Origin of the sequence: Aliiroseovarius salicola (assembly GCF_027891095.1) — a bacterium.
GTDB classification, from domain to species: domain Bacteria; phylum Pseudomonadota; class Alphaproteobacteria; order Rhodobacterales; family Rhodobacteraceae; genus Aliiroseovarius; species Aliiroseovarius salicola.
The window spans coordinates 1-55,919 of sequence record NZ_JAQIIO010000011.1 but is presented as its reverse complement, the minus strand read 5'-3'; the positions used below and the strand labels follow the sequence as shown (position 1 = coordinate 55,919).

At 56.5% G+C, this 55,919-nt stretch carries 59 protein-coding genes, 1 pseudogene and 1 riboswitch (1 of these 61 running past the window's edge); of the genes and pseudogenes, 19 read left to right on the top strand and 41 right to left on the bottom strand.

The genetic code is table 11. The annotated features are described in order from the left end of the window. Positions 1-689, top strand: the 3' portion of a protein-coding gene (locus O2N63_RS15670) for a serine hydrolase domain-containing protein (protein WP_271055236.1). 493 nt of this gene lie to the left of the window's left edge; 689 of the gene's 1,182 nt are visible here — the last part of the coding sequence; its start codon lies off the left edge, out of view; its stop codon occupies positions 687-689. A 76-nt stretch (positions 690-765) separates the two neighbouring features. Here O2N63_RS15670 and trpB read toward each other — a convergent pair whose 3' ends face one another. The 10 genes from trpB to trmB all read right to left on the bottom strand — a co-directional run bounded on the left by trpB (position 766) and on the right by trmB (position 9,875). Next, on the bottom strand, positions 766-2,013 hold the full coding sequence (trpB, locus tag O2N63_RS15665; protein ID WP_271055235.1) for a tryptophan synthase subunit beta: 1,248 nt from the start codon (positions 2,011-2,013) through the stop codon (positions 766-768). Positions 2,014-2,157: 144 nt separating this feature from the next. After that, positions 2,158-2,835 (bottom strand): phosphoribosylanthranilate isomerase, encoded by a 678-nt coding sequence (locus O2N63_RS15660; protein WP_271055234.1) that lies wholly within the window; start codon positions 2,833-2,835, stop codon positions 2,158-2,160. After that, positions 2,832-3,182 (bottom strand): LapA family protein, encoded by a 351-nt coding sequence (locus O2N63_RS15655; protein ID WP_271055233.1) that lies wholly within the window; start codon positions 3,180-3,182, stop codon positions 2,832-2,834. Before O2N63_RS15655 ends, O2N63_RS15660 begins: the two co-directional genes overlap by 4 nt. Before the next feature lie 9 nt (positions 3,183-3,191). Beyond that, on the bottom strand, positions 3,192-3,473 hold the full coding sequence (ihfB, locus tag O2N63_RS15650; protein WP_271055232.1) for an integration host factor subunit beta: 282 nt from the start codon (positions 3,471-3,473) through the stop codon (positions 3,192-3,194). A 329-nt stretch (positions 3,474-3,802) separates the two neighbouring features. Further along, positions 3,803-5,479, bottom strand: a complete 1,677-nt coding sequence (gene rpsA, locus O2N63_RS15645; RefSeq protein WP_271055231.1) for a 30S ribosomal protein S1 — start codon at positions 5,477-5,479, stop codon at positions 3,803-3,805. Positions 5,480-5,819: 340 nt separating this feature from the next. After that, positions 5,820-6,377: a hypothetical protein gene (locus O2N63_RS15640; RefSeq protein ID WP_271055230.1), complete on the bottom strand. Its 558-nt coding sequence runs from the start codon at positions 6,375-6,377 to the stop codon at positions 5,820-5,822. A gap of 70 nt (positions 6,378-6,447) precedes the next feature. Beyond that, positions 6,448-7,050, bottom strand: a complete 603-nt coding sequence (gene cmk, locus O2N63_RS15635; protein WP_271055229.1) for a (d)CMP kinase — start codon at positions 7,048-7,050, stop codon at positions 6,448-6,450. 2 nt (positions 7,051-7,052) lie between these two features. Beyond that, positions 7,053-7,550 carry a hypothetical protein gene (locus O2N63_RS15630; RefSeq protein WP_271055228.1) on the bottom strand — a complete coding sequence of 166 codons (498 nt, stop codon included), beginning with the start codon at positions 7,548-7,550 and terminating at the stop codon, positions 7,053-7,055. A gap of 29 nt (positions 7,551-7,579) precedes the next feature. Next, complete coding sequence (gene aroA / locus O2N63_RS15625) at positions 7,580-8,932, bottom strand: 3-phosphoshikimate 1-carboxyvinyltransferase (RefSeq protein ID WP_271055227.1); 1,353 nt, start codon at positions 8,930-8,932, stop codon at positions 7,580-7,582. A gap of 229 nt (positions 8,933-9,161) precedes the next feature. Continuing rightward, complete coding sequence (gene trmB, locus O2N63_RS15620; RefSeq protein WP_271055226.1) at positions 9,162-9,875, bottom strand: tRNA (guanine(46)-N(7))-methyltransferase TrmB; 714 nt, start codon at positions 9,873-9,875, stop codon at positions 9,162-9,164. Between the two features lie 205 nt (positions 9,876-10,080). Here trmB and O2N63_RS15615 point away from each other — a divergent pair, with 205 nt between their 5' ends. After that, a complete protein-coding gene (locus tag O2N63_RS15615; protein WP_271055225.1) occupies positions 10,081-10,500 on the top strand; it encodes a DoxX family protein in 420 nt (139 codons plus the stop codon). Positions 10,501-10,562: 62 nt separating this feature from the next. Here O2N63_RS15615 and metK read toward each other — a convergent pair whose 3' ends face one another. The 8 genes from metK to miaB all read right to left on the bottom strand — a co-directional run bounded on the left by metK (position 10,563) and on the right by miaB (position 18,518). Then, entirely contained in the window at positions 10,563-11,729 is a 1,167-nt protein-coding gene (gene metK, locus O2N63_RS15610) for a methionine adenosyltransferase (protein ID WP_271055224.1), read from the bottom strand. A gap of 6 nt (positions 11,730-11,735) precedes the next feature. Then, a riboswitch (SAM-SAH riboswitch) is annotated at positions 11,736-11,784 on the bottom strand. A 33-nt stretch (positions 11,785-11,817) separates the two neighbouring features. Beyond that, entirely contained in the window at positions 11,818-13,299 is a 1,482-nt protein-coding gene (gene lnt / locus O2N63_RS15605; protein WP_271055223.1) for an apolipoprotein N-acyltransferase, read from the bottom strand. 16 nt (positions 13,300-13,315) lie between these two features. After that, entirely contained in the window at positions 13,316-14,263 is a 948-nt protein-coding gene (locus O2N63_RS15600) for a hemolysin family protein (RefSeq protein ID WP_271055222.1), read from the bottom strand. Between the two features lie 32 nt (positions 14,264-14,295). Continuing rightward, entirely contained in the window at positions 14,296-14,796 is a 501-nt protein-coding gene (gene ybeY / locus O2N63_RS15595) for an rRNA maturation RNase YbeY (RefSeq protein WP_271055221.1), read from the bottom strand. 29 nt (positions 14,797-14,825) lie between these two features. Then, entirely contained in the window at positions 14,826-15,872 is a 1,047-nt protein-coding gene (locus O2N63_RS15590; RefSeq protein WP_271055220.1) for a PhoH family protein, read from the bottom strand. A 184-nt stretch (positions 15,873-16,056) separates the two neighbouring features. Beyond that, positions 16,057-16,416, bottom strand: a complete 360-nt coding sequence (locus O2N63_RS15585) for a hypothetical protein (RefSeq protein WP_271055219.1) — start codon at positions 16,414-16,416, stop codon at positions 16,057-16,059. Further along, positions 16,413-16,988: an OmpA family protein gene (locus tag O2N63_RS15580; protein ID WP_271055218.1), complete on the bottom strand. Its 576-nt coding sequence runs from the start codon at positions 16,986-16,988 to the stop codon at positions 16,413-16,415. Before O2N63_RS15580 ends, O2N63_RS15585 begins: the two co-directional genes overlap by 4 nt. Positions 16,989-17,180: 192 nt before the next feature. Further along, the gene (gene miaB / locus O2N63_RS15575; RefSeq protein WP_271055217.1) at positions 17,181-18,518 is read right to left on the bottom strand and encodes a tRNA (N6-isopentenyl adenosine(37)-C2)-methylthiotransferase MiaB; all 1,338 of its coding nucleotides are present in this window, start codon (positions 18,516-18,518) and stop codon (positions 17,181-17,183) included. Positions 18,519-18,743: 225 nt separating this feature from the next. Here miaB and O2N63_RS15570 point away from each other — a divergent pair, with 225 nt between their 5' ends. The 3 genes from O2N63_RS15570 (at position 18,744) to O2N63_RS15560 (ending at position 20,790) form a co-directional block, all read left to right on the top strand. Further along, complete coding sequence (locus O2N63_RS15570) at positions 18,744-19,613, top strand: hypothetical protein (protein WP_271055216.1); 870 nt, start codon at positions 18,744-18,746, stop codon at positions 19,611-19,613. 1 nt (position 19,614) lies between these two features. Then, the gene (locus tag O2N63_RS15565) at positions 19,615-20,250 is read left to right on the top strand and encodes a hypothetical protein (RefSeq protein ID WP_271055215.1); all 636 of its coding nucleotides are present in this window, start codon (positions 19,615-19,617) and stop codon (positions 20,248-20,250) included. Positions 20,251-20,361: 111 nt separating this feature from the next. Further along, positions 20,362-20,790: an FKBP-type peptidyl-prolyl cis-trans isomerase gene (locus tag O2N63_RS15560; RefSeq protein ID WP_271055214.1), complete on the top strand. Its 429-nt coding sequence runs from the start codon at positions 20,362-20,364 to the stop codon at positions 20,788-20,790. Positions 20,791-21,006: 216 nt separating this feature from the next. Here O2N63_RS15560 and irrA read toward each other — a convergent pair whose 3' ends face one another. Beyond that, positions 21,007-21,423, bottom strand: a complete 417-nt coding sequence (gene irrA, locus O2N63_RS15555) for an iron response transcriptional regulator IrrA (RefSeq protein WP_271055213.1) — start codon at positions 21,421-21,423, stop codon at positions 21,007-21,009. Positions 21,424-21,614: 191 nt separating this feature from the next. Here irrA and fabA point away from each other — a divergent pair, with 191 nt between their 5' ends. From fabA to O2N63_RS15510, 9 genes are all read left to right on the top strand, one after another. After that, positions 21,615-22,124, top strand: coding sequence for a bifunctional 3-hydroxydecanoyl-ACP dehydratase/trans-2-decenoyl-ACP isomerase (fabA, locus tag O2N63_RS15550; RefSeq protein WP_271055265.1), 510 nt, complete (start codon positions 21,615-21,617; stop codon positions 22,122-22,124). A 50-nt stretch (positions 22,125-22,174) separates the two neighbouring features. Beyond that, a complete protein-coding gene (fabB, locus tag O2N63_RS15545; protein WP_271055212.1) occupies positions 22,175-23,404 on the top strand; it encodes a beta-ketoacyl-ACP synthase I in 1,230 nt (409 codons plus the stop codon). A gap of 27 nt (positions 23,405-23,431) precedes the next feature. Further along, positions 23,432-24,220 (top strand): enoyl-ACP reductase FabI, encoded by a 789-nt coding sequence (locus O2N63_RS15540; RefSeq protein ID WP_271055211.1) that lies wholly within the window; start codon positions 23,432-23,434, stop codon positions 24,218-24,220. 140 nt (positions 24,221-24,360) lie between these two features. Then, complete coding sequence (locus O2N63_RS15535; protein WP_271055210.1) at positions 24,361-25,236, top strand: alpha/beta fold hydrolase; 876 nt, start codon at positions 24,361-24,363, stop codon at positions 25,234-25,236. Beyond that, a complete protein-coding gene (locus tag O2N63_RS15530) occupies positions 25,226-26,200 on the top strand; it encodes a threonine ammonia-lyase (RefSeq protein ID WP_271055209.1) in 975 nt (324 codons plus the stop codon). The genes O2N63_RS15535 and O2N63_RS15530 overlap by 11 nt, the downstream gene beginning before the upstream one ends. Beyond that, positions 26,197-27,393, top strand: a complete 1,197-nt coding sequence (locus tag O2N63_RS15525) for an endonuclease/exonuclease/phosphatase family protein (RefSeq protein WP_271055208.1) — start codon at positions 26,197-26,199, stop codon at positions 27,391-27,393. Before O2N63_RS15530 ends, O2N63_RS15525 begins: the two co-directional genes overlap by 4 nt. Next, positions 27,390-28,184 carry a 3-oxoadipate enol-lactonase gene (pcaD, locus tag O2N63_RS15520; protein WP_271055207.1) on the top strand — a complete coding sequence of 265 codons (795 nt, stop codon included), beginning with the start codon at positions 27,390-27,392 and terminating at the stop codon, positions 28,182-28,184. The genes O2N63_RS15525 and pcaD overlap by 4 nt, the downstream gene beginning before the upstream one ends. Before the next feature lie 248 nt (positions 28,185-28,432). Next, positions 28,433-29,176 (top strand): 1-(5-phosphoribosyl)-5-[(5-phosphoribosylamino)methylideneamino]imidazole-4-carboxamide isomerase, encoded by a 744-nt coding sequence (locus O2N63_RS15515; protein WP_271055206.1) that lies wholly within the window; start codon positions 28,433-28,435, stop codon positions 29,174-29,176. Positions 29,177-29,412: 236 nt separating this feature from the next. After that, the gene (locus tag O2N63_RS15510; RefSeq protein ID WP_271055205.1) at positions 29,413-30,303 is read left to right on the top strand and encodes a helix-turn-helix domain-containing protein; all 891 of its coding nucleotides are present in this window, start codon (positions 29,413-29,415) and stop codon (positions 30,301-30,303) included. Between the two features lie 215 nt (positions 30,304-30,518). Here O2N63_RS15510 and O2N63_RS15505 read toward each other — a convergent pair whose 3' ends face one another. From O2N63_RS15505 to O2N63_RS15435, 15 genes are all read right to left on the bottom strand, one after another. Next, positions 30,519-31,214, bottom strand: a complete 696-nt coding sequence (locus O2N63_RS15505; RefSeq protein WP_271055204.1) for an RraA family protein — start codon at positions 31,212-31,214, stop codon at positions 30,519-30,521. Beyond that, a complete protein-coding gene (locus O2N63_RS15500) occupies positions 31,211-31,906 on the bottom strand; it encodes an alpha/beta fold hydrolase (RefSeq protein ID WP_271055203.1) in 696 nt (231 codons plus the stop codon). Before O2N63_RS15500 ends, O2N63_RS15505 begins: the two co-directional genes overlap by 4 nt. After that, positions 31,903-33,027: a cobalamin-independent methionine synthase II family protein gene (locus O2N63_RS15495; protein WP_271055202.1), complete on the bottom strand. Its 1,125-nt coding sequence runs from the start codon at positions 33,025-33,027 to the stop codon at positions 31,903-31,905. The genes O2N63_RS15500 and O2N63_RS15495 overlap by 4 nt, the downstream gene beginning before the upstream one ends. 22 nt (positions 33,028-33,049) lie before the next feature. Then, positions 33,050-34,012, bottom strand: a complete 963-nt coding sequence (locus O2N63_RS15490) for a cupin domain-containing protein (protein ID WP_271055201.1) — start codon at positions 34,010-34,012, stop codon at positions 33,050-33,052. A 148-nt stretch (positions 34,013-34,160) separates the two neighbouring features. Beyond that, complete coding sequence (locus O2N63_RS15485) at positions 34,161-35,150, bottom strand: nuclear transport factor 2 family protein (RefSeq protein WP_271055200.1); 990 nt, start codon at positions 35,148-35,150, stop codon at positions 34,161-34,163. Beyond that, positions 35,147-36,160, bottom strand: a complete 1,014-nt coding sequence (locus O2N63_RS15480; protein WP_271055199.1) for a LacI family DNA-binding transcriptional regulator — start codon at positions 36,158-36,160, stop codon at positions 35,147-35,149. Before O2N63_RS15480 ends, O2N63_RS15485 begins: the two co-directional genes overlap by 4 nt. Beyond that, the gene (locus O2N63_RS15475) at positions 36,157-36,921 is read right to left on the bottom strand and encodes an SDR family NAD(P)-dependent oxidoreductase (RefSeq protein WP_271055198.1); all 765 of its coding nucleotides are present in this window, start codon (positions 36,919-36,921) and stop codon (positions 36,157-36,159) included. The genes O2N63_RS15480 and O2N63_RS15475 overlap by 4 nt, the downstream gene beginning before the upstream one ends. Then, positions 36,918-37,967, bottom strand: coding sequence for an ester cyclase (locus O2N63_RS15470; RefSeq protein ID WP_271055197.1), 1,050 nt, complete (start codon positions 37,965-37,967; stop codon positions 36,918-36,920). The genes O2N63_RS15475 and O2N63_RS15470 overlap by 4 nt, the downstream gene beginning before the upstream one ends. 50 nt (positions 37,968-38,017) lie before the next feature. After that, a complete protein-coding gene (hisD, locus tag O2N63_RS15465) occupies positions 38,018-39,346 on the bottom strand; it encodes a histidinol dehydrogenase (RefSeq protein ID WP_271055196.1) in 1,329 nt (442 codons plus the stop codon). 4 nt (positions 39,347-39,350) lie between these two features. Then, positions 39,351-39,887, bottom strand: coding sequence for an ester cyclase (locus O2N63_RS15460; RefSeq protein WP_271055195.1), 537 nt, complete (start codon positions 39,885-39,887; stop codon positions 39,351-39,353). A 127-nt stretch (positions 39,888-40,014) separates the two neighbouring features. Continuing rightward, positions 40,015-41,010 carry a nuclear transport factor 2 family protein gene (locus O2N63_RS15455; RefSeq protein ID WP_271055194.1) on the bottom strand — a complete coding sequence of 332 codons (996 nt, stop codon included), beginning with the start codon at positions 41,008-41,010 and terminating at the stop codon, positions 40,015-40,017. Between the two features lie 176 nt (positions 41,011-41,186). Further along, positions 41,187-42,068 (bottom strand): carbohydrate ABC transporter permease, encoded by an 882-nt coding sequence (locus tag O2N63_RS15450; RefSeq protein WP_271055193.1) that lies wholly within the window; start codon positions 42,066-42,068, stop codon positions 41,187-41,189. Between the two features lies 1 nt (position 42,069). After that, the gene (locus O2N63_RS15445) at positions 42,070-43,098 is read right to left on the bottom strand and encodes a carbohydrate ABC transporter permease (RefSeq protein ID WP_271055192.1); all 1,029 of its coding nucleotides are present in this window, start codon (positions 43,096-43,098) and stop codon (positions 42,070-42,072) included. Positions 43,099-43,163: 65 nt separating this feature from the next. Then, positions 43,164-44,396, bottom strand: a complete 1,233-nt coding sequence (locus O2N63_RS15440; RefSeq protein WP_271055191.1) for an ABC transporter substrate-binding protein — start codon at positions 44,394-44,396, stop codon at positions 43,164-43,166. A 101-nt stretch (positions 44,397-44,497) separates the two neighbouring features. Beyond that, a complete protein-coding gene (locus O2N63_RS15435) occupies positions 44,498-45,553 on the bottom strand; it encodes an ABC transporter ATP-binding protein (RefSeq protein WP_271055190.1) in 1,056 nt (351 codons plus the stop codon). Between the two features lie 135 nt (positions 45,554-45,688). Between O2N63_RS15435 and O2N63_RS15430 the strand changes: the two genes are divergently transcribed. The 3 genes from O2N63_RS15430 to O2N63_RS15420 are packed head-to-tail and all read left to right on the top strand — an operon-like array spanning position 45,689 to position 48,030. Further along, the gene (locus tag O2N63_RS15430; RefSeq protein WP_271055189.1) at positions 45,689-46,690 is read left to right on the top strand and encodes a nuclear transport factor 2 family protein; all 1,002 of its coding nucleotides are present in this window, start codon (positions 45,689-45,691) and stop codon (positions 46,688-46,690) included. After that, positions 46,687-47,553 (top strand): amidohydrolase family protein, encoded by an 867-nt coding sequence (locus O2N63_RS15425; protein ID WP_271055188.1) that lies wholly within the window; start codon positions 46,687-46,689, stop codon positions 47,551-47,553. The genes O2N63_RS15430 and O2N63_RS15425 overlap by 4 nt, the downstream gene beginning before the upstream one ends. A 15-nt stretch (positions 47,554-47,568) precedes the next feature. Then, complete coding sequence (locus O2N63_RS15420) at positions 47,569-48,030, top strand: thioesterase family protein (RefSeq protein ID WP_271055187.1); 462 nt, start codon at positions 47,569-47,571, stop codon at positions 48,028-48,030. Positions 48,031-48,065: 35 nt separating this feature from the next. On the opposite strand, the gene O2N63_RS15415 is transcribed toward O2N63_RS15420, so the two are convergent. Further along, positions 48,066-48,914 (bottom strand): substrate-binding domain-containing protein, encoded by an 849-nt coding sequence (locus tag O2N63_RS15415; protein ID WP_271055186.1) that lies wholly within the window; start codon positions 48,912-48,914, stop codon positions 48,066-48,068. Positions 48,915-48,941: 27 nt separating this feature from the next. Continuing rightward, a pseudogene (locus tag O2N63_RS17585) lies at positions 48,942-49,085 on the bottom strand (LacI family DNA-binding transcriptional regulator); the annotation flags it as partial. A 181-nt stretch (positions 49,086-49,266) separates the two neighbouring features. On the opposite strand from O2N63_RS17585, the gene O2N63_RS15410 reads away from it, so the two are divergent. After that, positions 49,267-49,908 (top strand): cobalamin-dependent protein, encoded by a 642-nt coding sequence (locus tag O2N63_RS15410; protein ID WP_271055185.1) that lies wholly within the window; start codon positions 49,267-49,269, stop codon positions 49,906-49,908. Between the two features lie 40 nt (positions 49,909-49,948). Further along, positions 49,949-50,581: a hypothetical protein gene (locus O2N63_RS15405; RefSeq protein ID WP_271055184.1), complete on the top strand. Its 633-nt coding sequence runs from the start codon at positions 49,949-49,951 to the stop codon at positions 50,579-50,581. A gap of 87 nt (positions 50,582-50,668) precedes the next feature. On the opposite strand, the gene O2N63_RS15400 is transcribed toward O2N63_RS15405, so the two are convergent. From O2N63_RS15400 to O2N63_RS15380, 5 genes are read right to left on the bottom strand one after another with little or no spacing between them, the layout of a single operon-like run. Further along, complete coding sequence (locus tag O2N63_RS15400; protein WP_271055183.1) at positions 50,669-51,403, bottom strand: cytochrome b561 domain-containing protein; 735 nt, start codon at positions 51,401-51,403, stop codon at positions 50,669-50,671. Continuing rightward, on the bottom strand, positions 51,393-52,379 hold the full coding sequence (locus tag O2N63_RS15395) for a hydroxyacid dehydrogenase (protein WP_271055182.1): 987 nt from the start codon (positions 52,377-52,379) through the stop codon (positions 51,393-51,395). The genes O2N63_RS15400 and O2N63_RS15395 overlap by 11 nt, the downstream gene beginning before the upstream one ends. Then, positions 52,376-53,629 (bottom strand): LVIVD repeat-containing protein, encoded by a 1,254-nt coding sequence (locus O2N63_RS15390; protein ID WP_271055181.1) that lies wholly within the window; start codon positions 53,627-53,629, stop codon positions 52,376-52,378. The genes O2N63_RS15395 and O2N63_RS15390 overlap by 4 nt, the downstream gene beginning before the upstream one ends. Before the next feature lie 12 nt (positions 53,630-53,641). Next, the gene (locus O2N63_RS15385; RefSeq protein WP_271055180.1) at positions 53,642-54,403 is read right to left on the bottom strand and encodes an HpcH/HpaI aldolase family protein; all 762 of its coding nucleotides are present in this window, start codon (positions 54,401-54,403) and stop codon (positions 53,642-53,644) included. Then, positions 54,400-55,608: a uroporphyrinogen decarboxylase family protein gene (locus O2N63_RS15380; protein ID WP_271055179.1), complete on the bottom strand. Its 1,209-nt coding sequence runs from the start codon at positions 55,606-55,608 to the stop codon at positions 54,400-54,402. Before O2N63_RS15380 ends, O2N63_RS15385 begins: the two co-directional genes overlap by 4 nt. Between the last annotated feature and the right edge of the window lie 311 nt (positions 55,609-55,919).

Sequence of the window (55,919 nt, the reverse complement as noted above, 5' to 3'; positions counted from 1 at the left end):
TCAGAAATGTGCTGAATATGACCTCCGGAGTAACGTTCAACGAGGATTACCTCGACTACAATTCAGACATCAATCAGATGGGTCGTGTACTTGCCCTTGGCAAATCCATGGATGGGTTTACCGAAGAGCTGACCGAAACCTTCGCTCCGGCAGGGGATATTTGGCAATATGTCTCGATCGATACGCATGTGATTGGCATGGTGATCCGCGGGGCCACGGGGCGATCGATCCCGGATCTGATGAATGAGCATATTATCGGTCGACTGGAGTTTGAGGCCGCCCCCCACTATTTGAGCGACGGTGAAGGTGTAGCCTTTGTTCTGGGCGGGCTAAATTTGCGCAGCCGTGATTATGCCCGTTTTGGTCAGATGTTCCTGCAAGGTGGAAAGTGGCAAGGTGAACAGGTTGTACCCGCTGACTGGATTGCAGCCTCGACCGTGCCCTCCGCCCCCACAGAACCCGGGCAACGGCAATATGGCTACCAGTGGTGGATCGCACCGGATGCCCCCGAAGGAGAGTATTTTGCACGCGGAATATACGGCCAGTATATTTTCATCGATAGCGCCCGTGACGTGGTAATTGTGCTGACATCGGCGGACCGGAAATTCCGAGAACCCGGCGCACATCGGTCAAATATCGAGATGTTCCGCCTCCTGTCAGAAACAGCAGTAGTAGCCTCTCAGAGCTGACGCGCCCAGTAACACAAAACAAAACGCCCCGTGCCATTTCAGACGCGGGGCGTTTTGTTTTCGAGTGATCTGAAAGTTAGTCTGCCACGCGACCTTCCGTATCGGACATGTCGAAACCGAGATATTTGGCCACGGTGAAGATGTCCTTGTCGCCACGACCACACATGTTCATGCAGATGATGTGATCTTTCGGCAGTGTAGGAGCGAGCTTCGTCACATAGGCCAGTGCATGGCAGGGTTCAAGCGCCGGGATGATGCCCTCGGTCGAGCAGGACAGCTGAAAAGCATCCAATGCTTCCTTATCGGTGATCGAGACATATTCTGCGCGACCGATTTCATGCAGCCAGCTATGCTCTGGCCCGATGCCCGGATAGTCCAATCCAGCTGAAATCGAATACCCGTCGAGGATCTGCCCGTCATCATCCTGTAGCAGATAGGTGCGGTTGCCGTGAAGCACGCCGGGGCGTCCGCCGGTGAGCGAGGCGCAATGTTCCATCTTTTCGTTTACACCTTTACCACCGGCTTCGACGCCGATGATCTGCACGCTTTCATCATCGAGGAACGGGTAGAAAAGGCCAATCGCGTTGGAGCCACCACCGATCGCGGCAATCACAGTGTCCGGGAGGCGGCCTTCGGCCTCTTGCATCTGCGCCTTGGTTTCCTGGCCGATGATCGACTGGAAATCACGCACCATCGCCGGGTAGGGGTGCGGGCCTGCGGCGGTGCCGATACAGTAAAACGTGTCACGCACATTGGTAACCCAATCGCGCAGTGCGTCGTTCATCGCATCCTTGAGCGTGCCACGACCGCTTTCCACGGCGATCACCTCGGCCCCCAAGAGCCGCATGCGGAACACATTGGGTGCCTGGCGTTGCACATCATGCGCGCCCATATAGACAATGCATTTGAGACCAAATTTGGCGCAGACGGTGGCGGTGGCCACGCCGTGTTGCCCTGCTCCGGTTTCCGCGATAATACGGGTTTTGCCCATACGGCGTGCGAGCAGGATCTGTCCCAGCACGTTGTTGATCTTATGCGCGCCCGTGTGGTTCAGTTCATCACGCTTCATATAGACTTTGGCGCCGCCCAAGTGTTTGGTCAGCCCTTCGGCGAAATAAAGCGGTGAGGGTCGGCCCACATAGTGTTTCCACAGGTGGTCCATCTCCGCCCAGAAGCTATCGTCCGTCTTGGCCTTTTCATACTCGGCCTCAAGGTCGAGGATCAGCGGCATCAGCGTTTCCGACACAAAGCGGCCGCCGAAATCACCAAAACGGCCACGCTCGTCCGGGCCGTTCATGAAGCTGTTGAAAAGATCGTCGGACATGATGCCCCCCTGTTCATGTTGCCGGACCGTGATAGGCGTCACAGCGCGTCAGTTCCAGTGGTTTTTATGGGTGATTGGGGCAGAAAAGGGGCTCTGCCCCTCGGCTGCGCCTCACCCCGAGGTATTTGTCGCAAGAAAAAAGGATCAGGCGAAATTTCCAGTCGCATTTTTCACGAAGGCGCGCATGAGGTCCGGGTCTTTCACACCGGGGGCGCTTTCAACGCCTGAGGCCACATCGACCTGTTTGGCCCCAGTCAGGCGCATCGCCTCGGCGACATTGTCGGGATTGAGACCCCCTGCGAGCATCCATGGGCAGGGCCAGTATTTGCGCTGCACCAACCGCCAGTCGAAGCTGATCCCATTGCCACCGGGCAGGTCGGCGCCTTTAGGCGCCTTGGCGTCGATCAGAAGCTGATCCGCAACCGGAGCGTAGCGATCAATCTCGGTGACGTCCTCGGGCCCGGCTATGCCGATGGCTTTCATTACCGGCAGACCGAACCGCGCCTTGACGTCTGCCACGCGCTCGGGCGTTTCGCTCCCATGCAACTGGAGTATTTCGGTGGTCGTGGTGCCAACGATATGGGCGATTTCATCATCCGACATATTCACCACAAGCGCGACCTTGGCCACGCCGATGGGCATCTCCAGCATTAGCGCGGCGGCTTGATCGACCGTCACGGAACGTGGGCTTTTCGCAAAGAAGTTGAAGCCGATGTATCGTGCACCGGCGTCACATGCCGCTTGAAGCGTCTCGGGCGTTTTCAATCCGCAGATCTTCACGGCGGCATCTCGCTTGCCACCCGGCAAAACAAACGTGCTCACTTGGCTTCTTCCAGCAGGGCAATAACGTCATCCCCTGGCTTTGCCTTGGGTTCCTTGAGCTTCTTTACCTCACGGATCAGGGCATCCCGTTCCTTGCGTGTACGTTTGCCTGCGGCGCGCAGCTTGTGCTCGCGCATCCATTCCCAGACAAATCCGATCATGACACCAGCAATGATGCCGAGGAAGATCACGATGAACAGGGGCAACGTTATTGACCATCCAAATCCCAGAAACCCGGAAAGTTCTTCGGGCAGCAGATTCAGGGTGACCATGGCACGGTTTGCCATGGCGATAGTAACCAGGCCGACCGCAAGGGCCGCCAGGAATAGATAACGGATATACCGCATAAGGACCTCTTATTTCCCGTTCAGTCGGTCCCGCAAGAGTTTACCGGTCTTGAAAAAGGGTACGTGCTTTTCTTCGACTTTTACCGATTCACCGGTGCGGGGATTGCGCCCGATACGAGCATCTCGCTTCTTGACTGAAAATGCGCCAAAGCCGCGCAGTTCCACCCGATCTCCTCGCGCCATCGCCTCGACGATCTCATCAAATATCGTATTGACGATGCGTTCCACATCGCGCTGATAAAGATGCGGATTCTCATCCGCAATTTTCTGGATCAGTTCAGACCGGATCATGAATGTCCCCCCAAAAATTTCTTTAGGCGCGATAAAGCCTTCGCGCTGCTTTTGTTGTTCCGTCTATAGGAGCAAAGGGACCCACGATAAACAAGCCCTGACAGGCCAAGTCGGCGGTTTTCTGGCAAAAAAGGTGGGTTGCGGCGATATTTGGGTCTGATTGATCAGTCAACAACTGTGAAAATCACTCGGACTTTGGGTGTCAATTTCCGTCAATGCCATGATTCGGAACCGAAAGTTCTGCTGGCTGCGTCCCTTGATCACAATCGCGCAACGAAAAACGGCCCCGCAATTGCGGGGCCGCTTCAGATCAATCAGTAAACTGATGATTAGTCTTTTTTCAGGGCTGCACCCAGGATGTCGCCGAGCGAAGCACCGGAGTCCGACGAACCATACTGTTCCACGGCTTCCTTCTCTTCTGCGATCTCGCGCGCTTTGATCGACAGACCCAGACGACGCGATTTCGAATCCACGTTGGTCACGCGAACATCCATCTTGTTGCCAACGCTGAAACGCTCGGGGCGTTGCTCAGCACGGTCACGCGACAGGTCCGAACGGCGGATGAAGGATTTCATGCCTTCGTATTCCACTTCGATGCCGCCATCTTCGATTGCGGTCACTTCAACAGTGATGATCGAGCCACGCTTCACGCCGCCAATGGCTTCTGCAAAGGGGTCGCCTTCGAGGGCTTTGATCGACAGCGAGATACGCTCTTTGTCGGTGTCGACTTCCGACACGACGGCGCGCACGATATCGCCCTTCTTGAAGTTCTGGATGGCGTCTTCGCCACGCTCGTCCCACGAGATGTCCGACAGGTGAACCATGCCGTCGATTTCGCCGTCGAGGCCGATGAACAGACCAAACTCGGTGATGTTCTTGACTTCGCCTTCCACTTCGGTGCCGGCCGGATGAGTTTCGGCAAACACTTCCCACGGATTGCGCATCGTCTGCTTGAGACCCAGCGATACGCGGCGCTTGGCGCTGTCGATTTCCAGAACCATGACTTCGACTTCTTGCGAGGTCGACACGATTTTGCCCGGGTGGACGTTTTTCTTGGTCCAGGACATTTCGGAAACGTGAACCAGACCTTCAACGCCCGGCTCCAGTTCAACAAATGCACCGTAATCGGTGATGTTGGTCACGCGGCCGGTGTGCACTGATTCCAGCGGGTACTTGGCAGCCACCAGATCCCACGGATCGTCTTGCAGTTGCTTCATGCCCAGCGAGATGCGGTGGGTTTCTTTGTTGATCTTGATGACCTGAACCTTGATGGTTTCGCCGATCGTCAGGATCTCGGAGGGGTGGTTCACACGGCGCCATGCCATGTCGGTGACGTGCAGCAGGCCGTCGACGCCGCCCAGGTCCACAAAGGCACCGTATTCGGTGATGTTTTTGACAACACCTTCGACAGCTTGGCCTTCGGACAGGTTGCCGATGACTTCTGCGCGCTGTTCGGCACGCGATTCTTCGAGGATCGCGCGGCGCGACACAACGATGTTGCCACGGCGACGGTCCATTTTCAGGATCTGGAACGGCTGTTTCAGACCCATCAGCGGGCCAGCGTCACGCACGGGGCGAACGTCAACTTGCGAGCCGGGCAGGAAGGCCACGGCGCCGCCGAGGTCAACGGTGAAGCCACCTTTGACGCGACCGAAGATAGCACCTTCAACACGTGCATCGTCGGCATAGGCTTTTTCCAGGCGATCCCAGGCTTCTTCACGGCGGGCCATCTCACGCGAGATGACGGCTTCGCCGCGGGCGTTTTCAGCCGCGCGCAGGTAGACTTCCACTTCGTCGCCTTCGGCGATTTCCGGAGCTTCACCAGGGTTTGCGAATTCTTTCAGATCAACGCGGCCTTCCATTTTGTAGCCGACGTCGATGATGGCTTGGCCGTTCTCAACAGCGATGACCTTACCTTTGACAACCGAACCCTCTTCGGGGGTGTCCATTTCGAAGCTTTCGTTCAGGAGGGCTTCGAATTCCTCCATGGTTGCTTTAGCGCACATATGCGTTTTGTTCCTTTATAAGTCGCTTTTCGGGCCATGCGGTTGTCTCCGCAGGTCTTGGATTTTCCAATTTGGTCAACAGGTTAACCGCAAAACAAAGAGGGCCGGTTCATCCGACCCTGCTCGTCTTTCCCTGTATCGCGGTGTTTTCACCTTGTCGACAGGGGGCGTCATACGCAGATTCTCCCAATAAAGCAAGGGGCAAGAGCCATTGGCGCTGCATTCCGAGGATAAGTTATGCATGCCTTCGGCGAGGATATTTATGGCAAGAGGAAGAGGGCGCGCGACCCTAAACAGCGGAGCACCAGTCAGGTGTCGGTGCTGCATGGGAGGATAGGTATCAAAGCGGCAGACCCTTCTTACGAAGCCCTTCCATCAGTTCCTGTTGCAGCTCATTGCTGTCACCGCCACCAAACTGCACCCCGCCACCGGTGAAACCTGTACCAAAACTTTGCGCCGCGTTAACCATCTGCGCCAGCCCCGACACAAGTTCGGATGGTTCAAGCGGAGAGAGTGGGTGGATGTAGGCAGACCAGATCTGCCCGCCCGCCACCGCGTAACGCGCATCAAGCACCGCATCAAAATTGGCCTGCAAGAGACGCATCATCATCGCTTCGTCCATGGCATCTGCCGGCCCGATCCGCACCAAGGCCCGCATCCGATCAGCAAGCGGATCTGCTATTACCAGTATAGCTGCATCATTGATTGCGAGCTGAAAATGGGTTCCATCCACTTGAACGCTGGGATCAATTGCCCGGAGGATCGCAGCAAGTGAACCGAGGGTCATCGCATCTGCTCTCTGTGGCGGCTCCAGAGGAGGGACGTCTTGCGCATACCCTCCTGACGGAAGAGTCACGCCCAACGACAGGGCAAGAACCAAGGGTTTTACAATGCGCATCAACATCTCCTTTGCCATAAAGGCTAAGCGAGGTAACGATCACTTGCGATGCACAGCTTGGTGAGGGCGATCAGCGCCGGTTTTCAATTTCTTGCACAGCGCGTGCGACGGCCTCTGCAATCGAAAGATCAGACGTATCAATAATCACCGCGTCCGCGGCTGGTTTCAGCGGGGCTTCTGCCCGCTCACTGTCCCGCTTGTCACGGGCAACCACATCCGCCAGCACCTGTTCGCGCGTGTCCGAAAGGCCTTTTTCAGACAGTTCAAGAAAACGGCGTTCGGCCCGCACATCTGCGCTTGCCGTAACAAAAAGTTTCACCTGAGCCTCCGGGCAAATCACGGTTCCTATGTCTCGCCCATCCAAAACCGCGCCACCATCTTGTACAGCAAAACTGCGTTGAAACGCGACAAGGGCGGCACGCACGTCCGGCAACACTGCAACGCGGCTTGCCGCTTGTGCCACTTCAGGCGTGCGCAAGTCCCCTTCCATATCCGCAGGGGTCAGCGCTTTCGCAGCGACAACCGGATCGCCACCGGCCAGTACCTTTGCCCCAACAGCTCGGTAAAGCAGTCCGGTGTCGAGATGCGCAAACCCAAAATGCGCCGCGACCGCTTTGGAAATTGTGCCCTTACCGGCAGCGGCGGGGCCATCAATTGCGACAGTGAATGTCATGGTCAATTTCCCTTTACGGATCTTTCCTGATAACGGCGCACGAGGACGCGGCCACACCCTAGTAAAAGCAGTAACATCGCCAAGGTTACTGCTCCCGATTTCAAAATGGTCAGCACAGATGCCCACCCGACAAGAGATTCGGAAACTCCATCAACTCCAGCGTTGAGCATCTCTGCCACGGCTGAGTTTTCAGCCCAGTCGAAAACTGCGGCAAGAACCGCAACGGCCGAAAACAACACGGCCCATTTACGTGCAAACAGGATCAGATAGGCCAGCACCAGCGAAAGCGCCATAAGACCCGGGTAAAACAAATCAAGCCAATGCTGTGGACCTAGATAATGCGTCCGCCCCTGTGGGCCAAGAGCAGACAGAAATTCCTGCGCTTCATCGTATGAATACCCGCCCGGTCGCAGATCAAACGGCATCAGCCCACCGGCATCCCCCGAAATTATTGGAAGCGACCACAGGACCATCGCCAGATACACGACAATAGCGATCAAGAATGTGACCCAGAAGGCCCGCCGCAATGTCACTTGTTGTCCCGTGTCAGCTGCGCGCCCAATCCTGCCATCAGGCCTTCAAAGACCGGGAAGCTGGTTGCAATCGGGCCGCCATCATCCAGATGCACCGGCTTCTGAGTGGCCATTCCAAGACAGGCAAAACTCATCGCGATCCGGTGGTCGAGCACAGTTGCAACGGTTGCACCACCGGGAACACCTTCAGGACCAAGCCCTTCAACCGACCACCAATCCTCGCCTTCATCGACGGTCACGCCATTTGCACGAAGCCCTTTGGCCATTGCGTCGATCCGGTCACTCTCTTTCACACGAAGTTCGTGCACGCCGGGCATCTCGGTCTTTCCTGTGGCATAGGACGCAACCACGGACAGGATCGGGTATTCGTCGATCATGCTGGCGGCACGTTCGGGCGGCACGACAATACCCTTCATATTGGGCGAGTATTTCGCGCGCAGATCCGCAACCGGCTCGCCGCCCTCTTCGCGTGGATTTTCAAAGATCAGATCGGCCCCCATATCCTGCAGAGTATAGAACAGGCCCGCGCGGGTTGGATTGAGGCCTATATTCGGCACCAGCACATCCGACCCCGGCACGATCAGCGCCGCACAGACCGGAAAGGCCGCCGATGATGGATCCCGCGGTACGGCAATGGTTTGCGGCATCAACTCGGGCTGCCCCTTCAGGGTAATCACATGGCCCTCATCCGTGTCTTCCACGGTGATCTCGGCACCAAACCCGGCCAACATACGCTCGGTGTGATCGCGGGTGGCTTCTTTCTCGATCACCACGGTTTCCCCCGGCGCATTCAATCCAGCGAGCAGTACCGCAGATTTCACCTGAGCAGAGGCCATCGGGGTCGTGTAGCGCACCGGAACAGGGTCAGCTGCGCCAATCACGGTCATCGGCAAGCGGCCACCCTCGCGGCCATAAGATTGCGCACCAAAAAGCGCAATCGGGTTGGTCACACGGCCCATCGGGCGCGACCGCAGGCTGGCATCACCGGTAAAGGTCGCAGTGATGTCTGAACTCGCCATCGCCCCCATGATCAGGCGCACGCCAGTACCGGCATTGCCGCAATCAATCACATTCTCGGGCTCGGCAAAGCCACCGACACCAACGCCGTACACGCGCCACTCACCATCACCCAAGCGCTCGACATCCGCACCAAAGGCTTTCATCGCATTGGCGGTGCCAATCACATCCTCGCCTTCCAGAAGCCCGGTGATATGGGTCTCGCCCACCGCCATGGCACCCAAGATCAATGAGCGGTGGCTGATGGATTTGTCACCTGGCACATGCGCCTCGCCTGTCAGCGGGCCGCATTTGCGGGACGTCATGGGAATGGCGGGGCCGTGGCCTGACATATCTGCTCTCCTCCTGTGGTCACGATCTGATAGCGCACACATGCGAGAGTTTCCAGCGGGGAGTTGCCTTCACTTTCCGAACTTCATTTTCTGGTCACAAATATCCTGGGGGAGGGCTCGCCCAAAGGGCAGCCCGGGGGCAACGCCCCGAAAGGCTCATCGCAGATGAGCCACCGCCACTGCACGGCCTGAGGCGAATGCAGAGGGCACCCGCCCGAAACAAACCCGCTCAGATCCGGCGGAAGGTCAGGTAATGCGGGGTGCGCCCTTCGCGCAGAGCCTTTTGCTCATAGCGCGTCGAAATCCAGTCGCTCCATGGCTCGCGCCAATCTGTGGGGCTTTCCCCCAGCCATTCAAACCCGGCTTTTGGCACCTCTTCCAAGGTCTGACGCACATAGTCTGGTATGTCGGTGGCGACGCGAAACTCCGCACCTGGTTTCAGCACACGCTGAAAGGGCTCCAGATATTCCGGTGTCACAAAACGGCGGCGATGATGGCGTTTTTTGGGCCAGGGATCGGGATAGAGCAGGAAAGCCTTATCGATCGATTCATCCGGCAATACATCAAACAGATCTCGAACGTCCCCGGGGTGCACGGCGATATTGTCGCATTTCGCGTCCCGGATCTTACCCAGAAGCATGGCAACACCGTTAATGTAGGGTTCACAGCCAATGATCCCAACATCCGGGTTGGATGCGGCCTGATGCACCATGTGCTCGCCCCCACCAAAACCGGTTTCCAGCCACACAGGTTTGTCACCAAACAAAGCTTTAGGGTCAATTGGGGTGCGATCAGGGTTTTCATCCCATCCCACGGCGCCAGGGCTAAGTGCGGTCAGGTCCTCATCCAGATAGCCCTGCTGGCTGTCGCGCAGATGCTTTCCCTTGAGGCGGCCGTAGAAATTGCGCCATGGGGCGCCCGATTGATGCTTGTCCTGGGTCATGAGCGCGCGATGTAGCGACATTCGGGAAGGGGATCAATAGGTGGGGGCTACATCTCCATAGGCTCACTCATGCGCAGCGACTTACTTTGTGTGCATTTATGCACCTTATCTGTCGAAATATATAGAATTCATAAATTTTCGCACCTGCATACATTGCGGCCGACGTCCTCAGACAGGACGAAATGAAACTTTGAGGACTCTTCAAATGACACAGATTCAGAAACTCGCATCTCCGGCCGGACGCATACTGTTGGCCTTCATCTTCATCATGGCCGGGGCGCAGAAAATTCCCGGCTATGCCGGTGTTCAAGGCTACATGGAAATGATGGGGGTTCCGGGCGCGCTCTTGCCGCTGGTGATCCTGACCGAACTGGGAGGTGGCATCTTGCTACTGATCGGCTGGCAAACCCGTTTCGCCGCCATTGCACTGGCAGGCTTTAGCATCCTGTCCGGTATCTTTTTCCACCTCGTGCCTTCTTTCGGCATGGAAGCCATGCAGGCGCAAAGCGAAATGACTAGCTTTTTCAAGAATGTCAGCATAGCAGGAGGTTTGCTGATGATCGTATCACTCGGCGCCGGGCACTTCTCGTTGGACAATCGCAATCTTAAGACTGCGGCAGTTTGATCGCATCAAAACGCAAAAGGGCCAGGTCTGAGACCTGGCCCTTGATTCACTTGTTGCTCAATTCAGAGCGCTTTTCTTAGCGTATCAACCAGATCTGTACGCTCCCAGCTAAAGCCGCCATCTTCGGTCGGCACACGGCCGAAATGGCCATAGGCTGCGGTGCGTTGATAGATCGGCTTGTTCAAGCCCAGATGTTCACGAATACCGCGCGGGGTCAGGTCCATCACGTCAAAGACCGCCTTCTCGATCGCCCCTTCGTCCACTTCACCCGTACGGTGCGTGTCAACGAGGATCGACAAGGGGCGTGCAACGCCAATGGCATAGGACAGCTGCAGCGTGCAGCGTTTCGCGAGCCCCGCTGCCACGATGTTTTTGGCGAGGTAACGCGCTGCATAGGCTGCCGAGCGGTCCACCTTTGTCGGATCTTTTCCCGAGAAAGCACCGCCACCATGCGGGGCCGCCCCACCATAAGTATCGACGATGATCTTGCGCCCGGTCAGACCGGCATCCCCATCAGGGCCACCGATCACGAATTTCCCGGTGGGGTTCACGTGCCATACCGTATTGTCGGTCAGCCAACCATCGGGCAGCACGTCGCGAATATGTGGTTCAACCGCATCGCGCACGTCTGCAGGGCTCATGGTTTCGTCAAGGTGCTGCGTCGAAAGAACCAGCGAGGTTACTTCGACCGGCAGGTCGTTTTCATAACGCACAGACAATTGTGATTTGCTGTCTGGGCCCATCCAGCTTTCAGTGCCGTTCTTGCGCACTTCGGCGAGGCGACGCAGAATCGCATGGCTGTATTGGATCGGGGCCGGCATCAAAGCATCGGTTTCAATTGTGGCATAACCGAACATAATGCCCTGATCGCCCGCGCCTTCATCTTTGTCTTCACCGGCATCCACCCCTTGGGCGATGTCTGCGGATTGGGCATGCAGGTAGTTGTCGACCTTCATATTGGCCCAGTGAAAGCCTTTTTGCTCATACCCGATGTCTTTCACACACTCGCGTGCAATGTCTTCGACACGCTCGATCACGCTGGCCGGGCCGCGCACTTCACCGCCAATCACGACACGGTCGGTGGTGGCGAAGGTTTCACAGGCCACGCGAGCGTGGGGATCTTCAGTGAGAAAAGCGTCCAAGACGGCGTCCGAAATGCGGTCACAGACCTTGTCCGGGTGACCTTCGGAAACTGATTCCGAGGTAAATACGTGAGATTTGCGTGTCATGAGAAGTGCTCCATTAGGTAATCCCCGTCACGCCAGGAAGCCGTTGTGGCGGGGGTTATTTGTCCGATACATGCCCTTTTGAGCATCGTCAATTGCTTTTGCTGCGGGATCCTGCGGCCAAAACGCCCAGCGCTGTTATCACAATCAAGGTTAATGGAAGATCACCTTGGCGCGAATAAGGTGTTGCGCCGCGCGATCCGGGAATTTTTACATCCAACACTCCATGCGTGTTCAAGGGCAGTTGATCCCGAATTTCACCTCGTGGATCAATCACGGCGGACACCCCCGTATTGGCAACACGGATAACTGGCAGGCCAAACTCGATTGCCCGAATTCGGGCCTGCGCCAAATGTTGTTGAGGCCCAGAGAAATTTCCAAACCAGGCGTCATTGGTGGCATGAAGGATCCAGTCTGGCCGTTCAGGTGCGGCGCGAACATCCTGCGGGAACACAGCTTCGTAGCAGATCAGAGGGAGCACTTTGCCCAGCGCCCCCAAATCCAGCACCTGCGCACCTGAGCCTGCGGAATAGCCATGTCCGAGCTGGGCAGCGAACGCCGTAATCCCATAATCCGCAAGCACGTCGCCAAACGGAATATATTCACCAAACGGCACAAGATGGTGCTTGTCGTAAATCGGCGTCACTGTCCCATTGGGTGTTGTCATGGCCAGACTATTGAAAAACCGCAGCCCGTCGTCACGCTGGGCACCAAACAAGATCGGCACTCCCTGCCCCGCCTCGCTCATCATCTCCGCCAGCCCTCCAGTATCGCGCAACCGGTATGGCACCGAGGTTTCTGGCCAGAGGATCAGGTCGGGCTTGCTGGAGGCAGGCTGTTTGGTCAGTTCCAGTTGCCGCTGCACAAACCCAGCAGCAAATCGCGGATCCCATTTCTGGTGCTGTGGCGCATTGGGCTGGATCAGGCGGACGGTTATGTCTTGATCCGCAGGTTGCTCTGCGCGCTCCAGAAAACCACCCATCAGGTTTGCGCCTGCGACACACCCTATCAACGGCACGGCATATCCGAATCTGGCAATCCGTTTGGAAGCCGCGACCTGCGCCAGAAGAGCCGCAGCCAGAAGCGTGAAGGCACCCAGACCGCTTGCCCCGATCCAGGCCGCAAGCTGCGCAATGGGTGTGTCAATCCAGACATGCCCCAGACCGGCCCATGGAAATCCGGTGAAGATATAGCCGCGTATCAGTTCCGATCCGGTCAGCAGTACCGCAAGTGCCAACCATCGCGTTTTTGCCAGCCCAATCCGGTGTGCCAACCCCGCGGCCGCTCCCCAGAACAGCGCAAGCCCTCCGGCGAGACCAAGCAATGCAAAGGGGGCCATCCATGCATGACGGGCCGCATCAACCAAAAAGGGCTCAATCAGCCAGTTAAGGGACACGGCGAAATAGCCCACCCCAAGCAGCCATCCACGCCAAAACGCGGGTCGGACTTGTTCCGCCTGCAGGATCCACCAAAGGCCAACGGCCATTCCAAGGAGCGTGGCCCACCACCAGCCAATCGGCGCCTGCCCTAATGCGGCAACCGCACCCAGCAGAACTGGAAGTATTCCGCGCATGTGGGTCAGGCGCATGTTAGCCGATCAGTCCGGTGGGGATTCGCACCCGCATCCGCTTGATCCGACGCGGATCTGCATCGACCACTTCGAATTCCACACCTTCCGGGTGCAAGATCACTTCACCCCGTGCAGGAACGTGACTGGACAGCAGAAACACCAATCCGCCCAGCGTATCGATCTCTTCATCTTCGTCGTCGCTGTGCAATCGGATCCCGATCTCGGCTTCAAATTCCTCAAGCGGCGCCTTGGCCTCAGCAAGGTAGCAGCCGGGCTTTTCCTCGACCCAAAGCGTCCCTTCTTCGGCGTCATGCTCATCTTCGATTTCACCAACCACCTGCTCGATCAGATCTTCGATTGTTACAAGCCCATCCACTCCGCCATACTCATCAATGACCAGTGCCATGTGGATGCGATCGGTTTGCATTTTTTGCAAGAGCACACCGATGGGCATCGAAGGCGGTGCATACAGGAGGGGGCGCAAGAGGTTCTTGAGCGCATAGCGCTCGGCTTTCCCGGACGCAGATCCGTTGAAGCCGTGATTGAGGGCGAAATCCTTGAGGTGTACCAGCCCGACTGGCGTATCCAGCGTGCCTTCGAACACGGGCAGCCGGGTCAGGCCGCTTTCACGAAACAGCTCGACCAATTCGGTTTTCTTGATGTCACAGGGAACGGATACGATTTCCGATTTCGGGATCGCCACATCTTCAACCCGCAACCGGCGCAGGTTGATCATGCTTGGGCTCATCTGCTGCTGAGAACCGTTCACCGATTCCTGTCGCTTTTCAGGCTGTTGCTCTCCGGTGTCCGTCGGGCTTAATGCCCCGATGACGCGACTGAAGAAACCGCCCTTCTGATGCACAAGTTGCGGCTGTGGCCGCGTCTGGTCTGGCTCATCTGGTTCATGCGCGCTTTGCGCTGCGTTAGAAGAGCCTTCCTGACCCTCGTCGATATGTCGTTCGCCCATTTTTCCTTTTCCGTTTCCGCGCTGGCAGGCGCTTACTCACTTAAATATGGATCTGAAATGCTCATCTTGCCAAGGATTTCAACCTCCAATCCCTCCATTAGGGCCGCATCTGCATCGTTAATGTGATCATAACCCAACAGATGAAGGGTGCCGTGGACCAAAAGATGGGTCACATGAGTTGCAAACTCCTTACCCTGTTCGCTGGCCTCACGCGCACATGTTTCATAAGCAATAGCAATATCACCGAGCTCAATGGGCTCACCGGGGAAATCTGCCTCTGGTGCTTCAGGCTGGCCACCAGGCACCTCCGCCGCGCGTTCGTCCGACGGCCATGACAGCACGTTGGTCGGTTGGCCCTTGGCGCGGAATTCACCGTTCAACTCAGCAATCCGCGCGTCATCACAGGCGAGCACGGCAATTTCTGCCTCGCCAATGCCCAGATGCGCCAATACCTCAGCACAGGCACGTTCTGCCAAGGCCTCTAGCCCCGCCTCTTCCCAGCGGGGCTCTTCAATTACGATATCAACGCTCATTATTCTTGCTCAAAACACCTCGAGGGCCGCTACGCATCAGGGCGGGCAGAGCCCCCTGCGCTCTCCGCCTTGCGCGCCTGTTCACGTTCACTTGCCGCGTCATACGCCTCAATGATCTTGGCCACAAGCGGATGACGCACCACGTCTTTTGAGGTGAAATAGTTAAAGGCAATCTTGTCGATGCCGGTCAGGAGTTTTTCCGCATCCCGCAGCCCAGACTGCACCCCGCGCGGCAAATCAACCTGGCTACGGTCGCCGGTAATCACCATGCGCGACCCTTCGCCCAGACGGGTCAGGAACATCTTCATTTGCATCGTGGTTGCATTCTGCGCCTCGTCCAGCACCACAAAGGCATTTGCCAGCGTGCGCCCGCGCATAAACGCCAGCGGCGCAATCTCGATGCGTTTCTCTTCAATCAGCTTGGCCACTTGCTTGCTGGGCAGAAAATCGCCCAGCGCATCGTATAGCGGCTGCATATAGGGATCGACCTTGTCTTTCATGTCACCGGGCAGGAACCCCAGACGTTCGCCAGCTTCCACCGCGGGGCGCGACAGGATGATCTTATCCACATGGCCGCCCAGAAACATATTCACCCCAACCGCCACGGCGAGATAGGTTTTACCGGTGCCGGCGGGGCCAATACCGAAAGCAAGCTCGTTTTCAAACAGGTTCTGCACATAGGATTTCTGTGCTTCGGTGCGCGGTTCGACGGTTTTCTTACGCGTCTTGATCTCGACATCGCCGCGCTTGAACATTTCCATCTGGTCACCGTCGCGCGTACCAGTACCTTCTTGCGAGCCTCCCATGCGAATCTCTGCGTCGATATCGCCGGATTCGATCATGCGCCCTGCTTCCAGTCGCTGATAAAGCGCAGTGAGCACTTCCCCTGCCTTGTCACGGGCCTCGCCCATAACCGCCAGTTGATTGCCGCGTCGGATGATTTGCACGCCAAGATGGCTTTCGATCTGGGTCAGGTTGCGATCAAACTCACCACACAGATCAATCAAAAGCCGGTTGTCAGGGAATTCCAGCAACACCTCATGCTCGTGTTCCACGGCGGGCGGTGCAGCAGTCATGTTCTCAAATCCCAAGACGGTCTCCGTTAGCATTGCTCATAAGGGAAGGGTGCCAAGAGAGCGGCGGAAGCGCAAGCCCCCTCGCAAATTCTTCACCAGATTGGCAACAAAAATGATGGCGGGGAAAAAGGCCGCTGGATATCCAACGGCCTTCCGACTTTTCAATACGCTCTTAAAGAGTGGATCAATTTCCGTTGTCTGGAACGTAATCTTTGATACCCGGACTATCAGATTGATATTGGCCCACCACAGTTCCCGGCGGGTATTTTTTGTTGCAAATCGGCAACCCCGTCTTTGGATCAAATCGGCGGCCCGCATAGCCTTCGACCCCGTCGTCGATCAGCCAGCCCTGACAACCATCAGGATCGTAAACGATTGCGGCATGTCCATCGGTGATGTTCTGACTGTCATGACCGCGATCCTGACTGGTAGCAATCACGGCATTGGGGTTGCCCTCATAGCGTTGCAGCCCGCTACCGGCCACACAGGCAGAAAGAACCAGAGAAACGCTGATCATCAGCGGAAAAACAGGTTTCACCATCATTTGTCATCCCACGTATAGCACACCACTTCGACGCGGCGATTTTTCTGCATGTTTGCGGCGGAAGTGTTTGGCACCAGCGGCTGACGTTCGCCAAAACCGATTTCGCGCTCGACAACCGCTCCAACGGATCTGGCGACCTTCGCCACAGCCGCAGCACGGCGTTTGGACAGGCGAATATTATAGCCGTCAGATGCACGGCTGTCGGTATGACCGTAAATGGCATATCCGAACGCATTGGCTGCGGAAAAGAAATGTTGCAGCCGCGCGCGGCCTGACCGGGTCAGACGGGCGCTATCTGTTGCAAACAGCGTATCGGTGTTTTCCACCAGGCAGGTATTTTTGGCCAGGCATACCGGCTTGCCGGTCTTCGGGTCGACCCGATCAATCATGTAGCCTTCAAGGCCACCATCAGCCCACCAATGCATACAGCCATCATGATCCACCCAGACACCCCAGTTGACGGTACCATAAACAGGCGGTGCATTTTGGGCCAACGAAGGTGCGGCGCCCAATCCCAGCGACAAGGCTGAGACAATGGCAGCACCAGATAATAGATTGCGAAATAATGTCACTACTTCCCCTCTTTCCCCCCACAACTCGACACCACACCCCTACAGTGTCGCCCAAAAAATGACACACTTCCGCCTCAATCAGCAAGTTAATGAAGCCTAAGAGATTGTTTTTAAATAATATTGTATCCACGGCCGACACAATGCCGACTGCACATCAGGATTGTTGTGATTTCAAGACGGTCCGGCGGCGTTTCAGCCGACCAGCACACCGCCCAGAGAGTTCGGTCCGCTCTGGGTGATTCTCACACGACGCAAATCTCCGACAGAAACATCCCCGGTCACATGCACGGCATGAAGATAGTCCGATTTCCCGACCATCTGCCCATCGAGACGCCCCTTCTTTTCGAAAAGAACCCCCACTTCACGACCAACCATGCTGTCCTGAACTTCGCGCTGTTGCTCGGTGATCAGCGCCTGAAGGCGGTACAGCCGCTCGGTTGCTACCGCATCATCCACCAGAGCACGTTCAGCTGCCGGGGTGCCCGGACGGGTGGAATACTTGAAGCTGAACGCTTGGCCATATTTCACTTCACGGATCAGCGCCATCGTGTCCTCGAAATCCTGATCATCCTCTTCCGGGAAACCGACAATAAAGTCGCCCGAGATCAGGATGTCAGGACGGGCCTCACGGATGCGCTCGATCAGCCGCAGATAGCTCTCGGCGGTATGACTGCGGTTCATTCGCTTGAGGATCTTATCCGATCCCGACTGCACCGGCAGGTGCAGGTACGGCATCAGTTTGTCGCACTCTGCATGGGCGGCAATCAGATCGTCTTCCATGTCGTTAGGGTGCGAAGTGGTAAAGCGGATGCGCTCCAGCCCATCCACGTCGTTCAAGGCCCAGATCAGCTTGGCCAGCGACCAGTCGCCATCGGGACCAGCACCGTGATAGGCGTTTACGTTCTGCCCCAAGAGGGTGATTTCGCGCACGCCCCGCTCTACCAGATCATTGGCTTCACGAAGGATACGTTCCACCGGGCGGCTGACTTCTGCCCCGCGGGTGTAAGGCACCACGCAGAAGGCGCAAAATTTGTCACAGCCTTCTTGAACAGTCAAAAACGCCGCCGGGTTGCGCTTGGCCTTGGTGCCACGCAGTTTGGGCAAGTGTTCGAACTTGTCTTCCTCAGGGAAATCGGTGTCGAGCGCCTTTTCCCCCTTCGCCACCTGCTCCATCATTGCGGGCAGACGGTGATAGGTTTGCGGACCAACCACCAGATCGACCAGCGGCTGACGACGCATGATCTCTTCACCTTCGGCCTGGGCAACACAACCGGCCACACCGATCTTCAGATCCGGGTTCTCCGCCTTCAACCCTTTGAACCGGCCCAATTCGGAATAAACCTTTTCGGCTGCCTTCTCTCGGATGTGGCAGGTGTTCAGCAGGATCATATCCGCATCATCGGGGCTGTCCGTCTGTTCATACCCATCCGCGCCCAGCGCTTCGGCCATGCGTTCACTGTCATACACATTCATCTGGCAGCCATAGGTGCGGATGAAAAGCTTCTTCGGATCGATTTTCGTGTCGGACATGGTGCGTCTTCCCGGTGGGTCTGGGCCAGCAGTGACAGGGTATCACAGCAGGGGTCAAGGCGCTCTCCTACACAAATCCGCCTTGCCCTGCAACGCCTGAGACACATCCGGACCTGGTCAGGGCCGACCCAATCCGCACCTTTGCGACGGCTCACTTGCAAATCCCCATGATTTCGTGATTTTTTAACCGCGGGACCGCATGATCATGCGGGATGGGAGCAGGTCATGCGTTACACCAGTTTGAACGAGTTTCTGAAATCAAGCCCCGCAGCGCTTGCAAAGGGGCCGGTGGGGATGATCTTTGTCGAAGATCTGGTGGAAGTGGAAAGCACCATTCGCCATCACCATCTTGCGGGTTTCAAATCGCTTCTGGTCTTTGCCCCGGTTGAACTCGACATCCCCAAAACACTAGAGGAAATGATCCACCGGATCGACTTCAACACGTCACGCGATAATGCTTTGACCAATGCCGTAAACAAGGTAATTGCCGCAGCACCAGGCATCTGGCTCTATTATTGTTTCAATGCCGAATACCTGTTCCACCCCTTTTGCGAAACGCGTTTGATCGGCGAACTTCTCGCGTTCCACACCGAGGAGCGGCGCAATGCGGTGCTCACCTATGTCATCGATCTGTATGCAGAGGATCTCGAGCAGCATCCAAACGCGGTTTCGCTGGAAAACGCGTTGATGGACAGATCAGGTTATTATGCTCTTGGACGCGAAGATCCCGCCCGCGAGGGTCACATGAAAGATCGTCAATACGACTTTTTTGGCGGGCTCAGATGGCGGTTTGAGGAACATATCCCCGCACCGCGTCGCAAGATTGACCGAATTTCCCTGTTTCGCGCGAAGCCCGGGTTGAAACTGCGTGCCGACCACACGTTCAACGACGAAGAATACAACACCTATGCCTGCCCGTGGCACAATAATATCACCGTGGCCATCGCCAGTTTCCGCACTGCCAAAGCGCTGAAATCCAACGCGGGCTCCACGTTCGACATCCACACGTTCAAATGGCACAATTCGACAGAGTTCGACTGGTCGTCAAAGCAGCTTATGGATCTGGGGCTGATGGAACCGGGGCAGTGGTTTTAAGATGCATATGCTCGGCTGGGCTCTTGCCCTTGGCCTGTCGATTTTGCTTTGGTGGTACCCGGTTCTTGTTCGCCCCGCACGACGCGCCCTAATCGGTCGATCACCTTACCCGCTCTGGGCGGCACTGCTTGCACAGCTAACTCTGTTTGGTCTATTTTTTACTACCTTTTTCGGTGCCGATGGAGGGCTGGAATTCTTTGTAGTATTCTTTGCCCCTCCTGTTTTCTTGGCAGCCTTCCCAAATTGGCTTGCCTCTATATGGGTGGAGTTTCCCTATCTTCGACCCGCTTTGATGTCAGGAATTGCTTCGGGCACCACATTTTTCCTGCTTACCAACTTACTGGTCTCGAATTGGCGCAGGCATGCGCTCTTACCTGCTCTGATCGTAGCAACGTCAGTGGCCTATCCAGTCGCCAACAGAACAGTGCAAACCCTGATGGCCCAAGAGGCCGAACGGTTGTCCGTCACCTGTTTCGAAGCCCAAAGTCTGCTTACGTCGATACGAGACGGCTGGCCATATGAGCTACACGCCTACGCGTTTGTAGACGGCACCCCATACTATTGGAGTTATGCTGCCGTCCGCTTCCTACCTTTACCTCAAGACAAACAATTCCTCGCAGGACAGTGCAACGACTAATCGGTTTACATCCTCGCCTGCCCCTCTATCTTGTCCCGATCTCATACGAGCACCCGTTGCGTGATCCGCTTGCGGCCTCGTCCATTCATTTCCCTATACAATGAGGCCCCCATGACCGAAGTCACCCAAGGCGCAACCGTGCGCATTCACTATACTGGCACGCTTGAAGATGGGTCCGTATTTGACAGTTCCGAAGGCCGCGAACCGCTGGAGTTTGCCGTGGGTTCCGGCATGATCATTCCCGGTCTCGACAAAGCGCTGCCCGGCATGACTGTTGGTGAGAAGAAAAAGGTGACCATTGCCCCGGAAGAAGCCTATGGCCAGCGCCACGATCAAGCTGTCATGGATGTTCCACGCAATGAGATCCCGGCAGAGATCCCGCTGGAAGTTGGTCTGCAATTGCAGATGTCCGGCCCGCAAGGTCAACCGGTGCCGGTGACTGTCACCGCACTGACCGATGAAAGCGTAACCCTGGACGCCAACCACGCGCTGGCGGGCAAGACGCTGATCTTTGATTTCGAAGTCGTGTCGATCGGCTAAACGATTGCCGCGACCCTCTGTGGTCGCGGCAATTCCCCGCTCAGGGATCCGGTTGAGTTTCCTTCCGGTGGCTCACTTCGTGAGCCTGAAGAGGCGCTGCCCCTCACCGCATTCGCGGCACACCCCAAGGTATTTTCAGCAAGAAAAAAGCAGGTTGGGTCGCGCGGGGGCGGCGATCTCATTTCTGGAGATTCTTAGAATATCGAGGTCTGGATGTCAGCTGCGGCGCAGGCGGATCACCACGTCCACCTTGCTGATCTCGGCCCCATCGGGGGCGTCTGGCAGGCGGGCAATTTCCAATTCGTCGGCGGGGGCGTCCATCAGCTCTTCGCTATCTTCCCAGAAGAAATGCGGGTGGTTCGACACATTGGTGTCAAAATAGCTGCGCGCTCCGTTCACAGTGATTTCCCTCAACAACCCAGCTTCGGAAAAGACGCGCAGAGTGTTGTAGACTGTGGCCAGTGACACTTTCTCACCACTGTCGCGCGATGCCTCATAAAGGCTTTCTGCGGTGACATGGCGATGCTCACCATCCCCGACCAGAAGATGCGCAAGCGACAACCGCTGACGGGTTGGGCGCAGGCCAGCACTGGCCAGCCAGGTTTCTTCGAGAAGTGTTACAGAGTGCGTCATGGTGTTTTCCGTACGAGTGGGCGGTAATATAAAGGCCCTTTGTGCAGGTTTCCATGGTTTTTTACATGTGTAGGATCAAAGCGTAACACCAACCCTGTTTTCTGGGCCACAACGCCCTGCTGCCCTTGCGTCCGGCTTTGTGCGGGTGATAGAGGAGAAGGGACGAAATGACACAAGATATGGGGCGGTTGATGGCGGACTATCCGACAAGCTTTGACAAGGAAGATCTATTGAAATGCGCACGCGGCGAGCTCTTTGGCCCGGGCAACGCGCAGCTTCCTGCTCCTCCGATGCTGATGATGGATCGGATTACCGAGATTTCCGGCGACGGCGGTGCACATGGCAAGGGTCACGTGCTGGCAGAATTCGACATTACCCCCGACCTGTGGTTCTTCGACTGTCACTTCCCCGGCAATCCGATCATGCCGGGCTGCTTGGGCCTCGATGGTCTGTGGCAGCTGACCGGCTTCAACCTCGGCTGGCGCGGCTGGCAGGGGCGCGGTTATGCGCTGGGTGTCGGCGAAGTAAAACTGACCGGAATGGTACGTCCAGATCGCAAGATGCTGACCTATAGGATCGACTTCACCAAGGCGATCCAAACCCGCCGTCTGACCATGGGTGTGGCTGACGGGATTGTCGAAGCCGATGGCGAAGTGATCTATCAGGTCAAGGACATGAAAGTGGCTCTTTCCGAGAGCTGATCAATACCCTGCCCCTGCCGAAGATCTGGGGCAACCAAAGGAGTGCGCATATGCGTCGTGTAGTCGTCACCGGTCTGGGCATTGTCTCGGCCATCGGGAACAATGCGGAAGAAGTTCTGGCCTCATTGAAGGCGGGCAAATCCGGCATCACCGCCAATGAAGACATGGTAGAGCACGGATTCCGCAGCCAGATCGCAGGCAAGCCTGATATCGACATCACCCAGCATGTGGACAAGCGCACCTTGCGCTTCATGGGGCCGGGTGCCGCCTATGCGCATATTGCGATGACCCAGGCGATTGCTGATGCGGGTCTGGGTGAGGATGATGTGGTCAACCCGCGCACCGGTCTTGTGGCCGGCTCTGGTGGACCGTCAACCAGCGCCATGTTTGCCGCGCACCAGACCGCCCTGAAATCCGGAGCCACCAAACGCATCGGGCCGTTTGCGGTGCCGAAATGTATGGGATCGACCATTTCAGCCAATCTGGCAACGGCCTTCAAGATCAAGGGCGTGAACTATTCGATCACTTCGGCTTGCTCGACCTCACTGCATTGCATCGGCAATGCGGCGGAGCAGATCATGATGGGCAAACAGGATGTGATGTTCGCCGGTGGCGGTGAAGAGCTTGACTGGACACTCTCATGCCTCTTTGACGCAATGGGCGCAATGTCCTCGAAATACAATGACACGCCCGAGAAAGCCTCGCGCGCGTTTGATGCCGATCGCGATGGTTTCGTGATCGGTGGCGGTGGCGCCATTCTGGTGTTGGAAGATCTGGAACATGCCAAAGCGCGTGGCGCTAAAATATATGCTGAAGTCACCGGCTATGGTGCAACGTCCGATGGTCACGACATGGTGGCCCCGTCCGGTGAGGGCGGCGAGCGCGCAATGCGTCTGGCTATGGACATGCTGCCCGAAGGCCGCAAGGTGGGCTATATCAACGCACACGGCACCTCGACCCCGGTTGGGGACGTGGGCGAAGTGGAAGCAGTACGCCGCGTGTTTGGTGAAGGGACCACCCCACCGATCAGTTCGACCAAATCCATGACCGGTCATTCGCAGGGGGCAACCGGTGCGCAGGAAGCCGTTTACTGCTTGCTGATGCTGGACAATGATTTCATTGCACCATCGATCAACGTGGAAAACCTGGATCCAGGCATCAATGAAGGCGAGATCGCAACCTCACTGGTGGAAAACGCCGGGCTGGACAGTGTGATGACCAACAGCTTCGGTTTTGGCGGCACCAACGGGTCGATGATCCTAAGCATATACAAAGACTGATTTCAGACATTAGATTGAGGACGTGACATGGCAGGACTGATGCAAGGGAAACGGGGCCTCATCATGGGGGTTGCCAACCAACGCTCGATTGCGTGGGGCATTGCGCAGGCGATGGCCAATGAAGGTGCGGAGCTTGCTTTCAGCTATCAGGGCGACGCGTTTGGTGGGCGGGTAGCCCCACTGGCGGCCAGTGTCGGTTCGGACCTGCTGGTCGACATGGATGTGACGGATGATGCCGCGCTGGACAAAGGGTTCGACGATCTGTTTTCTAAATGGGACAGCATCGATTTCGTCGTGCATGCCATTGCTTACTCCGACAAGAACGAACTGGCGGGCCGGTTCGTCGACACCTCGCGGGCAAACTTCAAGAACTCGATGGATATCAGCTGCTATTCGCTGATCGAGGTGGCTCGACGGGTGGCCCCGAAGATGACCGATGGCGGCACGATCCTGACGCTCACCTATGGTGGTTCGAACCGGGTGACACCGTTTTACAACGTCATGGGTGTTGCCAAGGCAGCACTTGAAGCGTCTGTGCGTTATCTGGCCAACGACCTCGGACCGGACCGGATCCGCGTGAACGCCATTTCGCCCGGTCCGATGAAAACGCTTGCCGGGGCCGCGATCGGCGGAGCACGAAAAACATTTCGCCACACCGAACAGAACGCTCCCTTGCGTCAGAACGCGACCCTAGAGGCTGTGGGCGGCACCGCAGTGTATCTTGCTTCGGATTACGGCAATTGCACCACTGGAGAGATCATTACCGTGGACAGCGGGTTCCATGTGCTGGGTATGCCGCAGCCGGACAATCTGTAATCTCGCAAGATACGTGATCATGAAAGGCTGCCCTTGGGCGGCCTTTTTTTATTGCAAGCTGCGCCCGCCCGTCTTCGCCCCTGCGGTCAATTCACTCCAGGACATTTCTCGGCAGAAAATGAGGAGTGTGGACCCTCGGCATGTTCCGTGCTTTCTTGCCGGAAAAGCAATTGGAGGTATGGATGCAGAAGTTTGTCGCAGCAGATGGGGTGAAGATTGCCTATCGCGATGAAGGGGAGGGGCTGCCGGTCTTGGCGCTGTCGGGGCTGACACGCAATTCCAATGATTTCAACTTCGTGGCCCCGCATCTGAAGGGCGTACGCCTGATCCGCATGGATTATCGCGGACGGGGGCACTCGGATCGGGCCCCACATTCAACCTACACCATCCCGCAGGAAGCACAGGATGCCCTTACGCTGATGGATCATTTGGGTCTGGAACGCGCGGCGATCCTCGGCACCTCGCGCGGAGGGTTGATTGCGATGGGGTTGGCGGCCACGGTGAAAGACCGGTTGATTGGTGTCTGCTTGAATGACATTGGCCCGGATCTCGATCCACTGGGGCTGACTTATATCATGTCCTATCTGGGACGCCGCCCATCCTGGCGTGCCTTTGGGTCGATTGTGGCAATGCGCAAGGCCGCAATGGAGCAAGCGGGGTTTCACAATGTGCCGGATGCGCGCTGGGAGGAAGAGGTTTCCTATCTCTATGAAGACCTGAACGGGAAATGGGAGAACCGCTATGATCCGGCGCTACGAACCGCCGTGGAGGAGGCCGGAGCACAGCCGATGCCGGATCTCTGGCCGTTCTACGATGCCTTCAAGGGATTGCCTTTGGCGCTGATCCACGGGGCAAATTCAGATCTGCTCACAGACACCACAGTTTCCAAGATGCAATCCCGCAACCCCGATCTGCGCTATGCCAAGGTGGCGGACCGGGGCCATGTGCCGTTTCTGGATGAACCGGAGGCTCTTGCTGTCATCCACTCCTGGTTGGATATTTGCCATGAATATTGAAATGATCCGCGCCGCCGAACAAAGGCTCAGGAGGCACGCGAGACGCACGCCACTGTTGTCTTCGCCCTTTCTGGACGAGATCGCCGGACGTCAGGTTTTGGTTAAACCGGAATGCCTGCAACATACCGGCAGCTTTAAATATCGGGGCGCGCGTGCTGCACTTTCAGCGCTTGATGATGAGACCTGCCAGCGAGGGGTGATCGCCTTTTCCTCTGGCAACCATGCGCAAGGGGTGGCGCTGGCAGCTCGGGAATTTGGGACCAGCGCGGTGATTATCATGCCATCGGACGCGCCGGAGCTAAAAATCGAAAATACCCGCGCCCTAGGGGCCGAAGTTGTGCTTTACGACCGTGCGAATGAGGACCGGGATGCGATTGGGGCAGAGCTTGCGGCAACGCGGGGCCTCACTCTGATCAAGCCATTTGATGAGCCTCAGGTGATCGCTGGGCAAGGCACTGTGGGGCTTGAGATCGCCGAGGATGCAGCGGCACTGGGAGTACATTTGGCGTCCGTTCTGGTGCCCTGCGGCGGAGGTGGTCTGACCTCTGGGGTGGCATTGGCTCTGGAAGCAGAGGCGCCGGAGATGCGCGTGCATCCGGTGGAGCCGGAGGGATTTGACGACGTGGCCCGCTCTCTTGCCACCGGAGAGGTGCAGCGCAATGAACGAACTGCGGGCTCGCTCTGCGATGCCATCATCACCCCCAGCCCGGGGCATATCACCTTGCCCATCATGCAGCGCTTGTGTGGCCCCGGCCTTGTGGTCAGTGAAGATGATTGCCTGCGTGCAATGGCGCTGGCGTGGCAGAGGTTGAAGATCGTCGTGGAACCGGGAGGGGCTGCGGCGCTTGCAGCAGCGTTGTTTCAACCTCAGACCTTCCAAGGTGAAACCGTTATTGTCGTGGCCACCGGCGGCAATGTAGATATGCCTGTATTTCAGCGGGCCCTAAAGGAAGACTTGTCATGAGTGATTTTACCATTTCTTCGTTCAACGTGAAAAACCTGATCGGGGCTGATCAGGAGTATTACCAGTTCATGTCCTACACGCCTGAAGAATACGCCTGGAAACGGGATTGGATGGCGGACCAGATGTTGTCGCTGGATGCTGACGTGATCGGCTTTCAGGAGGTTTTTGAAGAAGACGCATTGCTGGATGTGGTGAAGGAAGCCAACCGGAGGGCATCGGCACTCAACGCGGCCACCATCCCGGATCGATCCAAGCGTTATCACCGCAAAGCGATTTTCCGAAAGCTCGAGGTCGAACCCTGGGGCATTGATCACATCGCCTTTGCCCCCAATGCAAATGACGGTGCGCCCGGCAAACGCAGACCGGGTTTGGCTGTCTTGTCGCGATTTGGCTTTGTGGGCGCACCTGAGATCATTCAGGATCTTGAAACCCCGATTGTCATTTTCTTTTCCGGAGACGGAGGGGAGTATCGCCTGTCACGCCTGTCGCGTCCGATCCTGAAAGTGCGGATCCCGATCGGTGAGGGCGACGACCGGAAGGTGATCACGCTTTTCAACTGCCACCTGAAATCAAAACTCGGCGAATTTCTGCGGCCCGAAGGTGCGGAGTTTGCCCCAGAAGCCGACCTGACCACCTATGACCCTGTCGCCCGCGCTCTGGGTGCGGCGCGCTCTGCCATGCGGCGCATGACCGAAGCCTGGGTTCTGCGCAAACTGGTGGTTGAAGAGATCGAGGCAGGCAATCCGGTGGTGGTTCTGGGTGATTTCAACGACGGCGAACATGCGGTGAGTTCCGAGATCATCTCGGGTGAGGTGCCGTTCAAAAACTATTCCTGGATGCTGCGCCATGATGCGAAAAGCCCGAGCGATCGCTATTCCATCAAGGAAAACGCACAGATCACTGCAGCGGTCGAAAAAGTACGCCTGCATTCAGCTGAGAAGCTCTTTGTGCGAAAATCTCTGCGCGACATGGTTTATACCGCCAGCTTTGGGGGCGTTTTTGAAAGCATCGACCAGATCTTCCTCAGCCGGGATTTCCACCCTGACAACCGGGATCGCATCGCGGATATGACCTATTTCAGTGTGCTGAATGATCACATCACCGATGGCTCGCACCCAGAAGCGCCCTACAACAAACTCGCCTCTGACCACGGGCAGATCATGGCACATCTGACCCTTCGGGGTGGCAAATGATCCTGCCAGGAGAAGACCCCGTCCGCTTGCATGTGGTGGACGAGGGGCCGCACGATGCCCCTGCCTTGGTCTTCGCCCATGCTCTCGGAGCAGATCTGACCATGTGGGATGCCGTGCTACCCTATCTGCCAAATGACCTGCGGGTGATCCGTATGGATATGCGTGGACATGGGCAAAGCCCCTGCCCTGACGGCCCCTATCCAATGGGGGATCTGGTTAAAGATGCAGCCGCGGCACTCGACCGTTTTGGGGTAAAAGACAGCGCCCTTGTCGGCATTTCAATTGGTGGCATCATCGCGCAGGGTCTGGCCGCAGAACGCAAGGATCTTGTCCGCGCGCTGATCCTATCCAACACCGCGGTGAAAATCGCAACGCCCGCCATCTGGGAAGAGCGGGTGGATATCGTGCGCAAAGAAGGTGTGGAGGCATTGGTCGGCCCCAACATGCAGCGCTGGTTTGCGCGCGCAACCCACCGTGATCGCCCTGAGCTTATACTGAATGCTGCTGAGATCATGAGGGCTACGCCAGAGGCAGGTTACCTCGGCTGCATGGCGGCAATTGCAGACACCGACCTTTATGAAAGCACCGCACGGCTGACCCTGCCCACACTTGTCACGGCAGGCAGCGAAGATGGCTCGACCCCCGCCGATCTCGTACGCGAATTGGCCGACCTCATCCCGGGGACACATTTCAAGCTGATCCGCAAATCAGGTCACATGGGCCCGGTTGAGCAGCCCGAAGCCTACGCGGCTGCCATCTCGGAGTTTCTGGAGATCTGCAAGCACGTATGACCCTCTCAACCCGGATTACAGATCCGAGAAGAATTGGTGCCCATAACGCTAGGCTGACCGAGAATCACTCCTTGGTTGACGGTCCCCGCCTGTGCCCCTTCATGTGCTATACTGACATCCCTGCAGCCTTTTCTGCGCGTGTCCGTCTGTTTCCGCACATTTCGTGTCGTTTCCAAATCCGACGACCGGACGGAAATCGCGCCTGCTGTGGCTTGGAACACAAGTGCCAAATGGAAAGGGAGATCCAAATGCAAATTTACCCACTGATCGAGCTGCTCGACGGGCGCTGTGTCAGCCTGTTTCGCGGACGTACGGAAGAGCCACAAATCTGGCATGTGGATCCGGTAAAACGCGCGCTGGAATATGCGGAAGCCGGTGCCGAAGCCATTCAGATCACCGATTTTGATGCGATGTCGGGGGATCACCGCAACGACGAAGTGATCCGTGAAATCATCCGCACGGTTGGCATAGCGGTGCAGGTTGGTGGCGGCGTGAAAACGCTTGAACGAATTGCCGAATGGATCGACCACGGCGCCGCACGCGTTGTTCTGGGGTCGCTTGCGGTCTATCAGCCCGAACTGGTGAAAGAAGCTGCATCACTTCATCCAGACCAGATTGTGTTGGCCGTCGACGTTTACGAAGGCAAAGTTGTCAGCGATGGTTGGAAAAACAAAAGCGCCTTTGATGCCTCAGGTTTCCTGGAAAAGTTCAAAGGCGACCCCCTGGCCGCCATCGTAATCACCGACATTGACGCGGATATCGGTGATGCCGAAGACACCCTCGCACTGATCACTCAGATCGCCGGCGAAGCAAATGCACCGGTGATTGCCCGCGGCACAATCAACGACATCGACGATGTGTCGCGTCTCCAATATGTTCCGCATGTGTCGGGTACAATCATCGGGCGCGCCCTGTTCGACCGCAGCGTCGACCTGACCGAAGCGCTTGCCGTCGCCAAGCCCGAAGCAGCACCAAAGGCAGAATTTATCTGACCTCAGCAAAACACCATCATTGCGCCCAAACCCTCGGGCGCTTTGATGCAAACCTTTGATATAATGGCGATCCCTGAAGGACGCTTTGAAGTATTAGTTTCCAAATACTTGGAGTGGAAAGTTCCAAGACTGCCAGAGATAAGAAAACCAAGACTTATCTTTCTCAGTTCCAACTCATATCAGCAGTGTGAGCGTCGTCAAACGATGTTTGTCGGCACGATTTGGGGGGCGGCCCAATGAGCCGCAAAGCAACCGATTGGGCTTTTGCCGCGATAAAGCGGCATAAGTTAAAATCTGGCCCAAAGCTTCTGCTCTTGGTACTGGCAAATACTCACAACACGGTTAACGGCTGCTTCCCGAGTCAAGGGTATATCGCTGAGAGCGTAGGCGCTCGCTCGACAGTAAATGAGAACCTGAACCTTCTGGAAGAGGCTGGATTGATTGCGCGGATACCGCAGTGGAATGAAGAGACCAAGCGCCAGGAGACCACACGCTATTTCTTCCCCTTCGAAGAAGGTTTTGTCCGGGTAGATCCATCCGCGAAAAAACAAAAAACGATGGCGAAAAATGGCAAAATCCGTCCAGTTTCCAAACCCGGAACCGAGTCCGGAAATGAACATAAGCCGTGTCCGAAAACCACATCTAGCCGGGTCCAGAATCCGGACACTAAACCTGTAAAGGAACCAGAAAAGAAACCATGTGTTGACGGCGTGACCGCCGCACAAAACGAGAATGGGTTTTCTAAGTTTTGGGTGACACATCCAAGGACGAGGAATGAAAGCCAATGCCGGAAACTTTTTGATCAAGCCGTGTCGGGTGGAGTTGATTCCCATCGGATTGTGCAAGCCGCCAAAAGCTATCGTGAAGAGAATGATGGGAATAAACCGATGTACCTCGCATACGCCGACAACTGGTTGAAGAATGCGAGGTGGGAGGATTTCCCTGCAAAAGCAGTTGGCGAACCTGCTGCAAAAACGCTCGACGACGTCGCACACTTCTGGGCACAGAAACTCAAGGAGGGAGCGTATATTCCCCAAGCAGCGATCTCGGCGCAACTTGCGCGGCATCTGATTCGGTCTGGATTGGTGACTGCGACCGCGCTGCGAGATGCGGGCGTGGTATTTTGATGGAGCTTACCGGAAAGCAACTACCAACCCCCTGCGGGTCCTTTCTCGGCACGCTCACATGGGGGTAATTCGCACCCCGTTTTTTGAGAGAGTAATGGGAACCACAAAGGTTAGAGATAGGGTTCTTGTTGTTGTTATCACTCATCGCCACCCGCCTTTGGATTTCGAAATGCAGTTGAGTTAGCATGTAGTTGAGAGCGACCAATATCAGTCTTTTACGTCCGTGCAGCTTCAAACGCAGCCCAAGCTTTCTCAAACGCCTCGAAATCGAACCCGTCTTCGCGGGCCGGGTCCAGCACCAGTTTTTCGGTGTCGAGCAGTTTTATAATGGCTTCCTCCAAGGCGGGAACGACCTCTGGTGGAATGACCAGCGCACCGTGGCGGTCGGCATGCACAAGGTCTCCATCTTTCACCGTGAGCCCGAAGATCTCAACGGACGTGCCAATCTCTTTCACATGCACAAATCCATGCGAGGGGCCAATGGAGCCCGCCACTACAGGAAAATTATCCGGCAGGTCGCCAAGGTCACGCATAACGCCGTTGGTCAATGCTCCACTGATACTAAAGCCCTTATGCACACTGGTATTGATTTCACCCCAATAGGCACCGATGCAGTTCGGGTAATCCACATCCTCGACCACCGTCACAGCCGGGCGCGGTCCTTCGGACATGTGGCGGTAATAATCCATTCGCCGCGCCTTGATCACCTCAGGCGGTTCCTCAGGCGGGTTCACCGCAGCGATCTTCGCAGTACGGGCATAACCGACCATCGCGCCTCCTTCCGGATTGGAACACAGCATTGTGCCACGAGTGAAGTCATTGAAACCACGCTTGCCCTGCGCCACTTCGATCGCATTGCAGACGGTGGGCGTATCCACCTTTTTCAGAAGGTCCAGAAGGGATGGGTTCATAGCTCCTCCAGCCAGCGGATCAGCGCTGCATTTGTTTTGTCGGATTGTTCCAGCGTGGGCAGATGCCCCGCGTTTTCAATGATCTCCAACCGACTGTTCGGCAGCAGATCATGCATCAATACATGGCGTTCCACCGGGCAGAGCACATCCTCCCGCCCACAGAGCACCAGAGCGGGTCGAGTGAAACCGCGCAATGTGTCACTTTGATCAATCCGGCCTCGCAACGCTTTGGATTGGTTAATGAAAACGTCAGCACCGAGGTCCATCGCCATATCCATGCAGAGATCGAGGATTGCACCACGCTGCGGGCCGTCCGTGAGATAGTTGGGCTTCATCTCCTCACGCATGACGGTCCGAAGACCACCATTTCGGACGGTCTCTATCTGCGGCACGCGGCGTGCTTTAACCTCGTCTTTCTCGGCCAGCGGATTGGTGTCGATCAGCGCGATCCCCAATACCCGGTCCGGGGCCTGGCGCAAAACTTCCATCGCTACGATCCCGCCCATGGAGAGGCCTGCGATGGCAAAACGCGGTGGGGCATACGCCAGAATATCAGCAGCCAAATCCGCCATACTATCCTGACCACCAATCGGGCAGGTCATGATCGGGATCCGGCCCGACAGCACGTCCATCTGAGGGCCATATAGCCGGGCATCACACATCATGCCGGGAAGCAGCAGAAGCGGTGTCATTTGACCAAACTTGCCCCTTCCGACAGGGCTGCAAGCTTGGCAAAGGCAATGTCTGGATCCACTGCACCAAAGCCCGCAAAAGTGCCGAACCCGCAATCAGATCCGGCCATCACCCGATCTGCGCCAACAATATCTACAAAGCGCGTAATCCTTTGTACCACCAGCTCGGGGTGTTCGACGAAATTGGTGGTGGTATCGACCACGCCGGGCACCAGCACCTTATCTTCGGGAATATCCGCCTTCCGGTCCCGAAACGTCGTCCATTCATGCCCATGGCGCGGGTTTGAAGTTTCAAACAGCACGTAACGGGACTTTGTCGCCATCAGCGTGTCGAACATCTTGGCCATTGGGATGTCACAACAATGCGGGCCTTCGTAATTGCCCCAGCAGATATGCACGCGCACCTTATCTGCGGGTACGTCCGACAACGCATAGTTCAACGCCTCTACATGCAGATTTGCCACCTTCACGAATTCGTCGTCGCTGAGATCCGTAAATAGCATGTGACGAGACAGGGCAAGATCCGGGCAATCAAGCTGCAAATCCAGTCCGGAGGCCACGATGGTCTCATATTCAGCCTTCATCGCATCCGCGAGCGCAGCCAGATAGGCTTCACGCGATTTGTAATAATCGTTTTGCAGGAATAGCGAGATCACCCCGGGGCTGGCCGCGTTCATGAACCCGCGCTCGGCACCATGTTCCGCTATTGCCACCTTCAGATTGGCAATGTCTTTCTCAAGCTCCCCCTGCCCTTTTGAGCGCACTTCACCCACGCACATCGGTCGGGCGTATTTTGGCGTGCCGCCGTCATCGGCGAGCCGATTAAGAAAACCTGGAAACATCTTCAGATCAGCCGGCGCATTGCGCGGGCTGTCGCCGGCAAAGCCGGTATAGCGGTCCTTTACGTAGGTGGCGTAGGAGATTTTCGAGGTCTCACCATCGCTGACCACATCAATTCCCGCCTCGACCTGCTTACGCACTGTCTCCGACACCGCGGCTGTCATACAAGCGTCAAATGCGTCTTGTTCAAACGCCTCTTCACGTTCACGGGCAAAGATGAAATCCACCACGTCCTGTGTACGAGGCAAGGAGCCCACGTGGGTTGTTTTGATAGCTGTCATTATGGGCTCCTCCCTTTTAGGTTTAATTTCCGGTCCAGGTGGCCCCGGGCGCATCATCGGTGGTGGTGATCCGATAAAGGCTGGCCTCACCGGTCATCGAGGGTTCAGCCACATAGCTTTCACCGGGCAGCACAAGTGCGGTGTCGCCATTCGAAAGAACAACCTCGTAGCCATCCACATTGATCCGCCAATTGCCCCGCATCGGCATCAGAACAACCGGCTTTTCTGCCTTGATGGCGTCGGTCACCGCAGAGCCGCGGGTCAGAAAATCAACCTCAAAACCCGGCTTATCCTTGATGAAGCCATCCTCGCCAATCACCTTGGTGGGCTTGTCCGCCGCCAGCGCCATCATGTCCCAGTAACGGGCGACATATTTGCCGATAACGGCATCGACGGGCACTTCCGGATAGGCCTTGAGTTCTTCCTCGGTAAGAAGCGGCATGGGAGAGACATTGTGGGGCAGTTCCTCTCCTTTCTTGCTGTCATAAAGCACACCATTTTCGCCCAGTACCAACCCGTGGGCCCGTGCGTCTTCGATCACCTGAGGGGCCCAGGTCACACCGCCACCCGCATCGTCGCCACCCAGCATCGACATAATCATGCCGTAGTCGGTGCCAATGTTTTCAAAGCCACGGAAAATCCCGGTGGGAATGTTGAAGATATCACCTTCTTCAGCAACGAATTCCCCTGCTGTGCCGTATCGCCCCCAGAAAAAGCGCCAGCGGCCCTTGGCCACAAAGAACACTTCCGCCGTGGTGTGGCTGTGCAGCGAGTTGCGACATTTCGGCGGCTGTCCGGCAGCGCCGATGTTGAACCCGATCTTGTCGGTGATGTGCACGTGCTGGTCGGGAGATTCCGACACACCGCCACCGATGATGGTGAAGTTTTCCTTCTGGTCAGAGCCTGGTGTATGGGCGTCGATGAAGGCGGTTTTACAGGGTTTCAGCTCGCCATAGCGAACGATGCGGTCTTGGATATTGCTCATTTTAATCTCCTTTGGGTGGGGCTTGAACGGTTCAAACCCGGGCTCCGGGAGGGAGGTTGTTCAATCGCCGGGCACGCAGGCTGGCCCGGTGCGCGTGAAAGCGCCGCATGGCCTGACTGGCATCCAGAGATGAAATGCGGGTGGACATTCAGAGATCACCCTTGTGCAGGAGGATCTGTTTCCAGACCGAAGTTTCATCAAATAGGGTCCAGTCGCGGCGCAGCTTGACCTGACCGGGTACAACCGCACCAAATTCCGCGTGGCTGGCTCCCATCACATGCACTTGTGCACCCGTTGGCTTGCCAAAGCTGCCCCAGCCGTCATGGGTGCCGGTCAGGCTCCATCGAATGGCCGAACGCGGTGGCATATGGGGATCGTCTCGCCCGATCTGGTGGTGGATTTCGAACTTGGCTGTCGGAAAAGCCGCACGCAGCCCCATCCAGAACCGCTCAACGGGATCCCACCCGTGACCGGTCACACCGCCAGGATATTCCGATTGCACCGCACGATCATATTCCGCTTTGATCACAGTAATGTCGGCAGACATGATGCGGTTCAGTATGTCGGCGTGGCGCTCTCCCCATTCATTGTCATTGCCGCGACCTTTATAGGGGCCGGGTTGGTCGATATCCGGGGTAAAGGGCTTCACGCAGGTCTCTGGCCCGCCTTCGCGCATGATCAGGTCACGGGTATAATCGGTCACATCCCAGCCCATCTGGCGCACAATCGCGCCCTGATCGCGAATGAGCCATTCATCATCGATCGCGTTGTTCTTCGCATGACAATCAGCAATCACCCGATAGGTCAGTCGCTTGCCCGTGGCGGTACCATAGACACCATCGCCCAGATGGGTGGCCATGGTCAGGATCCGGTGCGAGGACAACATGCCTTCCTCCGGTGTTCCGGACCAAATCACGTCTTCACCCAGAAGCTCACGATCCGGAAACTCCGCCAGCGTGGCCATGGTTGCGCCAATCACGTTTTCATTGCCGATCACCACTGATCCGGGGCTGCGCACCACGATATCCGGTGCATAACAGTCATGTAGCGTTGCCAGCCCACGACCTTCCCAGATTTCACGGGTGATCTCGATAATATAGTCAGGGAAATCTTTGAATTTACTGTCGAAACCCTTCATTCACTCCATCCTTCCGGCACACGGGCAGACCCACGCACAATGAGCGGCCCGTCAATTTCGATTTTTTGAGGCTCAACATCCTCGCCATCAATTTCTGCAAGCAGGAGATCAACCGTTTCCGCCACCATCCGGTTGGCAGGTTGTCGTACAGTGGTCAGGTCATAGGCGGGCCATCCGGCTATGGGCACGTCATCGTAACCCACCACAGACACATCACCGGGCACAGAAAGGCCCAGCTCTGAACGCAGAACATCCATTACTGCAAATGCCATATGGTCATTTGCCACGAAGACCGCGTCCGGCGGATCCTGGTCAAACATCCGGCGTGTTGCATCAGTCGACTTGTCAATATTGAAATCGCCGACCTCACGGCTGTGCAGCGAAATCCCTTCCTCGGCCAGCCGCGAAACAAATCCTGCTTCACGGTCCCTCTGGGTCGATGCGCCTTCCCATCCCGCGATATAGCCGATTTTCTTATGCCCCCCAGCCAACAGAAACTCAGCAACCTTGCGCCCACCCGCCACATTATTCGAGGCGACAGAGGAGAATTCCGGCCCGTCCTGAGATCGGTTAAACAGCACTATCGGCACCCCCGCCTTGCGGCAGCGGTCGGTCAGTTCCGAGGACATGGCCACAGAAGCAGTGATGATCCCATCCACTTGATAATCCAGGATTTCCTCAACCACGTCATTCACATCCTCGGCCGTTTGCGAGGCCATGAAGATGAGCACGTGATATCCCCTCTCCTGCAAAGTATTTGAGAGCTTTTCAAGCGCTTCCGGGTAGAAGTGGTTTTCAAGATAAGCCACCACCAAACCGATAATCCGGCTTTTGCCTGACACCATGGCACGTGCAAGGGAATTGGGGCGATAGCCCAGTTCTTCGGCTGCCTTCTTCACCTTCTCTATGGTCTTTTTCGAAGCCGACGCACCGGGAGTGAAGACCCGGCTCACTGCGGATTGACTCACTCCTGCAAGGGCGGCGACTTCTGCTGAGGTAACCTTGCTCATTCCGCAGTCCACCCCCCGTCAATCATCAAGGCTGATCCAGTGACCAGGCTGGAAGCATCAGAGGCGAGATATGTGACCGCTCCCATGATATCTTCGACCTGCCCCACACGGCCCAGCTTGATCTTGTCCTCGATCCAGGCCCGTTTGTCAGGCTGGTCGAACGTGGATTGGGTGAGCGCGGTGAGGATGAAGGTCGGGCAGATCGTATTGACGCGAATCCCCGCTTTACCCCATTCGATGGCCATCGACTTTGTGAAACCTTCCAGCGCGTGTTTGGTCGCAGAGTAGACCGCACGATCCAGTCCCCCCACCTTGGACATCTGACTGGAAATATTGATCAATGAGCCGGGTTTACCTGCCGCCATCAGCCCTTTGGCCACAGCTTGAGTGAGGAAATAGGCACCCTTTATATTGAGGTCCGATACCGCATCGAAATCAGCAACTTCCGTGGCCTCCGCGGGGCCATGGCGGGCGAGACCTGCGGAATTGACCAGCACATCATAAGGACCGTTTTCGGCCACGGCTGCCTGGGTTGCATCCACATCAGCCACATCCATGACGAGAGCCAGTGCTTTCATTCCGGCCGCTTGCATTTCACCCACCAAAGCTTCCAGAGCGTCGATCCTGCGTGCGGCAACCGTCACCTCAGCACCGGCCTCGCCAAGGGCGGCCGCGCAGGCCAGACCGATGCCGGAACTGGCGCCTGCCACAAGGGCGCGTTTGCCATCAAGGCGGAAGGATGGAGTGCGGGGCAAGGTCATGAAACGGCTCCTCTTGTCTCAAATGCCGGGGCAAGTTCCGACATGCGAGCAAGAACGTCCACCCCAAGCTGCGCATAAATGTCCAGAAGATCGACCAGCACCCAGTTTTCACGGATCAAACCCTCTTCGACATGCCAGAAATCCAAGCTACGCAAGGTAATTTTCTGCCCGGTTGGTGGCAGGCCCAGCCAGCCCCCGCCAGAGAGTGTCTGTGCCATATTGGGCCAGCCGGTCACGGCCGCATAGTCGCCATCCCCAAAGAAATGATGGGGGGTTTCCTCCGGGAACTGCCCGCGATCCGGCATGGCAGACAGGAAGGGGATTTGGTGGTTTCGGCGAAATCCAACCACTCCCCGCGAGGTGCCAATTCCGGCCGGTCCATACCAGTTAAAACGCGGATGCCAGAACCGTTCCATCTCCATCACTTCCGGGCCGCCTTGCAACGGGTGGCGGATCAGGTGATTGAGCATATCGACAATATGCCGGCAGGAAGCGTCCGAGCGCACCTCATCCCGTGGACCCGACACAAATCCATCCTGGCTGGCGGGTCCGGGGACAAACAGATCGCGCCCCAGCGAGGGAACCATCGGCCAGCACCCGGACTGCATCATCAGTTCAGGAATATCCCAGATCGCCTGTATCTCCACCACTTTATCGCCTTCCAACCGGTAAAACTCGTGAAAGCGCATGTGGGCCAATTGCCCTGTGGGCGGAATGTTCAGGAAAGGTGCGATAAAGGTGCCCACATAGTGTCCGCCACAACCAACCCAGTCATTCCCTTGTTCATCAGGGCCGGACATGACAATCCAGTCGCGCGCTTCCAGATCCGGCATGGCTTCCAACAGAGGGGCATAGGCAACATCGTAAAACCTGCATGGCCCTGAAAGATCGCCAAATGGATGACACAAGCGAACACATGCGTTCGGAGCCAGAAGCTCTTCCAGCGCTGCTCGCACCGGGGCTTCGGCAAACGCCCGCATCGCCCGCCGAAACGGTGCGATCATGGCTTTATGTTCGGTGTGTCGATCCATCTTTTTACTTGTCATGAGTATCCTGGGGAGCGCGAGGGGAAGTGCCCCTCACGCCTGTCTTCACCTCATTCAGCGGCGTCGCGATAGGGCGCCCCTTCGCCATAGGGGACATTGATCCCGCCATAGCGGCGCACCCGCACGTTGCATTGTTCGGCGTGCCCCACAAAACCTTCCAGCATGCAGAGACGCGAGCCGTATTCTCCAATCATCGTGGCCGCCTCATCGGTGGTAACTTTCTGATAGGAATGCGTCTTCAGAAACTTGCCGACCCAGAGACCACCGGTGTAGCGCCCGGCTTTCTTGGTGGGCAGCGTATGGTTTGTACCGATCACCTTGTCGCCATTGGCTACATTGGTGCGCGGTCCGAGGAACAGCGCACCATAGCAGGTCATGTTCTCAAGGAACCAATCGTCGCGATCAGTCATCACCTGCACATGCTCGGATGCGATGTCATCGGCCACGGCGAGCATCTCATCATAGGTGTCGCAGAGGATCACTTCACCGTAATCCTCCCAGCTGACCTTGGCCGTACCAGCGGTTGGTAGGATGGTCAGGATACGGTCGATCTCCGACAGGGTCTCCTCAGCCAGTTGCCGTGAATTCGTGACCAAAACCGCAGGGCTGTTGTAACCATGCTCTGCCTGACCGAGGAGGTCGGTGGCACAGATCTCGGCGTCCACCGTTTCATCCGCAATCACCATTGTTTCGGTAGGGCCTGCGAAAAGGTCGATGCCGACCCGGCCAAAGAGCTGCCGCTTGGCTTCGGCCACAAAGGCATTGCCCGGACCAACCAGAAGGTGCACCGGATCGATTGTTTCGGTACCGATGGCCATGGCGCCGATGGCCTGAATACCACCCAGCACATAGATCTCATCGGCCCCACCCAGATGCATGGCGGCGATCACCGCTGGGTTCGGTTCGCCGTTGAAAGGCGGAGTACAGGCGATGATACGCGGCACACCGGCCACTTTGGCGGTGGCAACCGACATATGGGCCGACGCCACCATCGGGAACTTGCCGCCGGGCACGTAACAGCCGACGCTTTGCACCGGGATGTTCTTGTGTCCCAAGATCACGCCTGGCATGGTTTCCACTTCGACATCCAGCATGCTGTCTCGTTGGGCCTGAGCAAAATTCACGACCTGCTCCTGCGCAAACTTGATATCCGCCAGATCCTGCGGGCTGACCTTGGCGATCAATGCATCAATCTCGTCCTGTGACAGGCGATAGCTGTCGCGATCATAATTGTCGAACTTCACGGCCAGTTCGCGCACAACCTCGTCACCACGTGCTTCGATGTCTTTTAGAGTGGCTTCCACCACCGCACGCACCTTGGCGTCATCTTCCGCCCGGTCTGCTTCGGGCTTTCCGCGTTTGAGATATTCGATTGCCATAATCTTATCCTTTGGTCTCAGGTCGAGGGGCTTCACGTTCGCCCCGGTCGAAAGCTTCCCAGCCTTCTCCGTTAAACAGATCCACGCCCAATTGCGCGGCCACATGGGCGAAATCCACATTCACCCAATTGTCGACGATCTTGCCGTCGACCACTTTCCAGAAATCCATGTAGCGGATTTCAACCCGCTTACCGGTGGGGGCGATGCCGAGAAACTCACCGGAATGAGTGGCTTCCTGCCGACCAAAGGCGGCAGCCCATTCGCCCATATAAAGCCGGGCTTCATCAATGCAGGTCTTGTCGGAAAACGCCGCCTGAAAAGGGCGCTGCCAATTGTCCTGAAATTTCTTCAGCCCAAACTTGGTGCCGCAGCCCTGATTGCCCATCCAGCGAAACCCTTCGGTGAAGAAGTCGCCGATATCGTCAATGCGATGGTCATTGAGGCCATCTACCATGGTTTCGATCACACGGCGGGTGTCGTCAGTTTTGCTCATGTCGGTATCGCGGGTCAGAACCGCTTGTTCGGGGCGGGAGCCTTTCATGGCGTGTCTCCTGTCGGGATGTTGGGTGTTGGTGAGAGGGGCGCAGGACCCCCTCTCAGAAAATCCCGGGGCATCCGGTTCAGCGCCGGGTGGCGCGACAGGGCGCTATGGCGGGCGGCGCGGCTCATCAGGCAACCTCTGGTGTGCTGTTCTGGTTCGCGAAAAGATCGACGCCGAGCTGTGCCAGAACATGCGGGATGTCGACAAAAACCCAGTTTTCGACCAACAGGTCGCCCTCACGGCGCCACCAGTCGCAAACCCTCATGAAGACGCGTTTGCCGCTGGCGGGCTGGTCGAGGAAGGGTTTTACCTGGACACCAGTCAGCGAAGGCCAACCGCCCGAGCAGACGTAGTTGCCTTCACCGTAACGGGTGAAATGTGCAGTCATACCGTTGCCCGCACTGCCACCGGACCAGCCTTCGAAGGTGGATTCGAAAGGCACCTGGAAGCTGGCAAAACTCTCGAGCCCGACGAAAGAGCCGAAGGCACCGGGGCCGTACCAAACCATGTTGTCATGCCAGTAGGGGCGCCAGGCCTCGTTCTCGGTGGCAAGCCCGGCCAGCATTTCGGTGACCATACGATAGCTCTTGGCGCTCTCGACAGGGTCCTGCGGTGTAGTCAGGATGCCATCATGGCTGGCTGGGCCCTGGATCATGCCGGTGAAGCCGCGGGTCTTGCCCGGGCTGTCGGTGATCGGCCATTGGCCGGCGGCCAGCATCAGCTCTGGGATGTCGAGGAAGATGTAGCTTTCCACCGCTTTGCCGGCTTGCATGCGATGGAACTCGCCGAAGCGCAGATAGGCGAGTTCGCCGGTGGCGCAGATGCCGAGCCAGTCGCGCGAGAACCGACCAACGTAATAGCCGGTGGCGCTGATCCAGTCCTGGCCGTCAAATGCGCCGGCCAGTACGATGTCGTCGCGCCGAAACAGCCCATCGAAGGCAGCGGCGAGCGGGGCAATGACATGATCGTGCAGCCCGAGGCCGCCCGCGACCTCATTAAAGGGATGCACTACGTTGACTTGCGCATCGGGGGCGAAGAAGGCGTCAAAGACCGGCCTGAAGTTGCCCGGATGGCGTTGTGCGGCGGAAAAGGTCAGAAAGGGGGTACGGTCGAAGTTTTCCATTGGCTCTGTCTCTATGGGGTCTGTTGGGGGCGTTTGCGGAGAAGTGCCCCCCAAGGACCGGCGCGGGTGACTGAGAATGGAATGCGACCGGCCCGGCGCGCGCGAACCGCCGCCAAGGACAGGCGGCCCGCCTGTCCCCTGATGCGCATCACTGTTGTGGCCCGCGACTTCATGGCTTAGCCTTTCACCGCACCAGCGGTCAGACCGCCAACGATCTGGCGCTGGAAGAACATCACCAGGATGAACAGCGGCACAGTGGCCGAGACCACGGCTGCAACAGCAAACATCACGTTGCCTTCGGTCTGGGTCGTGCCGAGAAAGGCTGCAATAGCCGGAACCATGGTCCGGTTGCTTTCGGAAAGCAGCATCGCTCCTACGGCAAAGTCGTTATAGGCCAGCAGGAAACTGAACAGGCCCGTGGTGATAACACCCGGCCACATCACAGGAATGATCACCCGACGAAAAGCTTGGAACTGGTTGCATCCATCTACTTTGGCGCTTTCATCCAGCTCGCTGGGGATGTTCTTGAAGAACGAGTGCAGCATCCACAGGGTAAAAGGTTGGTTGATCGCCACAAGCACAATGATCGTAGTCGGCAAGATGCCCCAGACGTTCCATTCAAAGAACGGTAGCAGGTAACCGGCAACCAGAGTGATCGGAGGCATGGCGCGGAAGATCAGCGCCGTGATCAGCAGCCAGAATGTGTAGTTGTAGGTGGAGCGCGACAGGGCATAGCCCCCCAGCGTCCCGATGGTCAGCGAAATGGTGACAACAAAGAAACAGACAATGCCTGTGTTCAGCACGTTGCGCCAGAACTCTTCCTGTATCCATGCGCCTGCGTAACCGGTATCGGTAAATGAAGAGCCATAAACCGCCTGTGTCCGTTCGCCGGTGATCGCATTGGTCCAATCGGCGATCGAGAAGAAGTCGAGCTCGACCTTGAACGAACCCCAGACCGTCCAGGCAAAGGGAAACGCAGCCAGGATGAACCAGAAAAGTACGAACAGGGAGGAGGCGATCCTCAGGCTTTTGGGCATTCTTTGTGCGCGGCTGGCCATGTTATCGTGCTCCTTTAAAGTCACGCCAGGTGCGAACAAGCACGGGCGACAGAAGAATGGCGACCCCAATTATCGTGATCACTGAGGTTGCGGAAGCGGAAGAAAGCTGGCGCGTTTCGCCGCCAAGGTCATTGTAAATGAACGAACTGAGCGACTGAGCATGTGCCGCAGCATTGAAGCCGACAATCGGTTCAAACACCTTGAAATTGTCCATCAACTGTATGAGCGCAACAAACGTGACCAGCGGCATCAGATGCGGAACAACCACATATTTGACCTGCTGCCAGCGTGTTGCCCCATCGATCTGGGCAGCCTCGAGCTGATCTCCAGGCAGGGTTTGAAGACCGGCATAGAAAACCACGAAGGCAAAAGGTGCGGCGTGCCAGACACCATAGACCATCAACGCCACCCACATCAGTCCCGTCGAAGCCTTCAGGCTGAAGTCCGGGTCTCCCGCCAGAGCCACAAGCGCTGATCCGATCACACCCCGGCTGTCAACCATCCAGAACAAGATCAGCGAACCGATCAGCGGGGTCACGATCATCGGCAGAAGGGAGAAGAAGATCATAAGCCCCTTGAGATGCCGATGCAGCGAGTTGATCGCCAGCGCGATGATCAATCCCAAAACGATGGTCAGCGGCGTCACAACTGCAACGAAGGTCAGAGTGAAGGCCATCGCTCGGTAAAATGGCAGGTTACCCATTTCCGATAAGAAAGCGCCAATGGAGTCGGTTGTCGTCCAAAGCTCCTTCATTTCAGTCACCGCCAGGTGTCCGCGGTCGAAGTAGATACCCAGCCCGACAAAACGGCCCAAGGGCTTTTCAGCACGCAATTGCGCCGTGGCTTCTTGGTCGATGGTTGTCTCGGTAGTACAGCCAACCAGGGGGGTGCAGTTCTCGACTTCGATCAGCACGGCCTGGTGAGGCGCAAAGATCGATTGTGTCACCACCGAGACGATAGGCAGCGCAATGAACAACAGCATGGCGAGCCCTGTGGGCAGGAAGAACCAGAGGAATGTCTTATGGCGCATAGCGATCTCCCGGCGTGAAGTAGCGGATGCGGACGGCCAAGAAAGCCGCCCGCATGAGTGGCTTCTTATTCAAGGAAGCCTTTTTCGACGGCAGCTGCTCGGTAGGCGGCTTCAGCATCGGCCAGCGCTTGCTCAGCGCTTTCCTTACCTTGCATGAAGTCGGCCAATTCGTTGCCGAGCGCACTATGCATCAGGCCCATGTAGGGCAGCATCGGATAGGGTGTCGTCCCCATCTGAGCGGAAGCAAACACGCCCTGAGCATCATCGGTCGGCTCGTAGCCTTCGATCAGCCAGACGGCCAACGGGCTGGTTTCTTCATTCAGCATCTCGGGGCGAATGCCGTGTTTCATTGCAATGAAGGTCGCCTCGGCTTCTGCGTCAGAGATGTTCTTGCCCACGGTCCAGCCGTCCCACCAGAGGGTGGACGCCGGGGTCGAACCGCCGCCGACGGTCAATGGGGCCGCGATGGCGTGACCAGCCACAACCTCTTCCAGAACGCCTTCGGTGGTGGTCTGTTGCGACGCGCGCGAGCCCCACATATTCATGATCGCAACGTTGCCCGCGCGGTATTCCGCGTTGGTGGCATTGGAATCATGTGTCAGGAAGTCGGGGTTCATATATTCCGACAGCGCTTTCATCATGTTGAGCGCATTGACCCCGGCCTCGGTATTGATGTTGGGTTCAGCCGAGCCCGCATTGAAGTGGGAGCCGCCATAGCCGAGGAACATATTGTTGAATTCCTGGGCCAGGTTCCAGCCAGCCTTGTACGCACCACCGACCGGGTTTTGCATAATACCCTGCTCGCGGATGGCGTTGGCTACCTCCAACATTTCTTCATAGGTGGTAGGAACTTCGACACCGGCTTGCTCGAGGATGTCTTTGCGGAACATCAGATGCTGTGCGTTGGCCATGAAAGCTACGGCCATGATGTTGTCGCCGATCTTGATCAGTTGGCTGGCCTGCAACCCATCGCCGTGCTTCTCGACCAGATCATTCAGCGGGCGGATGACGTCTTCGTTCATCAGGGCCACGATCGAGCTGTTGGCAATGATTGCGGTGGTGTATTCCGACGGGTTGCCCGACAGGCCAGCAACGTTGATGGTCTGGTGCTCAGAGGTCAGGTTGGATTCAACCGAAGCGCCGGTGCATTCCTGCGCGGCTGCGCCAACGGCTTGAATCGCAGCAAACTCGTTGCCGACAATGCTGACGCGTGCGTTGATCTCGCAATCGGCAAAAGCACTGCCCGCAGCGGCGGTAATGGCAAGGGCACTGGCAATGGCCACTTTTCTGAAAAACATCTAATTTCCTCCCATAGATGTGGTTGATCTGGAGGGTGCAGCTTCGAAGCCTGCACCCATGTTCATGTCCGCCGAATGGGCGGGGAAAGGGATCTTCACCCTTATTCTCCGAGACGTGCTCCCGTCTTTGCATCAAACAGATGGCAATGTTCGGTGTGGATGTGCAGCGAAACCTTATCGTCGATTTCGGACCGGAAGGTTTTGTCGGCCTTGACTGAGACCAGCTGCCCGCCGATCCGCACCGACACCATTGTGCTGTCGCCCAGAAGTTCGAGCGTGTAGATTGGTGCATTGATCTCGCCGCTCTGGCCGTTTTCGGTCACATTGGCATCCTCGGCACGAAAGCCGAGCGTCACTGGGCCATCTGGTGCGTTCAAGCCGGAGACGGTCGTGTTTTGCGCTGTGAAAACTCCGTCCTTAATTTCCCCGTCGATCAGGTTCATGGCGGGTGAGCCGATGAAGCTGGCAACAAAGGCATTGGCTGGCTTGTCATAGATATCCACCGGGGTGCCAACCTGCTGAACCACGCCCTGTTTCATGATCACGACGCGGTCAGCAAGGGTCATCGCCTCGATTTGGTCATGAGTCACGTAGATCGTGGTGACCGCCAGCTCGTGGCTCAGGTTCTTGATCTGGGCACGGGTGGATACACGCAGCTTAGCGTCGAGGTTTGACAGCGGTTCATCCATCAGAAACACATTCGGTTCACGCACGATCGCCCGGGCAAGCGCCACACGTTGGCGCTGACCGCCCGACAATTCAGCAGGCTTTCGATGCAGGAAATCGTCCAATTCAACCATTGCCGAGGCGCGGCGCACCTTCTCATCATGAGTGGCAGGATCGATGCCGCGTACCTTCAATGGAAAGCGAATGTTTTCATAAACGTTCATGTTGGGATAGAGCGCGTAGCTCTGGAACACCATGGCCACGTCACGGTCCTTGGGCTCGAGCTCATTTACCCGGTTACCATCCACCAGGATGTCGCCTTCGGTGGCGTCTTCAAGCCCCGCGATCATCCGCATCGTGGTTGTCTTGCCGCAACCCGAAGGCCCAAGCAGCACCAAGAACTCCTTGTCGGCAATGGTCAGGTCGAAATTTTCGACACCCACAAAAGCGCCCCAGCGCTTCGACAGGTTGCGCAGCTGGATCTCTGCCATTCGGATTCCCCTCCCATTTGGAATCTGGTTTTGCATACGAATGCAAAAAGGTTAGACTCCATCGCGACATTTTGGCAAGATGTTTTTGCATACGCATGCATTAAATCCGGCAAGACACTGAAAATGAGGAATAAAGTGGACGATCTTCAAGATGCGAAACACGTTATCAGGGCCTATCATACTGATTTGGAGGCTCTGGATTCGAATCCACAGGACTCATTGAGCAAACATGTGACGGAGGATTATCTGTGGCGTGGCTTCCACCCGTTTGGAGAAATATCGGGGGCTGACGAGGTGGCAAATAGCTTCTGGCATCCGCTGCGGGAAAGCCTTACCTCGCTGCAGCGGCGCGAGGACATTTTCTTTGCCGGAAGGAACCAGATGGATGGGTTCGAAGGTATTTGGGTTGTGTCGATGGGCCATCTGATGGGGTTGTTTGACAAACCTTTCTTAAACATCCCTCCTACCGGCAAGATCGCCATGCTGCGCTATTGCGAATTCAACAGGGTCGAGGATGGAAAGATTGCAGAAACCGCGATGTATTTCGACCTGCCGCATCTGATGATGCAGGCGGGACTGGATCCTTTCCCCATCCAGACTGCCGCCCAACTGGTGCAACCCGGACCACAGACACATGACGGACTGCTATATGATCCACAGCCCAGGGAAACCGGAGATGAAACCCTCAACCTGATCAATCGGATGATCGGAGATCTGGGGCAATGGGATAGCGGGCTGAGCTTGGAAGATGAACTGCGCCTAACATGGGCCGAAGACATGCTTTGGTGGGGACCAACCGGGATCGGTGCCACCTACACAATCCCGCGCTATGCGAAGCAGCATTCAGGCCCGTTCCGCGCCGCCTTCTCGGATCGCTCAAAAACCACCCATATCGCCCGTTTGGCCGAAGGGACCTACGGTGGCTTCTTTGGGTGGCCCAATTTCACGGCTCGCCTGACCGGTGATTTCATGGGGCATAATGCGACCGGTGAAACCGGTGAATTCCGGGTGATCGACATCTATCGCCGCGAAGGGGACAAGCTTGCCGAAAACTGGATCTTCATCGACCTTTTGCATTTCTGGAAATCTCAGGGCAACGACGTATTGCAACGCCTCGCGGATGGAGAGCTGACATGATCGACGCCCATCACCATCTTTGGGATCTGACTGCGGTACATTACCCTTGGCTTATGGCCAAGGACACGCCGCGGTTCTTTGGCGACCCGGCTCCGATCCAGCGCAACTACCTACTGGATGAGTTCCGCAAGGTGGCCGCTGCGCAGGGCATCTCGGGTTCGGTACATATCCAGGTGGGTGCGGAAGACGGCTGGGCCGAGGCGAAATGGGTGCAGAAAATAGCCGAGGAAAACCCCGATTGGCCATTGGCGCAGGTGGTGTTCTGTGACCTTACCGCATCGGATCTTGGCACACAGCTTGACCGGTTCAAAACCCTCTCGACAGTTCGCGGTGTACGCCAAATCGTGGGGCGCGCGCCGGGGGAGGATACGATAACCGGAACCAACACGCTGCTGGATGATCCGAAATTTGCCGAAGGCCTGCAGGAAGCCGGGCGTCGAGGACTGTCTTTCGACCTGCAGTTGATCCCTGAGTTGATGGAAAAGACAGCGCGTGTGCTGGGGGAAGCTCCCGACATCAATGTAGCGCTCTGTCATGCCGGTAGCCCACATGACCGGTCAGATGCCGGGCTAAAGGATTGGGAAAGTAAACTCCGCACTCTCTCTACCCTGCCCCATGTCACCTGCAAACTCTCCGGTCTGGGCATGTTCCAACATAACTGGAACACCGACAACTTCCGGCCGATCATCGACACCTGTCTGGACCAGTTCGGCCCTGACCGCTGCATGTTCGGATCAAACTTCCCGGTCGACAGCCTCTATTCCGATTATGCCACCCTTGTGAACGCTCATCGCCAGATCGTGCCGGACGCAATGCATTCACAGGTGTTTCACACGACCGCCGCCACATTCTACGGCCTGTAAGGAAAGGTTCATTTAATGAGCAAGATCTTTATCTATGAGACCACGGTGCATGCAGACTGGATCGACTATAACGGCCATATGCAAGACGCCTTCTATGGGCTGGTGTTCAGTTATGCTGTGGATGCACTTCAGGATGAGATCGGTTTTGACGAGGCCTATCGCGAGCGCACAGGCTGCACGATCTATCTTCTGGAAGATCACAAATACTATCTGAAAGAGGTTAAACAGGGAGCGCAGCTACGTGTCGAGACCGCTGTTCTCGACAGTGACGACAAACGGTTCCATCTGCATTTGCGGATGATCCATGACGGGGCAGATGTTGCCATTTGCGAGTTTATGGAACTGCATGTCCAAAAACACCCGACACCTCATGCATCTCCCATGCCGGAAAGCATCGCCAGGCGACTGGAAGACGCCAGATATCATGACCCTGATCAGCTCAAACAGCGCTCAAGAGAAATTGCCTTGAAGCGTTAGGCAAGGCGCTCCCAGTCACCAATGGCATTTGCGGCTTATAACCGTACAGTATCGCGTAATATGAGCGTGCCCGGGAAATGCCGGATCACCGCGTCAAGCTCAGTGTCCTCAATCCGGTCGATCAACAACTCCACCGCATCCTGGATCATCCGACGCACGGGCTGTCGAATGGTGGTCAATGCATGCCCGGGCCAGCTTGCTGACGGAATGTCATCAAATCCGATCAGCGAAAAATCCTTTGGTGCATCCAGACCCAGCTGATGGCGCGCGGCGTGCAACACCCCAAGTGCCATAACATCACTTGCGCAGAACACCGCATCAGGTTTTTCATGTCTTGAGAACAAGCGAAGCCCTGCTTCCACACCACCCTCAAAAGTGTAATCCCCATATTCTCGCAGAAAGACGCTTTGGCCCGCTTCTGCAAGCCGATCTGCGAATCCGTCTTCGCGCGCTTTTGAGGTTGCATCATCCCGCTCCCCCCCAATGAACGCAATTCGCTCATGGCTGGTTTCACACAGGAAATCCGCCGCGATTTTCCCGCCTTCTCGATTTTCGATCTGCACCGAACTGACACCCAACCCATCTGTGTCACGGTTGTAAAGCAGAACCGGAATCCCCTGCGATTTACAGGCCTGAGCCATCTGGTCACTGAGTATGGCCGACAGGATCATCACGCCATCGATCTTGAACTGCATCAGAGAGTTGAGCGCATCATCCACTTCCGCCTCGGTTTCGACAGTAAAGAGCAGCATCTGCCAGCCATGCGCCTGCAATCTGCGGCTGATCAGGGCAATGGTTTCTGAGAAAAACGGGTCCTGCAATCGCGTCACGATCACCCCGACGATTCCAGAGCGCTGATGCGTGGCATTGCGGGCCGCCGACATGCTTCTTGCAATTGCATTCGGCTGATACCCCATTTCCCGTGCAACATTCAGAATGTGCTTTCTGGTTTTTGCAGCAATAGATGCCTTCGGAGAGAACGCCCTCGACACAGCAGACTGGGATACACCCGCTGCCTTCGCTACATCGTAGGAAGTTACTGATCTATTTGCCATTTCCACCCCTCAAAATGCTCGGAACAAATCCTCGTTAAATCCAACATACACAATCCACCCCTACAACTGAACCCATCCGGACAATTCATGAAGGCAATGAGAGAATCAAATATATTTGGTTGACGACCGCATCTAAGTCATGCATTTTGAATGCGCATTCATTCAAGATTCGGAGACCCTGATGCTGACGGAAGAAGAAAAGGACATCATGTTCGACGCCATCTGTGACGGCGAAAAGGAAACTGTCGTCGACCTCGTGACCAAAGCCCGCGACGCTGGGGAAGATCTCGGCAAATTGCTGAACGATACGATGATCCCTGCCATGGCGGAAATTGGTGATCAGTTCTCCGCTGGTGAGGTCTTTGTTCCCGAAATGCTGGTCGCCGCGCGCGCCATGCAGGGCGGCATCGATATTATCGAACCGGTTCTCGCGGAAACGGATCATGAACCGGTCGGACGCGTCTGCATCGGCAGCGTCAAAGGCGATTTGCACGATATCGGAAAGAACCTTGTTGTCATGATGCTGAAGGGCGCAGGCTTTGAGGTTGAAGATCTCGGAGTTGACGTTCCTGATGAAGAGTTTGCCAAAGCCGTAGAACGCGGCAATCAGGTGGTTTGCCTGAGCGCCCTACTGACCACCACCAAACCCCGCATGATAAGTGCTATCAAACATCTTCGCGCTTCCAGCAACGAAGCAAAGATCGTGGTGGGCGGTGCGGTCATCACGCAAGACTACGCAAACCTGATTGGTGCGGATGCATTCGGCGAAGATGCTCCGGGTGCGGTAGGCGCAGTTAAGCGCGCCCTTGGGCTTGTCGCATGATCCCGACACATACGAGATGAACGCCCCCCTTCCCCCCTCGATGCAAGCCATAACATACGAAGTGCCGATGGACAGCTTGCTGCCCATCGCACAGTCGCGCCTCCAGCGTCAAAAGCAATATGCCCGAATGTTGGAGCGCGGCGGATCTCGAGCCAAGGGGGTGATGGGTTGGCTTGAACAGGCGTCTCATTGCATCTCATCCCTTGGCAAGGCGTCGATCATCCTGAAACCCATTGACGCAAAACCGACAGCACAGGGAATTCTGCTGGATCAACGCGTGTATCTGGACGGTGAAGATATTTTTCGCAAATTGAGTACAGGCGGTGAGGTCACAGCTTACCTGTTGACACTCGGCTTTTCCCAACAGCAGGCATTCGACTTGCTGGATCAGGATTACGCCGCTCATCATGTGCAATCGGACCTCGCCAGCGAGGTTCTCTTTGCACTGGGGCGCGCGGCGCAACAGGTATTGCGTAACCTTTACCCGAACAATCGCTTGATCCGCGTTCCCGTCCAATCAACCGCCATCTGCGGAGAGCGCCGCACATGGGATCCCCGCCGTGTACAGGAGTTGTTATCGGTCTTTGACGACATCAATCCAGGAGTATCTCTCACCGAGACCGGCTGCTTCTCCCCATTGAATTCGCTGCTCGGCCTGACCTTGAGGGTCTGAACCAGTTTCTTGCGATCGATAGAGAAACCCAAGCAACCTTTCAGGTCATCCGTCGTTTGCCCGCAAAGTTCACTTCAAGCTATCAGCTCAGGGCTTTTTGCCCTGCGCCTTGAACATCCCATGATAGCGTTTTCGGTTGAACGGATGTTCCGGATGGTTGCCATAGACCGATTGATAGGTGTCGTGATTATGCCCCCTGCCCTGCAGGATGACCGCAGCGACAAACCCCGCCAAAAAAATCCCAGCAAGCGCAATGGCAATGCCTGGCATCCAGAATTGAGAAAGCCCCGTAGTCACAGCCCCCAAAGCCAGAAACAGGGCAAAATACCCGGCCGTCTTGTGATAGGCCTCAAACCACCAGCGCTGAGGGGTCATGTCAAAGTGATCCCCTCCCCACGTGGCGCGATCCTCTGGGTCTGCTTCAGCCGCCTTGCGCCCGCCATGACTGCCTCGCAGCCAAGCTGACCCGCCCTGCAGCACGCCGAGCCCGATGGTACCCAGACCAAACCAGGCATGCAGAGTGCCAGAAAACCCACCACTGAGCAGCATGGCAAACCCGGCCCCACCCACAGCAAGAAAGATCCCGGCATAGAGCGACAGCTTATGCAGTGTCCACGGCAGCTCCGGCCATGCCCATTTGGAGGTGCCGCGCGGAATACCGTAAGGGGTTGGCCGGATTTTTCCGAAACGAAGGAACATCACCGCTGCGGGAACCAAAACAAACCAGATACCAAACATAAGAATGGCATGATTGTCCCAATGGATCGGGATCGTGATATCAAGCAGCGGAATGCGTCCTTCGGTCGGGATCTCATAAGTCATGAGCAGCCTCTTTCAGGGCCGTTGCGTTAAAGATGAGCTCAGGCTTCAATTCACCCGTCAGACCCGCAAGGATGTTCTGCGCCGCCACAACGCCCATGGCACGGGTGCTTTCCGCACTGAGTGCAGCCGAATGCGGACTGAATACCACGTTGGGCAGTGACAGCAGGCGGAGATCCTTCGCGGGAGGCTCCGATGCAAGACAGTCAAGCCCTGCCCCACCACTGGACATGCGGGCCCGCAAGGCATCGAACAGGGCCTCTTCATCGATCAGGCCGCCCCGAGCGGCATTGATCAGAATGCCCGTGGGCTTCATCCTTGCAAGCTCCTCCACGCCGATCAACCCCATCGTGTCAGGGTTAGCGGGCAAATGCAGGCTGAGCACATCAATCTCCGGCAAAGCAGCTTTCCAGTCCTCTACCGGCACATAACCTGCGCTGCGCACCACATCCGGGTCAACAAAGGGGTCGAACACTTTGACCGACATATCGAAGGCAGCGGCACGGCGCGCCACTTCCCGACCGATGCGCCCAAAACCCAACAGCAGCAGGGTCTTGCCCGAAAGCTCACTCAGCGCCACTGTATTTCGATAGCTCCACTTGCCGTCACGCACTGCCGCATCGCTGGGGATGATCTTTTTTGTCAGGGCCATCATCATCGCCATAATCTGCTCAGCAACCGAGACCGCATTGACAGGACCGACAATCGTTACAGGAATGCCCCGCGCGCCAAGCTCGGCATTGGGCAGGTTGTCGCAGCCGACACCATGCCGCGACATAACCTTCAGATTGGGCATTCCAGCCGCCATCTCGGAAGTGATCACCCCATAGCGGATCAACAGCGCATCCGCCGCCGATAGGCTCTCCATCGGCAGATGAGCGCTCGGGTCTTCAAAGAGTTCAATCTCCAGATCCGACTCCACCTCAAGAAGCGCCATGCCATCAGGGTGAATTTTCCCCGCGATTACCAGCTTGGTCATTTGAGCCCATCCATTTCCATGATGTAGAGCCCGGCATTCATGTCGGTTGTGTAGATAAGACCTTGCTTATCCACGTAAACATCTGTCGTATCAACAACCACCGGGCGGTTCGGTCGGTAATCCATCAACTCCTTCGGCGCAGGCGGCACACATGCAGCAACCTCTTCCGGGCGGAACGGGTTCGAAATGTCATAAACCCTGAGACCTGCATTCTGATAGCTGACGAACATCAACTCTTCGCTCTGAAAACCTTCGGAGCGGTTTTCATGCACATTATGCGGGCCAAATTGACCACCCTTATTCTTGTAGTCAGCCTCGTCCGGCGGCAAGGTCGTGGCAATGGTGACAGGGTTTTCCCGGACCGAAATATCGTAAACCCAGTTACGCTTGATCCCATCTTCGCAATTGTCGGCCTGGCTTTCTTCAACCACAAACAAAATACCGCGATCAAGCAGCGGCAACGTGTTGTGAGTGTGGCCAGCAAAGGGCGGGCACGGATTGTCATGGCTGATGAATTTCGGATTATAGCGGTCCGACACGTCGATCAGCGACATGCCACCATCGCGCCAGGCGGCAGCGCCCAGATCACCTTTGATGATCGCATGATGCAGAGCATAACGGTATTTCGGATCCCACCAGGGCTCTTCACCGCCTGCCGTGTGCATACCCTCTTTCCAGAGTTTGCTGACGACTTCGGGCTTTTCCGGATTACGGAAGTCTACAATCATAAAGATATCATCCGAGAATCCCGGAGGAAGAGCTGAGATATAAGCCCAGTCGCCACCGTCCCAGAACACACGGTGCACACCGAGGCCGGGAACATCGAGGAAGGCGATCTCGCGCGGGTTTTCCCGGTCGGAAATATCATAGACACGCATGCCGGCCGACCAGGGTTTTTCACCGGCAAAGTCGACTTTATCGGCAACCGAACCCTTGTAATACTCACCCGGATCGAAAGCGCCCGAGGTTTCGACCTTCAGCATGTCACACATGTTGTTGACAATCAGGATGTCGCCGTGGGTTTGCAAGTGCTGCGACCAAGTGCCCTCGGGCTGCGGGATATGTTTGACGAATCTCGGTTTTTTCGGATCACGCACGTCGATGATCGAGAAACCGTTATTGAACACATGGCCCACATAAGCATAGCCGCCAGACACCATGATCTGGATGCCATCAGCACGGCCACCCTGATCGGAATGGCCAATCAGGCGCATATTTTTAGCATAGTCGGGGGTCAGAAGATCGGACATATAGGTGTCTCCTCAGGAAGATGTGTCTTGCTTGCGAGAGGCCAGTTCCTTGGCACCTGCGAATAAGAAAGAATGGTCGGAGCCGCTCAGGAAAAAGCTGGCCCCCTTGTCACGCCAGGGGGCCATGTCTTCGGTTGGAGCTACAAAAAGGCCCGTCGTCGCCCCTTTCACCTCCAGAACGTCAGCACATTTCTCCGCGATCCCGGCGTCGTTGAAATCGCTGAGCCCGTAGGACACGGTCAGGTCGGCACGCCCGACAAAAAGCGCATCAACCCCGTCAACCGCGGCAATCGCCTCTGCGTTTTTAACGCCTTCGCGATCTTCGATCTGGCAGATCAACGATACTTCGCTGTCAGCCGCCGCACGATGCTCGGGCAATGGAACAGCCCCGTAACCACCGGCCCGTGTCGTGCCAGCTATGCCGCGCCCTCCCGGCACGTAACGCATTGAGCGTGCCAGAGTTTCCGCCTGCTCAACGCTCACCACATGGGGCACAACAACACCCGCCGCACCGCAATCCAGTACATTCAGGATGAAGGCGGGGCTGTCGTCCGGCACGCGGATGAGAAGCGGCACGCCAACCGCCTTGGCGGCCAGCATGCACAAGTTGATCGAGACCTTGTCGAAGGGGGAATGCTCCCCATCCAGAACCAGAAAATCGAGATCGGTTGCGCCCAGAACCTCAATCACGGTTGGGTGCGGTGTCTTGATGAAACACCCGACCAGTTGCTCACGCGCCAAAAGACGCTTCTTGAAGGTGGCGTTCGGGCTCATGCGCCACCCTCACGTTTCAGACGATCGAAATAGGAGGCATTGCTTTCAAGCACATCATCCAGAGCAATCGGATAGCACCTCATCTTGCCGACCATTTCAAAGAAGGCGATTGTATTTTCCGGCGGAATATCATGACCAATATTGTGGCAGGGCGCGATGATATAGCCCCCATCGGGGGCTAGGTCCTTCATGCGCCGTGCAACTTCCCATCGAAGCTCATCAGGCGTGGCCCCTGGCATCATCTGCTGCACATCCATGGCACCATGAAAAGCAATCTGGTCGCCGAACTTTTCCTTCAGTACGGCAGTGTCATCCATCCCAGCCGTGGAGGTCTGCACCGGGTTCAGAATATCCGCCCCGGTTTCCACCAGATCGTCAATCAACGGAAGAACCGCGCCATCGGTGTGCATCATCAGCTTTACATTGGCGCAGGATTTGATGTGCTGGTGCAGCTTGGTATGAAATGGCTTTACCCGCTTCCGGTAGAGCTTCGGCGACAGCAGCAACGACGTCTGCGTGCCGAGGTCATCCGTAACATAAGCAATCTGCACATAAGGCCCAACGGCCTCCATGTAGCGTGTCCACATACGGCACAAGAGGTCGGTCACTTTAGTCATCAGCGCATCGCTGAATTCGGGATTGACCACCATATCCACAAAAAACTGTTCGTAACCGCGGATCTGCAGACAGCTCATCAGGGGGCCCGCTTTGATCGCATCAGCCCCAATCACATAACCGGTGTTTTCAAACAGATCCTTTGCCCTCTCAGCCAGACCGTCAAACTGATCCGGATCTTCCGAGTCAGGCCAGTGGTGAGCCTCAATATCTTCGATGCTCTCCGCATTCTTGAGGGGCGCACCGTCAACCGCAAAATGGTCGCCATCCGCACCTTTATAGGGAACCCCCCACATGTCGATATAGCCATCGGCATCGTCACGTTCGGTGACCTGCACCCAGTTTGGCACAAGCCAGCGGAAATCGACCCCTAAGAACTCAAGTAGAGCTTCATCCGGAACCACGGTCTGCGCCATTCGGTCGAGGATCTTTCCCTCATTAACCATCTCGACACCCGGCAGATGCGCCTTCAGATCCGCATAATGCTGCTTGTGGATCGATCCGATATGCTTGCCCATATCCAGCGGAACCCACTCCGCACCGCTGCGCGCCATTGCTGCTTCGAAGTTTTCCCGTGGTGTCATTGCCATTTGCTCATCCGCTGCTTTTGAGTTTTTTGCACCAAGTGATTCCAAATCCGAACCACATGACTGCGCATTCATTATTTTAATACCGATGCATCTGTCAAGTCACACAACGCTTACCAAATTGCAGCCAGATGCGGATAAATTACATCTAATTGATATTTTCCTTGCAATGGCTATATGAATGCGCATTCCTCTCCACCAATCACAAGGGAGCATCGCATCGCTCTTTGACGCACAGCATTTCTCAATTCCCAGGAGGAAAAATTGGCACTTTTGCAATTCATGAAACGAGGCGACGCCATCAAGACCGCAAG

What these genes read in the sequence shown, in the direction of transcription:
- metK (WP_271055224.1), bottom strand. Translation starts at nt 11,729, where the DNA reads ATGACACGCAAATCTCACGTATTTACCTCGGAATCAGTTTCCGAAGGT.
- O2N63_RS15415 (WP_271055186.1), bottom strand. Translation starts at nt 48,914, where the DNA reads ATGTCGGCGGCCCGCAATGCCACGCATCAGCGCTCTGGAATCGTCGGG.
- O2N63_RS15470 (WP_271055197.1), bottom strand. Translation starts at nt 37,967, where the DNA reads ATGACAAGTAAAAAGATGGATCGACACACCGAACATAAAGCCATGATC.
- O2N63_RS15455 (WP_271055194.1), bottom strand. Translation starts at nt 41,010, where the DNA reads ATGGAAAACTTCGACCGTACCCCCTTTCTGACCTTTTCCGCCGCACAA.
- O2N63_RS15560 (WP_271055214.1), top strand. Translation starts at nt 20,362, where the DNA reads ATGACCGAAGTCACCCAAGGCGCAACCGTGCGCATTCACTATACTGGC.
- O2N63_RS15510 (WP_271055205.1), top strand. Translation starts at nt 29,413, where the DNA reads ATGAGCCGCAAAGCAACCGATTGGGCTTTTGCCGCGATAAAGCGGCAT.
- cmk (WP_271055229.1), bottom strand. Translation starts at nt 7,050, where the DNA reads ATGACATTCACTGTCGCAATTGATGGCCCCGCCGCTGCCGGTAAGGGC.
- O2N63_RS15540 (WP_271055211.1), top strand. Translation starts at nt 23,432, where the DNA reads ATGGCAGGACTGATGCAAGGGAAACGGGGCCTCATCATGGGGGTTGCC.
- O2N63_RS15420 (WP_271055187.1), top strand. Translation starts at nt 47,569, where the DNA reads ATGAGCAAGATCTTTATCTATGAGACCACGGTGCATGCAGACTGGATC.
- O2N63_RS15440 (WP_271055191.1), bottom strand. Translation starts at nt 44,396, where the DNA reads ATGTTTTTCAGAAAAGTGGCCATTGCCAGTGCCCTTGCCATTACCGCC.
- O2N63_RS15395 (WP_271055182.1), bottom strand. Translation starts at nt 52,379, where the DNA reads ATGACCAAGCTGGTAATCGCGGGGAAAATTCACCCTGATGGCATGGCG.
- O2N63_RS15490 (WP_271055201.1), bottom strand. Translation starts at nt 34,012, where the DNA reads ATGAGCAATATCCAAGACCGCATCGTTCGCTATGGCGAGCTGAAACCC.
- O2N63_RS15425 (WP_271055188.1), top strand. Translation starts at nt 46,687, where the DNA reads ATGATCGACGCCCATCACCATCTTTGGGATCTGACTGCGGTACATTAC.
- O2N63_RS15655 (WP_271055233.1), bottom strand. Translation starts at nt 3,182, where the DNA reads ATGCGGTATATCCGTTATCTATTCCTGGCGGCCCTTGCGGTCGGCCTG.
- fabA (WP_271055265.1), top strand. Translation starts at nt 21,615, where the DNA reads ATGGCGGACTATCCGACAAGCTTTGACAAGGAAGATCTATTGAAATGC.
- irrA (WP_271055213.1), bottom strand. Translation starts at nt 21,423, where the DNA reads ATGACGCACTCTGTAACACTTCTCGAAGAAACCTGGCTGGCCAGTGCT.
- O2N63_RS15445 (WP_271055192.1), bottom strand. Translation starts at nt 43,098, where the DNA reads ATGCGCCATAAGACATTCCTCTGGTTCTTCCTGCCCACAGGGCTCGCC.
- O2N63_RS15565 (WP_271055215.1), top strand. Translation starts at nt 19,615, where the DNA reads ATGCATATGCTCGGCTGGGCTCTTGCCCTTGGCCTGTCGATTTTGCTT.
- rpsA (WP_271055231.1), bottom strand. Translation starts at nt 5,479, where the DNA reads ATGTGCGCTAAAGCAACCATGGAGGAATTCGAAGCCCTCCTGAACGAA.
- O2N63_RS15585 (WP_271055219.1), bottom strand. Translation starts at nt 16,416, where the DNA reads ATGATGGTGAAACCTGTTTTTCCGCTGATGATCAGCGTTTCTCTGGTT.
- trpB (WP_271055235.1), bottom strand. Translation starts at nt 2,013, where the DNA reads ATGTCCGACGATCTTTTCAACAGCTTCATGAACGGCCCGGACGAGCGT.
- O2N63_RS15410 (WP_271055185.1), top strand. Translation starts at nt 49,267, where the DNA reads ATGCTGACGGAAGAAGAAAAGGACATCATGTTCGACGCCATCTGTGAC.
- O2N63_RS15535 (WP_271055210.1), top strand. Translation starts at nt 24,361, where the DNA reads ATGTTCCGTGCTTTCTTGCCGGAAAAGCAATTGGAGGTATGGATGCAG.
- ybeY (WP_271055221.1), bottom strand. Translation starts at nt 14,796, where the DNA reads ATGAGCGTTGATATCGTAATTGAAGAGCCCCGCTGGGAAGAGGCGGGG.
- O2N63_RS15525 (WP_271055208.1), top strand. Translation starts at nt 26,197, where the DNA reads ATGAGTGATTTTACCATTTCTTCGTTCAACGTGAAAAACCTGATCGGG.
- pcaD (WP_271055207.1), top strand. Translation starts at nt 27,390, where the DNA reads ATGATCCTGCCAGGAGAAGACCCCGTCCGCTTGCATGTGGTGGACGAG.
- O2N63_RS15380 (WP_271055179.1), bottom strand. Translation starts at nt 55,608, where the DNA reads ATGGCAATGACACCACGGGAAAACTTCGAAGCAGCAATGGCGCGCAGC.
- O2N63_RS15485 (WP_271055200.1), bottom strand. Translation starts at nt 35,150, where the DNA reads ATGAAGGGTTTCGACAGTAAATTCAAAGATTTCCCTGACTATATTATC.
- trmB (WP_271055226.1), bottom strand. Translation starts at nt 9,875, where the DNA reads ATGACCCAGGACAAGCATCAATCGGGCGCCCCATGGCGCAATTTCTAC.
- lnt (WP_271055223.1), bottom strand. Translation starts at nt 13,299, where the DNA reads ATGCGCGGAATACTTCCAGTTCTGCTGGGTGCGGTTGCCGCATTAGGG.
- fabB (WP_271055212.1), top strand. Translation starts at nt 22,175, where the DNA reads ATGCGTCGTGTAGTCGTCACCGGTCTGGGCATTGTCTCGGCCATCGGG.
- miaB (WP_271055217.1), bottom strand. Translation starts at nt 18,518, where the DNA reads ATGTCCGACACGAAAATCGATCCGAAGAAGCTTTTCATCCGCACCTAT.
- O2N63_RS15640 (WP_271055230.1), bottom strand. Translation starts at nt 6,377, where the DNA reads ATGCGCATTGTAAAACCCTTGGTTCTTGCCCTGTCGTTGGGCGTGACT.
- O2N63_RS15570 (WP_271055216.1), top strand. Translation starts at nt 18,744, where the DNA reads ATGCGTTACACCAGTTTGAACGAGTTTCTGAAATCAAGCCCCGCAGCG.
- O2N63_RS15480 (WP_271055199.1), bottom strand. Translation starts at nt 36,160, where the DNA reads ATGAGCAAGGTTACCTCAGCAGAAGTCGCCGCCCTTGCAGGAGTGAGT.
- ihfB (WP_271055232.1), bottom strand. Translation starts at nt 3,473, where the DNA reads ATGATCCGGTCTGAACTGATCCAGAAAATTGCGGATGAGAATCCGCAT.
- O2N63_RS15435 (WP_271055190.1), bottom strand. Translation starts at nt 45,553, where the DNA reads ATGGCAGAGATCCAGCTGCGCAACCTGTCGAAGCGCTGGGGCGCTTTT.
- O2N63_RS15495 (WP_271055202.1), bottom strand. Translation starts at nt 33,027, where the DNA reads ATGACAGCTATCAAAACAACCCACGTGGGCTCCTTGCCTCGTACACAG.
- O2N63_RS15450 (WP_271055193.1), bottom strand. Translation starts at nt 42,068, where the DNA reads ATGGCCAGCCGCGCACAAAGAATGCCCAAAAGCCTGAGGATCGCCTCC.
- hisD (WP_271055196.1), bottom strand. Translation starts at nt 39,346, where the DNA reads ATGGCAATCGAATATCTCAAACGCGGAAAGCCCGAAGCAGACCGGGCG.
- O2N63_RS15615 (WP_271055225.1), top strand. Translation starts at nt 10,081, where the DNA reads ATGACACAGATTCAGAAACTCGCATCTCCGGCCGGACGCATACTGTTG.
- O2N63_RS15590 (WP_271055220.1), bottom strand. Translation starts at nt 15,872, where the DNA reads ATGACTGCTGCACCGCCCGCCGTGGAACACGAGCATGAGGTGTTGCTG.
- O2N63_RS15530 (WP_271055209.1), top strand. Translation starts at nt 25,226, where the DNA reads ATGAATATTGAAATGATCCGCGCCGCCGAACAAAGGCTCAGGAGGCAC.
- O2N63_RS15405 (WP_271055184.1), top strand. Translation starts at nt 49,949, where the DNA reads ATGCAAGCCATAACATACGAAGTGCCGATGGACAGCTTGCTGCCCATC.
- O2N63_RS15385 (WP_271055180.1), bottom strand. Translation starts at nt 54,403, where the DNA reads ATGAGCCCGAACGCCACCTTCAAGAAGCGTCTTTTGGCGCGTGAGCAA.
- O2N63_RS15505 (WP_271055204.1), bottom strand. Translation starts at nt 31,214, where the DNA reads ATGAACCCATCCCTTCTGGACCTTCTGAAAAAGGTGGATACGCCCACC.
- O2N63_RS15475 (WP_271055198.1), bottom strand. Translation starts at nt 36,921, where the DNA reads ATGACCTTGCCCCGCACTCCATCCTTCCGCCTTGATGGCAAACGCGCC.
- O2N63_RS15600 (WP_271055222.1), bottom strand. Translation starts at nt 14,263, where the DNA reads ATGGGCGAACGACATATCGACGAGGGTCAGGAAGGCTCTTCTAACGCA.
- O2N63_RS15460 (WP_271055195.1), bottom strand. Translation starts at nt 39,887, where the DNA reads ATGAAAGGCTCCCGCCCCGAACAAGCGGTTCTGACCCGCGATACCGAC.
- O2N63_RS15515 (WP_271055206.1), top strand. Translation starts at nt 28,433, where the DNA reads ATGCAAATTTACCCACTGATCGAGCTGCTCGACGGGCGCTGTGTCAGC.
- O2N63_RS15500 (WP_271055203.1), bottom strand. Translation starts at nt 31,906, where the DNA reads ATGACACCGCTTCTGCTGCTTCCCGGCATGATGTGTGATGCCCGGCTA.
- aroA (WP_271055227.1), bottom strand. Translation starts at nt 8,932, where the DNA reads ATGTCAGGCCACGGCCCCGCCATTCCCATGACGTCCCGCAAATGCGGC.
- O2N63_RS15400 (WP_271055183.1), bottom strand. Translation starts at nt 51,403, where the DNA reads ATGACTTATGAGATCCCGACCGAAGGACGCATTCCGCTGCTTGATATC.
- O2N63_RS15390 (WP_271055181.1), bottom strand. Translation starts at nt 53,629, where the DNA reads ATGTCCGATCTTCTGACCCCCGACTATGCTAAAAATATGCGCCTGATT.